Source organism: Fibrobacter sp. UWB13, assembly GCF_900177805.1.
GTDB lineage: Bacteria > Fibrobacterota > Fibrobacteria > Fibrobacterales > Fibrobacteraceae > Fibrobacter.
The window spans coordinates 229,722-287,392 of the sequence record NZ_FXAX01000001.1; the positions used below are offsets into that span (position 1 = coordinate 229,722).

General features: G+C 50.8%; 50 protein-coding genes (2 of these 50 cut by a window edge). 22 read left to right on the plus strand and 28 right to left on the minus strand.

Annotation, left to right across the window (positions count from 1 at the left end; genetic code table 11):
* The 5 genes from B9Y77_RS01055 to B9Y77_RS01080 form a co-directional block, all read right to left on the minus strand.
* On the minus strand, window positions 1–174 hold the 5' portion of the coding sequence (locus B9Y77_RS01055) for a DUF7723 family protein (RefSeq protein WP_085490139.1). 60 nt of this gene lie to the left of the window's left edge; only the first 174 of its 234 coding nucleotides appear in the window; its start codon is at window positions 172–174; the stop codon falls past the left edge of the window.
* 406 nt (window positions 175–580) lie between these two features.
* Window positions 581–1,900 (minus strand): SPFH domain-containing protein, encoded by a 1,320-nt coding sequence (locus B9Y77_RS01065; RefSeq protein WP_085490140.1) that lies wholly within the window; start codon window positions 1,898–1,900, stop codon window positions 581–583.
* A gap of 38 nt (window positions 1,901–1,938) precedes the next feature.
* Window positions 1,939–2,793 (minus strand): alpha/beta hydrolase, encoded by an 855-nt coding sequence (locus B9Y77_RS01070; protein WP_085490141.1) that lies wholly within the window; start codon window positions 2,791–2,793, stop codon window positions 1,939–1,941.
* A 131-nt stretch (window positions 2,794–2,924) separates the two neighbouring features.
* Window positions 2,925–3,614, minus strand: a complete 690-nt coding sequence (gene rpiA, locus B9Y77_RS01075) for a ribose-5-phosphate isomerase RpiA (protein ID WP_012819869.1) — start codon at window positions 3,612–3,614, stop codon at window positions 2,925–2,927.
* On the minus strand, window positions 3,614–4,246 hold the full coding sequence (locus tag B9Y77_RS01080; RefSeq protein ID WP_012819868.1) for an FKBP-type peptidyl-prolyl cis-trans isomerase: 633 nt from the start codon (window positions 4,244–4,246) through the stop codon (window positions 3,614–3,616). Before B9Y77_RS01080 ends, rpiA begins: the two co-directional genes overlap by 1 nt.
* A gap of 69 nt (window positions 4,247–4,315) precedes the next feature.
* On the opposite strand from B9Y77_RS01080, the gene B9Y77_RS01085 reads away from it, so the two are divergent.
* Genes B9Y77_RS01085 through B9Y77_RS01110 form a run of 6 tightly spaced genes read left to right on the plus strand, consistent with a single transcriptional unit; the run spans window position 4,316 to window position 9,824 of the window.
* A complete protein-coding gene (locus B9Y77_RS01085) occupies window positions 4,316–5,044 on the plus strand; it encodes a metallophosphoesterase family protein (protein ID WP_012819867.1) in 729 nt (242 codons plus the stop codon).
* On the plus strand, window positions 5,045–5,506 hold the full coding sequence (locus B9Y77_RS01090) for a 23S rRNA (pseudouridine(1915)-N(3))-methyltransferase RlmH (protein ID WP_073424487.1): 462 nt from the start codon (window positions 5,045–5,047) through the stop codon (window positions 5,504–5,506).
* Between the two features lie 8 nt (window positions 5,507–5,514).
* Window positions 5,515–6,006 carry a dihydrofolate reductase gene (locus B9Y77_RS01095; RefSeq protein WP_085490142.1) on the plus strand — a complete coding sequence of 164 codons (492 nt, stop codon included), beginning with the start codon at window positions 5,515–5,517 and terminating at the stop codon, window positions 6,004–6,006.
* 39 nt (window positions 6,007–6,045) lie between these two features.
* Entirely contained in the window at window positions 6,046–7,737 is a 1,692-nt protein-coding gene (locus B9Y77_RS01100) for a GGDEF domain-containing protein (RefSeq protein WP_085490143.1), read from the plus strand.
* A 46-nt stretch (window positions 7,738–7,783) separates the two neighbouring features.
* Entirely contained in the window at window positions 7,784–9,070 is a 1,287-nt protein-coding gene (locus tag B9Y77_RS01105; protein WP_085490144.1) for an MgtC/SapB family protein, read from the plus strand.
* Window position 9,071: 1 nt separating this feature from the next.
* Complete coding sequence (locus tag B9Y77_RS01110) at window positions 9,072–9,824, plus strand: hydroxymethylpyrimidine/phosphomethylpyrimidine kinase (RefSeq protein ID WP_085490145.1); 753 nt, start codon at window positions 9,072–9,074, stop codon at window positions 9,822–9,824.
* Window positions 9,825–9,878: 54 nt separating this feature from the next.
* Here the strand turns inward: B9Y77_RS01110 and B9Y77_RS01115 are convergent, their stop codons facing one another.
* Window positions 9,879–10,514 carry an FISUMP domain-containing protein gene (locus B9Y77_RS01115; RefSeq protein ID WP_083555683.1) on the minus strand — a complete coding sequence of 212 codons (636 nt, stop codon included), beginning with the start codon at window positions 10,512–10,514 and terminating at the stop codon, window positions 9,879–9,881.
* Window positions 10,515–10,557: 43 nt separating this feature from the next.
* Between B9Y77_RS01115 and B9Y77_RS01120 the strand changes: the two genes are divergently transcribed.
* Window positions 10,558–11,883 carry a GntR family transcriptional regulator gene (locus B9Y77_RS01120; protein ID WP_085490146.1) on the plus strand — a complete coding sequence of 442 codons (1,326 nt, stop codon included), beginning with the start codon at window positions 10,558–10,560 and terminating at the stop codon, window positions 11,881–11,883.
* 63 nt (window positions 11,884–11,946) lie between these two features.
* Here the strand turns inward: B9Y77_RS01120 and B9Y77_RS01125 are convergent, their stop codons facing one another.
* Window positions 11,947–13,065, minus strand: a complete 1,119-nt coding sequence (locus B9Y77_RS01125) for a glycosyl hydrolase family 8 (RefSeq protein ID WP_085490147.1) — start codon at window positions 13,063–13,065, stop codon at window positions 11,947–11,949.
* Between the two features lie 220 nt (window positions 13,066–13,285).
* On the opposite strand from B9Y77_RS01125, the gene B9Y77_RS01130 reads away from it, so the two are divergent.
* Together B9Y77_RS01130 and B9Y77_RS01135 are read left to right on the plus strand one after the other, a co-directional pair.
* The gene (locus B9Y77_RS01130; RefSeq protein WP_085490148.1) at window positions 13,286–13,840 is read left to right on the plus strand and encodes a hypothetical protein; all 555 of its coding nucleotides are present in this window, start codon (window positions 13,286–13,288) and stop codon (window positions 13,838–13,840) included.
* Entirely contained in the window at window positions 13,827–14,018 is a 192-nt protein-coding gene (locus B9Y77_RS01135; protein WP_085490149.1) for a hypothetical protein, read from the plus strand. Before B9Y77_RS01130 ends, B9Y77_RS01135 begins: the two co-directional genes overlap by 14 nt.
* 63 nt (window positions 14,019–14,081) lie before the next feature.
* On the opposite strand, the gene rpsD is transcribed toward B9Y77_RS01135, so the two are convergent.
* Both rpsD and B9Y77_RS01145 read right to left on the minus strand, forming a co-directional pair.
* The gene (gene rpsD, locus B9Y77_RS01140) at window positions 14,082–14,687 is read right to left on the minus strand and encodes a 30S ribosomal protein S4 (protein WP_012820048.1); all 606 of its coding nucleotides are present in this window, start codon (window positions 14,685–14,687) and stop codon (window positions 14,082–14,084) included.
* A gap of 97 nt (window positions 14,688–14,784) precedes the next feature.
* The gene (locus B9Y77_RS01145; RefSeq protein WP_085490150.1) at window positions 14,785–15,528 is read right to left on the minus strand and encodes an endonuclease; all 744 of its coding nucleotides are present in this window, start codon (window positions 15,526–15,528) and stop codon (window positions 14,785–14,787) included.
* Window positions 15,529–15,706: 178 nt separating this feature from the next.
* On the opposite strand from B9Y77_RS01145, the gene B9Y77_RS01150 reads away from it, so the two are divergent.
* Complete coding sequence (locus B9Y77_RS01150; RefSeq protein ID WP_085490151.1) at window positions 15,707–16,996, plus strand: bifunctional folylpolyglutamate synthase/dihydrofolate synthase; 1,290 nt, start codon at window positions 15,707–15,709, stop codon at window positions 16,994–16,996.
* 92 nt (window positions 16,997–17,088) lie between these two features.
* Here B9Y77_RS01150 and B9Y77_RS01155 read toward each other — a convergent pair whose 3' ends face one another.
* On the minus strand, window positions 17,089–17,628 hold the full coding sequence (locus B9Y77_RS01155) for an LPP20 family lipoprotein (RefSeq protein WP_073424475.1): 540 nt from the start codon (window positions 17,626–17,628) through the stop codon (window positions 17,089–17,091).
* 192 nt (window positions 17,629–17,820) lie between these two features.
* Here B9Y77_RS01155 and B9Y77_RS01160 point away from each other — a divergent pair, with 192 nt between their 5' ends.
* From B9Y77_RS01160 to B9Y77_RS01185, 6 genes are all read left to right on the plus strand, one after another.
* Window positions 17,821–18,522 carry a MotA/TolQ/ExbB proton channel family protein gene (locus tag B9Y77_RS01160; RefSeq protein WP_139829232.1) on the plus strand — a complete coding sequence of 234 codons (702 nt, stop codon included), beginning with the start codon at window positions 17,821–17,823 and terminating at the stop codon, window positions 18,520–18,522.
* Window positions 18,519–18,935 carry an ExbD/TolR family protein gene (locus B9Y77_RS01165; protein WP_085490153.1) on the plus strand — a complete coding sequence of 139 codons (417 nt, stop codon included), beginning with the start codon at window positions 18,519–18,521 and terminating at the stop codon, window positions 18,933–18,935. Before B9Y77_RS01160 ends, B9Y77_RS01165 begins: the two co-directional genes overlap by 4 nt.
* Window positions 18,922–19,857: an energy transducer TonB gene (locus tag B9Y77_RS01170; RefSeq protein WP_085490154.1), complete on the plus strand. Its 936-nt coding sequence runs from the start codon at window positions 18,922–18,924 to the stop codon at window positions 19,855–19,857. The genes B9Y77_RS01165 and B9Y77_RS01170 overlap by 14 nt, the downstream gene beginning before the upstream one ends.
* A 61-nt stretch (window positions 19,858–19,918) precedes the next feature.
* Complete coding sequence (locus B9Y77_RS01175) at window positions 19,919–21,193, plus strand: PD40 domain-containing protein (protein ID WP_085490155.1); 1,275 nt, start codon at window positions 19,919–19,921, stop codon at window positions 21,191–21,193.
* Window positions 21,194–21,204: 11 nt separating this feature from the next.
* Complete coding sequence (locus B9Y77_RS01180) at window positions 21,205–21,783, plus strand: OmpA family protein (protein ID WP_073424471.1); 579 nt, start codon at window positions 21,205–21,207, stop codon at window positions 21,781–21,783.
* Between the two features lie 18 nt (window positions 21,784–21,801).
* On the plus strand, window positions 21,802–22,662 hold the full coding sequence (locus tag B9Y77_RS01185; RefSeq protein WP_254899875.1) for a tetratricopeptide repeat protein: 861 nt from the start codon (window positions 21,802–21,804) through the stop codon (window positions 22,660–22,662).
* Window positions 22,663–22,750: 88 nt separating this feature from the next.
* On the opposite strand, the gene murA is transcribed toward B9Y77_RS01185, so the two are convergent.
* Both murA and B9Y77_RS01195 read right to left on the minus strand, forming a co-directional pair.
* A complete protein-coding gene (murA, locus tag B9Y77_RS01190) occupies window positions 22,751–24,028 on the minus strand; it encodes a UDP-N-acetylglucosamine 1-carboxyvinyltransferase (protein WP_073424469.1) in 1,278 nt (425 codons plus the stop codon).
* A gap of 5 nt (window positions 24,029–24,033) precedes the next feature.
* Window positions 24,034–24,798 carry an RDD family protein gene (locus B9Y77_RS01195; RefSeq protein WP_085490157.1) on the minus strand — a complete coding sequence of 255 codons (765 nt, stop codon included), beginning with the start codon at window positions 24,796–24,798 and terminating at the stop codon, window positions 24,034–24,036.
* A 66-nt stretch (window positions 24,799–24,864) separates the two neighbouring features.
* On the opposite strand from B9Y77_RS01195, the gene rapA reads away from it, so the two are divergent.
* The 5 genes from rapA (at window position 24,865) to B9Y77_RS01220 (ending at window position 32,998) form a co-directional block, all read left to right on the plus strand.
* Window positions 24,865–27,855, plus strand: coding sequence for an RNA polymerase-associated protein RapA (gene rapA / locus B9Y77_RS01200; RefSeq protein ID WP_085490158.1), 2,991 nt, complete (start codon window positions 24,865–24,867; stop codon window positions 27,853–27,855).
* Between the two features lie 29 nt (window positions 27,856–27,884).
* Window positions 27,885–29,024 carry a glutamate 5-kinase gene (gene proB, locus B9Y77_RS01205; RefSeq protein WP_012820033.1) on the plus strand — a complete coding sequence of 380 codons (1,140 nt, stop codon included), beginning with the start codon at window positions 27,885–27,887 and terminating at the stop codon, window positions 29,022–29,024.
* 41 nt (window positions 29,025–29,065) lie between these two features.
* Window positions 29,066–29,770 carry an SMC-Scp complex subunit ScpB gene (gene scpB, locus B9Y77_RS01210; protein WP_012820032.1) on the plus strand — a complete coding sequence of 235 codons (705 nt, stop codon included), beginning with the start codon at window positions 29,066–29,068 and terminating at the stop codon, window positions 29,768–29,770.
* Window positions 29,770–32,409: a DNA mismatch repair protein MutS gene (mutS, locus tag B9Y77_RS01215; protein ID WP_085490159.1), complete on the plus strand. Its 2,640-nt coding sequence runs from the start codon at window positions 29,770–29,772 to the stop codon at window positions 32,407–32,409. The genes scpB and mutS overlap by 1 nt, the downstream gene beginning before the upstream one ends.
* Window positions 32,410–32,515: 106 nt before the next feature.
* A complete protein-coding gene (locus tag B9Y77_RS01220; RefSeq protein ID WP_244536562.1) occupies window positions 32,516–32,998 on the plus strand; it encodes an HD domain-containing protein in 483 nt (160 codons plus the stop codon).
* Here the strand turns inward: B9Y77_RS01220 and B9Y77_RS01225 are convergent, their stop codons facing one another.
* The 12 genes from B9Y77_RS01225 to B9Y77_RS01280 all read right to left on the minus strand — a co-directional run bounded on the left by B9Y77_RS01225 (window position 32,999) and on the right by B9Y77_RS01280 (window position 51,689).
* Window positions 32,999–33,466 carry a RidA family protein gene (locus B9Y77_RS01225; RefSeq protein WP_073424463.1) on the minus strand — a complete coding sequence of 156 codons (468 nt, stop codon included), beginning with the start codon at window positions 33,464–33,466 and terminating at the stop codon, window positions 32,999–33,001. It lies immediately after the preceding gene.
* Between the two features lie 126 nt (window positions 33,467–33,592).
* Window positions 33,593–36,928: an MFS transporter gene (locus tag B9Y77_RS01230; protein ID WP_254899876.1), complete on the minus strand. Its 3,336-nt coding sequence runs from the start codon at window positions 36,926–36,928 to the stop codon at window positions 33,593–33,595.
* Between the two features lie 321 nt (window positions 36,929–37,249).
* Complete coding sequence (locus B9Y77_RS01235; protein ID WP_085490161.1) at window positions 37,250–38,935, minus strand: sodium-dependent transporter; 1,686 nt, start codon at window positions 38,933–38,935, stop codon at window positions 37,250–37,252.
* 156 nt (window positions 38,936–39,091) lie between these two features.
* Window positions 39,092–41,365 (minus strand): aconitate hydratase, encoded by a 2,274-nt coding sequence (locus B9Y77_RS01240; protein ID WP_085490162.1) that lies wholly within the window; start codon window positions 41,363–41,365, stop codon window positions 39,092–39,094.
* A 215-nt stretch (window positions 41,366–41,580) separates the two neighbouring features.
* Complete coding sequence (locus B9Y77_RS01245; protein WP_085490163.1) at window positions 41,581–42,762, minus strand: hypothetical protein; 1,182 nt, start codon at window positions 42,760–42,762, stop codon at window positions 41,581–41,583.
* A gap of 89 nt (window positions 42,763–42,851) precedes the next feature.
* Window positions 42,852–43,691 (minus strand): hypothetical protein, encoded by an 840-nt coding sequence (locus B9Y77_RS01250; protein ID WP_085490164.1) that lies wholly within the window; start codon window positions 43,689–43,691, stop codon window positions 42,852–42,854.
* A 291-nt stretch (window positions 43,692–43,982) separates the two neighbouring features.
* The gene (locus B9Y77_RS01255; protein ID WP_139829233.1) at window positions 43,983–45,266 is read right to left on the minus strand and encodes a hypothetical protein; all 1,284 of its coding nucleotides are present in this window, start codon (window positions 45,264–45,266) and stop codon (window positions 43,983–43,985) included.
* Window positions 45,263–46,138, minus strand: coding sequence for a hypothetical protein (locus B9Y77_RS01260; RefSeq protein ID WP_073424457.1), 876 nt, complete (start codon window positions 46,136–46,138; stop codon window positions 45,263–45,265). Before B9Y77_RS01260 ends, B9Y77_RS01255 begins: the two co-directional genes overlap by 4 nt.
* A gap of 113 nt (window positions 46,139–46,251) precedes the next feature.
* Window positions 46,252–47,004: a tryptophan synthase subunit alpha gene (gene trpA / locus B9Y77_RS01265; RefSeq protein ID WP_085490166.1), complete on the minus strand. Its 753-nt coding sequence runs from the start codon at window positions 47,002–47,004 to the stop codon at window positions 46,252–46,254.
* Between the two features lie 5 nt (window positions 47,005–47,009).
* Entirely contained in the window at window positions 47,010–48,287 is a 1,278-nt protein-coding gene (gene trpB / locus B9Y77_RS01270) for a tryptophan synthase subunit beta (RefSeq protein WP_085490167.1), read from the minus strand.
* Between the two features lie 272 nt (window positions 48,288–48,559).
* A complete protein-coding gene (locus tag B9Y77_RS01275) occupies window positions 48,560–49,714 on the minus strand; it encodes a DHH family phosphoesterase (protein WP_254899877.1) in 1,155 nt (384 codons plus the stop codon).
* A 361-nt stretch (window positions 49,715–50,075) separates the two neighbouring features.
* Complete coding sequence (locus B9Y77_RS01280; RefSeq protein WP_085490168.1) at window positions 50,076–51,689, minus strand: bifunctional indole-3-glycerol phosphate synthase/phosphoribosylanthranilate isomerase; 1,614 nt, start codon at window positions 51,687–51,689, stop codon at window positions 50,076–50,078.
* Window positions 51,690–51,856: 167 nt separating this feature from the next.
* On the opposite strand from B9Y77_RS01280, the gene B9Y77_RS01285 reads away from it, so the two are divergent.
* Window positions 51,857–53,602: a pectate lyase family protein gene (locus B9Y77_RS01285; protein WP_085490169.1), complete on the plus strand. Its 1,746-nt coding sequence runs from the start codon at window positions 51,857–51,859 to the stop codon at window positions 53,600–53,602.
* A gap of 109 nt (window positions 53,603–53,711) precedes the next feature.
* On the opposite strand, the gene epsC is transcribed toward B9Y77_RS01285, so the two are convergent.
* The 4 genes from epsC to thiF form a co-directional block, all read right to left on the minus strand.
* Window positions 53,712–54,674: a serine O-acetyltransferase EpsC gene (gene epsC / locus B9Y77_RS01290; protein ID WP_012820017.1), complete on the minus strand. Its 963-nt coding sequence runs from the start codon at window positions 54,672–54,674 to the stop codon at window positions 53,712–53,714.
* A 99-nt stretch (window positions 54,675–54,773) separates the two neighbouring features.
* A complete protein-coding gene (locus B9Y77_RS01295) occupies window positions 54,774–56,516 on the minus strand; it encodes a cysteine desulfurase (RefSeq protein ID WP_085490170.1) in 1,743 nt (580 codons plus the stop codon).
* A complete protein-coding gene (locus B9Y77_RS01300) occupies window positions 56,503–57,465 on the minus strand; it encodes a family 2A encapsulin nanocompartment shell protein (protein ID WP_085490171.1) in 963 nt (320 codons plus the stop codon). The genes B9Y77_RS01295 and B9Y77_RS01300 overlap by 14 nt, the downstream gene beginning before the upstream one ends.
* A gap of 155 nt (window positions 57,466–57,620) precedes the next feature.
* On the minus strand, window positions 57,621–57,671 hold the end of the coding sequence (gene thiF / locus B9Y77_RS01305; protein WP_085490172.1) for a thiazole biosynthesis adenylyltransferase ThiF. 1,428 nt of this gene lie beyond the right edge of the window; 51 of the gene's 1,479 nt are visible here — the last part of the coding sequence; its start codon lies off the right edge, out of view; the stop codon is at window positions 57,621–57,623.

Sequence of the window (57,671 nt, forward strand, 5' to 3'; positions counted from 1 at the left end):
AGCATCGTCCATTGACGACATAACCATATCTCCATCTTTGTTGAGTACGCAGGCTTGGTCGGGATTGCTTAGATAGAGAATCTTGATATCGCCGTTTTCTGTAACTGTGAACGAATAATTGGCGATAATCATGTCTGCATTGTCTGCAATTTCTTTAAGCTGTTGCTCGGACATCTTTTACCTCGACAGACTTTATCGGTTGCAAAAAAGTTTTCGGGTCAATGTAAAGGTTTTCAAGTATCGGAATTAGGTCGATGTAGTCTTCGACAAGTTTATCTTGGTTATGACTATAAACGGCTTCGACCACAATATAGCCTTTGTCCCATTCTTTGACCTTCGCAATTCTGACGAGACTATACGGTCCTTTAAACCGGATTGTTCGTCCGTTAAATGAGAAGGATATGTAACTCCCGTCATTTGACAATAGAGCTTTTGAATTGACCATGTTCTTAATATACATTTTTTGATTGATTATCGTTGATAAAAAACGACCCCGGCGCAGTTCAACTGGCCGGGGGAATATTCTTTGCGGCGAAGCCGCCTATCTTAAACTAATGACTATTAATCAGTAACGTGCCGTTTACTTCGAAAGTTTTTCAGTAAGTCCCATAAGCATGTTCAAGCCGACTGCGTCCATGGCAGTGCTTGCGCCGCCCTTGGAGTCGCCGGTCATCATGATTTCCGGGACGAGCGGGTGTGCGGACTTGGCAAGAGCTTCTGCAACACCGACTTTGGTCTTGTAATCCCATTCGGCGCGTTCTTGCGGAGTCAAACCGGCGCTGACGAGGGCCCTGTTTGCGGCGGCTTCAGCTTCTTTTTCGGCCTTGATTTTCTTAGCGACTTCGAGAGCTCTTAAAGCTTCGAGGCGGGCGACTTCTTGTTCCTTCTGAGCTTGGAGAACGGCCACGTCGCGTTCCTTTTCAGCCTGCGTCACAGCCTTGATCTTTTCCACTTCCTGGTCGGCCTTGGCCTGGGCGATGCGAGCCTTACCTTCGGCTTCGGCGGTGATGGCGGCCTGCTTTGCGGTTTCAGCGGCGGTGGCGTTTGATACGCGCTTCATTTCGCGGTCCTTCACGATGTCGAGCTGCTGTTGAGCCTTCTGGTCGAGGCGGACGTTCTGGATTTCGAACTGCACCACTCTGATGCCGTAAAGACGGAGTGCCGAGGGCTTTGTCAAGATGCGGTTGCCGTTCTTATCGAGTTTCAGCTTTGTGACCTTGTATTCTTGCGTTTCGGCTTTCTTGATGATTTTGCCTTCGGAATCGTATTCGTCTTCGCCGGCCTTTTCGGTAAGCACTTCGATCGTGGTGAGGTATTCACCTTCCGTGAGTTGGTCTTCGGCGATTCTTCTGAATTCGGCAATCTTTGTCACCTTGGCTTCTTCGGCGGTGAAGAGCGGTGCGGTCTTTCTAACGGCGGAGAGCACGGAGTTTCTGACAAGGTCATGCTTGAGCTTCTTGTCGGAGCGCTGTTCTCGGTGGATTTTCACGAGGTCTTCGCAGTCCGTCGGGAGCTGGTATTTGAGGTAGCCACTGATTTCGGCGTTTGCGTTTCGGGACAAGGTAACGGAAATATCGTCCTCGTCATCGTCGCCGCCTTCCCAGCCTTCGCCCTTTACCTTGTCTGTAGATGAGTTGAAGTAGAAGTCCTTGGTTCTGTCGTAAGAGTAGATGCTTGCAAATCCCTTGAAGTAAAAACCGGCGTGGTCGATGCAGGAGAGGGTACCAAACGGAGACTGCTTCACAAGAAGCTGCGTTGCACTGTTGTAACCGATATTGCACTTGAGCAAAATAAGAGCGATAACAACGATGACCGCGACAATGATTGCTTTTGTGTAATTCTTTTGGGGAAGCTGTATTTTGGGTTGCACTTTGGGCTGTAATTTGGATTCTGTTTCCATTGTTTTTTCCTTCTTTAGTTTATGCAAACATAATATAGTTATTGCACCGCGTTTGTCAGTGTAAGCGCCGTCGTTCTTTCGGTGCTGCTCTTGACAATGTCCGCAATCGTCTGGCGGGCTTCTTCGCCTTCGGGGGCGGGGTAGAGGGGGAACACGTGTCCCAGTTCTTCGCCAACGTGGAGCGTGACGGATACGCCTGCCGCCTTCATTTTTTCACCGCAATTGACGATGTCGGGGTAGAATACTTCCCAGGTGCCGACGAAAATGTCGGTGGGCGGGAGCCCTTGCATGTTGCCGTAGAGAGGCGATACCGTCGGGTCGTGCGCATCCATGCCGTTTGCCCAAGATAGACCAAATTGATGTAGTTCGTCAATATGAAGCCAGTTGTCGTATTCTGCTATGGATTCATCGCCACCCGTGATGTCGACCCACGGTGAAATCAGGATGAGGTGCATGGGCGAGGGGAGCGATTGCTCTTGGATTTCTTCAGCGAGCGCAAGTGAAAAACCGCCACCGGCACTGTCACCCATAATGATGATTTTGCTTGCGGGGAAGCGTTTCAAGAGTTCGCTGTAGAGCTTTAATACGAGTGTATGGGCTTCGAGCGCCGTATGTTCCGGCAAAAGGGGGTAGTCCGGCATGACCCAACCGCAGCCAGTCGCCTTTGAAATTTCAGAAAGAATCTTCCAGTGGGATGGCGTAATGCCTTGCCTGTAGCCACCGCCGTGGAGGTAGAGGATGACGGGCTTGGTTTCGTCTGCGGCCGCCATCTCGTAAACGTGCATGCCCTCGATTTGATATTCTTTTACGGGTCGCTTGTCGACGCTCACCAATGAGACAATCGCTACGAGCGCGAGCAATAAACAGGGCAAGAATATCTTTGCAAATTTCATACGAGGGGGCAATTACACCAGAGTTCTCGACAATATACTTTTTCCGTCGTGTAAACTCAAGTAAAAAAAAGAAGACCCCGCAACAGTGTGCGGGGCGACAATTCTAATAACTATTGACTAATGACCAATGACTAGAATTCAATCAAGCCCTTGGCTTCGTCAGCGAGGATGACCTTCGTTGCCATGTTGATGAACAGGCCGTGTCCGACGATACCCACGATGTGTTCCAGATCACGGGCGAGCTTGTCCGGGTCTGCGATGGGGGCGAACTTTGCGTCGGCGATGAGGTTACCGCTGTCGCTAATCACCGGACCGTCCTTGCCAGGAGCGCCCATGCGAACCTTGACTTCGCCACCGAGCTTTTTCACGCGTTCGGTCACGACCGCGATAGCACCCGGGATGATTTCGAGAGGGACGGCGAACTTGGTGCCGAGCTGCTGCACGGCCTTGCCGGAGTCTGCGATAATCACGTAGTTATCCGTCATGGAGGCGACAATCTTTTCGAGGAGGTGAGCTGCACCGCGGCCCTTGATGAGGTTACGGTTCGGGTCGATTTCGTCGGCGCCGTCGATAACCATGTCGAGGTGGCTCACTTCGCCCATTTCCTTGAGCGGGATGCCGAGGCTACGGCATTGGAGTGTGGTGCTCCAGCTGGTCGAAACGCCCGTCACATGGATGCCTTCGGTCTTGATGCGTTCGGCAAGGCGGTTCACCATGTGAGCTGCCGTGCTGCCTGTGCCGAGACCGACAATCATTCCGTCCTTGATCATGTCTGCGGCACGAACGCCTGCAGCCTTCTTGAGTTCATCCATCGATGCCATTAGCGCCATCTCCTTTCGTTTGAGTCAAAATTGTCGTCGCCCATGCGATTGTCGTAACTGTCGTAGTTATCGTATCCGTCGTTAAATTCATCTTCATCCGGGAAGCCGGACTCCTGTTCGGTGAAGCTTGCCTCGACGATGTCTACAACTTCGACGTTAAAAATCAAATCCTTGCCTGCAAACGGGTGGTTCCCGTCCACAATCACGGTGTCTTCGAGAATTTCCTTGATGGTGTAAATGCCGTCGCACTGGTCATCATCGCCATCCAAATTCAAGTCGTTCACAAATTCTTCGGCGGTGTCCGGCAACTGGAATTCGCGCATGTCGTTATCCTGGTACATTTCGAGTTCCATGCCGAGCCAGAGTTCTCCGACGTCGCGGAGTTCTTCTTTCGGGACCGTGAGGATAAGGTCCTTGCGGTATTCGCCATAACCGAGATTTGCCGGAATGCTCACCGTAAACTTTTCGCCCAGACGACGCCCCGTCAATGCGTCTTCGAGTCCGGGAATAATATTGTTGTATCCGTGGATGTACACGAACGGTTGGGAGGCGGGAACTTCTTCAAGAATTCGCTTGCCTTCTCTGAGGGTGTAGGCTATGCTCACCTTCATCTTGTCTTGAATGACTACCATACATGCCCAAATGTAGTAAAATTGGTCAATTTCACCACTTATATTAAATTGTTTTTCTAAATTACGGACATGCTTTACGGTATTTGTTCAGATATCCATTCCAATGCCACCGCTTTCGAGGCTGTGCTCCAGTCCATGCGCGAAAATGGTGTGGAACGGAGAGTGTGCCTTGGTGATATTGTGGGATATGGCGTCGATACCGATGAGTGCGTCAATTTGGTTAAAGAGAACATGGATGTGTGCCTGATCGGGAACCACGACAGCGTGGCGGTCCGGTACGAATCCAGCGCCGGGTTCAACCCGTACGCGAAGCAGGCGATTGAATGGACCCAGAAGAACCTTTCCAAGGAGTCCGTGACGTATATCCGCTCGCTCCCGTACATCCAGGAAGAAAACGATATCTGCTTTGTGCATGCGTCGCCCTTGTCTCCGGCAGATTGGGTCTATGTGACCGATCTCGAGGATGCGCTGAACGCTTTTGACCATTTTTCGGAGCGCTACTGCTTTGTGGGGCATACGCATAGCCCGGTTATCATTGCTAGCCGCCCCTTGGCGATCCCGAAGATTCTGGACGAGTACGAGTACGTGATTGCGAATACCGAACGCTTGCTGGTGAACGTCGGCAGTGTGGGGCAGCCCCGCGACCGCGACCCGAGGGCCTGCTGGTGTCTGCTCGATACCGAGACCAAGTGCGTGCGGCTCATTCGAGTGGAATACGACATTCGTGAGACGCAGAACCGCATGAAAAAGCAGGGAATGCCCTCGTTTTTGATTGACCGACTATCGGTGGGGCGTTAGATGAAGTGGGTGTTGGCGGTGTTTGGTAAGGCTGGTTCCCCGTTCATTGCGGACGAGGTGGAAAAGTATGTGAAGCGTTTGCGCGGTTCTGCGATGCCTCTGGAAGTGGTGGAGCTCAAGGAATCGAAAATTGACGACCATGCCCAGGCGCTTGCTCAAGAAGCCGCTCTTTTTGAGAAAAAATTCCCGCGTAACGAGTACCGCCGAGTGATCCTCTCCGAAGAGGGCAAGCTCATGACGACGGTGAAGCTTGCCGATACGTTACAGGCCCGCTTTACGGGAAATATTGTGTTTTTGATTGGCTCCGCGTACGGCATCGACGAGAACTTAAAAAAGTCCGCCGACTTGCTCTTGAGCCTTTCTCCATTGACTTTTACCCACGACCACGCCAGGATTATTACGGTGGAGCAGCTCTACCGCGTCCAGATGGTCATGCAAAACCACCCATATCATCATAGGTAGGAGGCGGTATGTTAATTTCTGCAATTGTTGCTGTTTCTGAAAACAATGTCATCGGGCGTGACGGTCACTTGCCGTGGCACCTGTCTGCCGATCTCAAGCGCTTCAAGGCGATTACCTCGGGGCATGCCATCATCCTCGGTCGTAAGAATTATGACGATATCGGACGCCCGCTCCCGAACCGCACGAACTACGTGCTCACCCGCAACAAGGATTTCCAGGCCCCGGGCTGCATTGTCTGCTCTTCGCTCGGTGAGGCTATTGAGGCCGCTCGCGCTGCTGGTGAGACGGAATGTTTCATTATCGGTGGTGCCGCCGTGTACCGCGAAGCGATGCCACTGGTCGAAAAACTCTATTTGACGAGAGTTTTGTCGCACGTGGAAGGCGATGTCTTCTTCCCGGAGTGGAACGATAAGTTCCAGAAAGAGAGCGCAGAATCCTTCCCGGCAGACGAAAAAAACGACTTCCCGACAACCTTTGAAATTTGGGTACGAAAAAAATAAGGTTCTATTGCCCTTAGAATAACTTATTATATACTAGAGATGTTGTTGAGGAATGGAAAGAAAATACTTAGACTTCTCATTGCAGTGCTTGCCGCTGTAGTGGTTGTTCTATTTGTTGTCAGTTTTAATGGCATGTGCCGTCATGGTTCGTGCAACAATGTCATCGCTCTTAACGATGGCTGGTCCATTTCTTTTGGCGGCATTCATCTTCCGCCGATGGAACATGTCTCCGATTTCCGAGTTCCCTCAAATATTCAGCCCGGCGATACGATTATCTACGAGCGCGACATGCGGAACGATTCAATTCCCTTGCCGACAACGCTTCGATTCCATGCGTATCACGTTGCAGTAGCTGTCTATGTTGACAGTGTTTGCTATTACCGTTATGGTTTTGAACGCTTTAAAGAGGGAAAACTGGTCGGTAGCGGCATCCACCTTGTAAATATGCCGGAATTTCTTGACGACCATGTCATTCGCGTGGTGACGATTGTGACCGAAAAAGCGGCCGCAAAATCTGTGGCGCAGATTGAACTTTTGCGTTCAAATAGCATGACTGACTATTTTTCGCAAAATTCTGATTCCATTACCATTGGCATATTCCTAATGTTTTTCGGGATGATTGCCTTTATTACAGGCTGCTGTGCCGTCGGCTTTGACAGGGCTTATTACCGCCTTGTTCTGATTGGCTTGTTTGCTGGTTTGATGGGACTTTGGACGCTGAATTACGCGAAGGGTATCCAGATTGTTTCCACGAACTATGCACTGGATACGACGTTGGAATACGTTTCGCTTTACCTTGCAGCAATCCCGTTTGGTCTTTTGATTATCAATATGCGTGCGGGCAAGATTTCGACCTGGAAGTTGAACGTGCTGAAAGTCATTGTCGGCTTTGGTGCGCTGTTCTTCTTGGTGACGACGATTTTGCATGTGACCGATATTGCGCATTACCCGACGTTCTTGCTCATTTACCATAGCTATATCTTTGTTTCGTTCCTGTTCATGGTGTTCTTCAAGGTCCTTTATGACCGCGGTGCCGGAATGCAAGAGAAAATTCTTGCGTCGGGAACGGTGGTGTTTGTGCTGTTTGGCATTGCCGATTTGTTCCGCTATAATGTGCAGAACTTGTTTGGCATGGAAAAATCCTTCTTGGATGCGACTTGCCTCCCGGTCGGTACGCTCCTGTTCATCTTGTTCTTGATGGTGGGCTATCTTGTCTACATGTACGAGGAACTCATGGACAAGACCGAGAAAGAAGTGCTCCGCCAGATTGCCTATCGCGATGCTTTGACGGGCATTTATAACCGCGCTAAGTGCGATCACATTTTTGAAGTGCTCAACCGCGATGATAGCGACTACGCTATCGTGAGTATCGACGTGAATGGGCTCAAGTACGTGAACGACCACTTTGGACATTCGACGGGTGATAAGCTCCTGTGTGCTTTTGCCGATGTGTTCAAGAACGCGTTTAACGGCATCGGGACGACTATTCGCATGGGCGGTGACGAGTTTGTGGCGATTGTCCGTGCAGAACACCTCTCGGATTTGAATACCGCTTTGAAGACTATGGTGCTTTTGGAAAAAGAAGCCAAGTTGCCGATTGAATTGAATGTTGCTTATGGTTATTCTGTGCGCCGTCGCGGAGATGCCGTGACTGCAATGGACGTTTACCGTATGGCGGATGCTAATATGTACGCCATGAAGCTCGCCTCTAAGCAACAGCGAATGGCATAAATTCACAAAAATATTCATTCTCCGCAATTTTTTGATTAGATTTTGAATGATGATTGAGTTCAATATCTTTTATAAGCTTGCGGCGGCGCTGGGTATCGGTTTCATTATCGGTATGCAGCGTGAAAACTCGTATTCCCGCAATAATTCAAGGCACCCCGCTGGGCTGTGCTCGTTTTCGATTGTGAGCCTTTGTGGCGCCTTGTCTTGCTATTTGGGCGACCTGATGGGTTCGATTGTTCCCTTTGTTGTAGGGCTTGTGATTGTCGGGCTTTTGCTTGTGGCAAGCCATATTGCGTACGGCCTTTCGAACCAGAATAATGGAGGGCCTGCGGGGGTCACGACGAGTGCGGCGCTTATCATGATTTATTTCTTGGGGGCGCTTTGCTGGTTCAACCGGCTCTTAGAAGCGTGTATCCTCATGATTGTGCTTTTGTGGCTGTTGGCGGTCAAGCGGCAGCTTCACGATTTTGCGAAAAAGATTTCGACCGAAGACATTATCGCGACCGTCAAGTTTGCGGTGATTTCTCTCATGATTTTGCCGTTCTTGCCGAATCGCTCATTTGGCCCGGCGGGGCTTGAAGTCTTGAATCCGCATACGATTTGGCTTTTTGTCGTGTTCATTTGCGGCATAGGCTTTGTAGGTTATGTGCTCATCAAACTTGTGGGTCCGGGTAAAGGCATTTGGCTTATTGGGCTTTTGGGCGGGCTTGCGAGCAGTACCGCGCTCACGCTGAACTTGGCGGGGCGTAGCGTTGATAACGAACAGTATGCGGCGGACTTTACGCTCGGCATTGTGCTCAGCTGGTCGGTGATGTATGCGCGACTCTACCTCATTTGCATATTCCTGATGCCGTCACTTGCGCTCCCGTTGTTGGCGCCTCTGCTTGTGCCTGTGGTGCCGGGGCTTGGCTATGCGGCGTACTTGAAACTTCGAGAATCTAAGGATCATCGCCAGAAGACGACCGATTTTAACAACCCGTTCAAGCTGTTGCCGGCAATTAAGTTTGGCTTGGTCTTTACGGTGGTCATGTTCATCGCGAATGCGGCTCATGCGTACTTTGGCTCGGGCGCGTTGATGATTTGTAGCTTCTTGGGCGGTGCGGCTGAAATGGATGCTGTGGCATTCTCGCTCATTGACATGTGCCGAAAGGCGACTCTTGAACACCACAACTTGATTTTGGCACTCCTTTTTGCGAGCCTTGCCAATACGCTTACTAAGGGCTGCATGGTGTATTTTCTTGGGTCTAAGTCCATGCGACGCCCGATTCTCCCGGCGGTGGGGCTTATCTGCGGCGTGTCCGTGGTATTAATTGGAATTTACTCGGTGGTATAAAATGTCTGAAAAAATGAAATTTGCATTGACAATCGCAGGCTTTGATGGCTCTGCGGGCGCTGGAATTTTAGCGGATGTTAAGACGATGGCGCATTTTGGCGTGTTCTGCGAATCTGTATGTACTGCACTCACGCAGCAAAATGAAGATGAATTTGTGGCGCCTGGATGGGTTATCTGGGAACGCATCGAAGCGCAACTTGAAACGTTGTTTGCTAAGCGACAGTTCAAGTTCGTGAAAATCGGACTTGTCGAAAAAGCAAAGGTGCTACAGCGAATTGTAGAATTTGTCCGTGAAAAATCTCCGGATGCCTACATTATCTGGGATCCGATTGCTAGCGCTTCAGCGGGTTTCCACTTTATGCGCTCGGCTGAACGCGATGAATTTATGCCGGTGATGAAGCAGATTGATTTGGTCACTCCGAATCTGGATGAGTTTGGATTCTTGGGATTTGAACAGGCTGCTTCTCGTGGAAAGTTTGAATTCGGGAAGGATTTCGCCCTGCTTTTGAAGGGCGGCCATTCAACGGATGACGAAGCCGTTGATACATTGTGGGATAGGGATGGTAAACAGTACAAGTTCACGAGTCCGCGAATTCCGGGCAATGGTAAACACGGCACCGGTTGCCATTTATCCTCGGCAATTCTTGCAAACCTAGCGATTGGACATACGCTCCCTGAAGCTTGCCAAATGGCAAAGAATTACCTCACCGAGCTATTACAAAGCGGTGAAGGTCGACTTGCAAAGGATTTTTAATTAAAACAAAAGAAGCCTCCCGTTGGGGAGGCTCTTTTAATAAACTATTTTATATTACTTCTGGATGCACCTGACAGAGAAAGCGTTGTTCTCTTCGATGGCGCGTTCCGCATAACGTTCGTTGTAACCGCCGATGGTCACGAAGTTTGCGATGTAGGTCGTTTCTTCGGTGGCTGTCCAGAAGAAGGCGGATTTTTCCATGTCTTCGTAAGCGAAATGTGTGTCGCTTTTGCCAGACGCATTGAATGATGCTTTGGTTTCTTCGCAGTAAGGACTCCACATGTCGTTGTTGCCGAAGCAGATCCTCTGGCCTGCTTGCTTGACTCTAAAGCCGTTCTTTTTGCTTGCGCCGAGGTACTTGCTCAAGAAATTCCAGTCTTTGCGGTCGGGGAGTCTCCAACCGGTTGGGCATGCCTTCATGGCGGCTTTCCACGTGTAGAGGCGACCGTATTTGTGACAGTTTTCCTTGTCGTCGTTGTAGCAGTAGCTACCCTTGGTCGTCTTGTAGGTGAGGTTTTCGGCGAGCCAGTTGTGGTTGCCGATTTTCACAATCTTGTAGGTGTGGCCGTCACGCGGATCCTTGAACTTTTTCGCGGAGGCCTTTTTGGAGGGGGCTGCTGCGGCGATGCAGGCTGCCAAAAGCATAAATACTAAACCAATTCTCATGACGACAAATTTAGAAATTTTCATGATGGAAAATTTTGTTATTTTGTGAAATGAAGAGGATTTAAAGTTGCTTATTGAAGATGTAAAAAAATCGATTGCGGATGCCGGTTTTCACGATGGCGAAAAGATGCCTTCTGTGCGTAAGATGGCAGAACGTCTTGGTCTTTCTGTCAATACGGTTCATCGCGCTTACAAGATTTTAGCTCAAGAAAAACTCGTGCAGCTCGTTCATGGTAAGGGCTGTTTTTGGGGCACGGCTCCGTCGTTCGAGGTGAAGGCAGAAGAGAGTGTTTATTCGGTAGTCGAACGTCAGTTCCAGAACGATTTGGATAGTGGGTATCTGAATGCATTTGATGAGCTCCCTTCGTGCAAGGAGCTTTCGAACCGTTACAATGTTTCGCTTTACATTGTCAAAAAGTTTTTGATGCAAAAGTGTGCGCAAGGGATTTTGCGCCATGTGGGGCACCGCTTTTTCTTTAGCGAAGAGCGCCCTGTCGAAAAGTCTAATTACATTTTGTTTGTGCATCGTTCGGATGAATTCGGGCGTTTGAAGATTGAGTCCGAACGCGAATCCGATGTGTTCCGCACGTTTGCGCAGATTGCCGCAGAACAGAAAATTGCGGTGAAGTTTATCGGGTATCACGAATCTTCGAACCAGTTCTATTTGTCGTCGGGCGAAACGTTTGTTGTAAAGAACGATACCCACTGCTTGGGTGTGTTCCTCTCGACGTGGCTGGTGGATGATGCGGCGAAGTTGTTTGCGCATTTTGCATCGTTCAAGAATCCGATTTCGGTCTGGTGGGAATACGCGCCGGATGTGATTCCGGTGATTGCGCGCAATAAAAAGAAGTGGGCTTTCTACAACGTGGCTTTTGGAAAGGAAGCGGGCGTGATTGTTGGGCGCTACCTCAAGAGCAAGGATATGGGGCCTGTTCATTACCTCTCGCCGTACCACGCTAGTTTTTGGTCGAAGGCTCGTTTGCAGGGCTTGCTGGATGCGGGTACGGATGTAATCCCGCTTGTCGATGAACGCTATGCATCTCCGTTTGATTTGGCGGATGCGGCTGCGCACGAGGGCGTTGAACGCCAGGTTCTTTTGGACAACATTTTGGAATCGCTTTTGAAGAACGCGATTTTGGATAAATTTGTGTGTTCAAATGATTGGGTGGCAGCTTCGTTGATTGATTACTTCAAGGCGAAAAAGTTGCCATCGCCGTACGTGGTGGGCTTTGACGATACGATTGAAAGTTACCGCTACGTGTTTGATTCGTTTGCCTTCAATGTCGGGACGATGGTGAAAGAGGCAATTTACCACATTGTTGCGCCGACCATATATGCAGAACAGCGGCGCCAAATGCAGACACCGCTAGGAAGAGTTGTCGAGAAACACTAAACGCAGTTGTCATCTCGGCCGCTTTGTCACCCCGGATTTATTCCGGGGCGGGATCTACTATGCTCAAACATTGAATTTCCCGGAGCAGGCGAGGAGCCCGAGCATATACAGGAGTCCGTCGTAGTAGCGCCAGAGTCCGGTCGGGATTTCCATATTCCAGAGGTCTTCGGCGAACGGCTTGATGAGCGGATCGCCTGCGGGGAGTGCGACAGTCGATGCGGCGTTCATGGCAATCAGGCCGCCCGTAGCAGGCCTTGCCTCGCGCGGGAACGCGCTCCCGTCGACACGCATGTCGGCGAGATACGGGCGACGCCCGTGGAGGTAACCGAGAATCTTTCGGACTGCGGAAACTTCCCATTCGCTCACGTCGGTACGTTCGCCCTTGTCTTGCAATTTCGCAGCGTCAAGACCGATGTTCCACACGACGCGCCAAGCGTCCCCGCAGAAGCAATCGCTTTCCGGGTGCCACGGCGTTTTCTTTGGAGTTCCGTCAAATTCACTGTAGTCGGCGGCAAGTCCCGTGACCGGGTGGCAAGCCTTTTTCAAGTAGGCAACGCTGTTGTCTGCAATCTTGTTCCAGATTTCATCGCTGCTGGCTTCACCGTACATTCTGTAGAAGGCAACCGTGTTGTAGCTCGGGTCGGTGTAATCGTTCCCCTTCATGGGCGAGAATCGCACAAGTCCTGCATTCACGTCCATCATCGTGTACACATCGCCAGCTTGCGGCTTGTGAGCCATGTCGTTGATGAGCTCGACGGCGTCGTGCTTGTATTGTTCGTTTTTGAAAACCTTGGCGGCGAATAGGAGCGCTGCGGCAAAGTATTCTTCGCCATCCGGGGCGGCACCCGGATCCATCATCGTGAAATCGGCGGTCGAGACTTGCCAGGAGTAATAACCGGCGAGGTCGCCTTCGGTGTTTTTCATGTGCGTCTTGGCGAATTTCCAGAGCTTGTCGAAAAGGTCCTGCTTGCCGAGGAGTGCGGCAACCGTCATGCCGTAGCTCATGCCTTCGGAGCGGATGTCGTTGTGGCCGATATCCACGATGTACGCCATGTCATTGCCTTTGTCAAAGCAAATGCGTTCATTTTCGCGGTTGCCTTCGAATAGTTGTGTGAAAGCCTTGTTGAGTTTTGCCTCGATTTCGGCGGGAGTCTTACCAATTTCTTCAAAAATGTTTCTCATGGCATCTAAAATAGAAATGTATTGGGCTCCCGTCCTGTTTTGTAGATGAAATAATTTAAAAGTGTTATGAGTGTTTCTTAGTGCGCTTGGAAAATTGTGGCAATTGTGAAAAAAACTTGAATAAAATTGAAAATGTCATGATTTGACATTTTATGAATCTATATTTATAAAAAATGAGTAATCCCGTTTTTTTTGCATGTAGACGGGGAAGGAGAAAAAAATGAATGATGTATTAAATGGCTGCGTTGATATATGGCTAGATGAAATGGTTCCTTGCCTCAAGGATTTGGAAACAGGATCAATTGAAGAAACTTTCGTTTTTAAAATAGAAAGTCGTTCTGTTCTTAGAAAATATAATTCGTCCAATGGTTGGGGAATTGATTGGGTTAAAGTCCCTTTAAATGTTGATGTGTTTGCTCTTGCTTTAAAGAGAAATAATGAAGTACAGGGACTTATTGCGCTAAAAAAGGATTCTGATATTCGAGCCGTGTATTTGCATTGGACTTGTACGGCGCCTAGAAATAACATATATTTATTTGGAAAGAAAAAGTATAGTGGTGTCGGTGGTCATCTTTTTGCTATTGCTGTAGATATGTCTTTTAAATGGGGCTTTGATGGATTTGTTTACGGCTTTGCTCTTAATAGGGAGCTTTTGAATCACTATATTGCGTTTCTCGGATGTTCTTTCGTTGGTATTCTTCATCCGTATCATTTTTTGATAGAACCTTGTGCGGCCCAAAAGCTTTTGGAGAATTACACTTATGAGTGGAATTGAAAAAAAGACCATGAATTTAGCGGATATTCAAAGCGAATATTTGGGTTTCCCGAATCCTTATAAAGATGCTCCATCTTGTAGGTATGATCATCGTGCGCTTGTCGCATATGCCCAAAAAGTTGGCAAATCTATAAATGATTTGTCTTACGAAGAAAAACTTGCTTTTATAATAAAATAAAAAACGCCCGCATTACTGCGAGCGTCTTTAAAAGCTTGAGTCTTGTTGGCTCTAAGCGGTTTACTACCTGGAGTAGTATTCCACGACGAGCTGTTCTTCGAGCTTGACCGGGATCTGGTCGCGGAGCGGGAGCTTCACGAGAGTACCCTGCATCTTGCCGAGATCGACAGACAAGTATTCCGGAGCGGCAGCTGCAGAAGCGATTGCTTCCTTGATCTGCACGTGTTCCTTGGACTGCTCACGAACAGCGATCACATCGCCAGCCTTGATGAGGCGGCTCGGAGAGAAGCTACGAACACCGTTCACTGTGAAGTGACCGTGTGCAACGTACTGACGAGCAGCGAAGATCGTACGGGCAAAACCCATGCGGTAGACGACTGCGTCAAGACGAGTTTCGAGCAAGATCATCAGGTTATCACCTGCAGAACCTTCACGACGGTTAGCTTCCTTGTATGCCTTGGCAAGCTGAGCTTCGGAAATGTTGTAGGTGAAACGAAGACGCTGCTTTTCGACCAACTGCTGCTTGTAAACGGAAGCAGACTTCTTGCGGGTCTGACCATGCTGGCCAGGTGCGAAGTTGCGGCGGTCGAGAGCCTTTTGAGTCTTCTGAGAAACGGCAACGCCGAGAGAGCGTGCTACTTTACCTTTAGGTCCGCGGAAGGAGGACATATTTACCTCTTTGAGGAAGCTCTTTGGTTACGCTCGCAAGTTGGCAGAGCTTGGCACGACATGCGAGATTTGGACTTCAAATTTAGTCAAATGTTCACTACTTGTCAACAGAATCTCGGCATTTCTCGAAGACGAAGGGGTTGTGGTCGCCTTGAACCTTGAAAATGCGGCGGTCGCGCTCGCATTCGCGTTCGGTGACGGGGTACATTTTGTCCCAGGCTTCGAAAAGCTTGCGGTCTTGCTTGGAAATGTTGATGTTGTAGGTCTTTTCCATGTAGAAATGCACGCGGGCGATTAAGCCTCGGACTTCTTTGCGGGGTTGGACCTTCTTTTCCTTGAAATCGACGATGGTTTCGCACTCGCCGTACATGGGGACCGGGTTGTTCGTCCACTGGCTGAACATGAAGTTGCTGCGGTCTCCGTTCACTTCGCCGATGGCGGGGTAGAGGTTGTGGAGGTCGCCTTCCATGATTTTGAACGTGGAGTCATTGGCGCTGCAGTTCTTGCGGCCGCCGTCACGCCAGCAGGGGAGGTGTTGCCCCATGTTGTGGGCGGTCACGATGTGTTCCCACTCGATGCGCTTGGTGCGTTCAAGGCTTTTGCGGTTTGGGTTTTCGCGCGGCTTGTAGTTGCAGGTGCTAAAGTCCACATGTTTTTTGTCGAGGTAGCGGCAACCGCAGTAGATTGTCTCCTGGAGTTCGCCGTAGTAGATGCGCCTCATCTGCTTGCCTGCATCGCGGTAGTTGTAATGACGAGGTGCTGCCTCGGGATCGACTTTCGCAAACGAAAAAGTTGCGAAAACGCAAAGAATCAAAGCGACAGCGCTTGCTGAAACTTTCATATAAACAAAACCTCTTTTTATGTGTGATAGAAATGTAATCATTTTGGTCATTGGTCAATGGTCTGTAGTTTTTGTAATTAGTCTATGTATGCTGAAATAGCTAATGACTAAAGACTAGTGACTAGTAACTAACGACTAATAACTAATGACGAACCTCTAACTTTCTATATTGTAGACCATGATTCAGAACGGATTGGAATATTTGAATTCCCGCCTCATATTCGGGATGATGCCGGGTCTTGCTTCTACCCGTAAACTTTGCGAAGCTCTCGGAAATCCTCAAAAAAAGTTTAAGACGATTCATGTTGTTGGCACGAACGGCAAGGGCTCGACGAGCTATTACTTGTCGGGTGTTTTGCAGGCGCACGGTCTCAAGACGGGACTTTATACGAGCCCGCACTTGGTGAGCATGCGCGAACGCATCCGCGAGAACGATTTGCCGATTGACGATGAATCGCTCGACCGCTTGATTATGCAGGTCAAGGCCGCTGCCGAAGAAACGCAAGTGGAACCGACGTTCTTTGAAGTTTTGACGATTGTTGCGTTCCTCTATTACGCAGAACAGAACATCGATGTTGCAGTCTTGGAAGCGGGCATGGGCGGTCGTTTGGACAGCACTGCCGTTGCTGATGGCGAACTGATTGTGCTCACGAGCATTGGGCTGGAGCACACTGAAGTTCTCGGTAGCACGGAATCTGCTATTCTCAAGGAAAAGATGGGGGTAGCGGGTTCTGCACAAAGTATTCTTTCCAATGGCCATAGCAAGACTTTTGTCTTGGGTGGCTTGAATGATGCTTTGATTGCTGAAGCCAAAATATTTGCGGCATCGCATGGATGCTCTTGTGTTGTTCCGGAAATCCGTAACGATATTGAACTTCCGAATTTAGGACAACATTATATCGAGAATGCGAGCCTTTCGCTTAAGGCTGCGGAACTTTTCTTGAAAAAGTTTGATGATAAACTTGCGCTCAAGACTCTTACGACGCGTTCTTGGGCGGGACGTATGCAAAAGCTTATCGATGCTAACGGCGTAACGAAGTTTATCCTAGATGGTGCGCATAATTCCCACGCGGTTCGCCGTCTGGTCGAGACGCTTGACAAGTATTACCCGAATCAAAAGTTCCATTGCGTTTTTGGAGCGCTTCGTGACAAGGATGTGGGCGAAATGCTCAAGCTCATGGCTCCGCATGTGAGCGCTTGGCATATCACGCGTACGCCGTATCCGCGTTTCCGCGAACTCATTGATTTGCAGGGCGAGCTTGAAAAGCTTGGTTTGAATGTCGCTAGTTCGGGGGAGTTTTCCCGCGAGTATCTCAATGAAGTTTGTGCGAGCGTTACGGATGGTTCGCCAGTGCTCATTACAGGTAGCCTTTACATGATTGGGGCGACTGTGCAGGCGCTCAAGGACGATTTTGACGGGCTCGCGTTTTTCCGTGGGATGGAGCCCACGACGAACGAACACCGTTAATTGGCGCGTACTAATGGGCGCGTAGCGCGATTAAAAAAAAGACATTGGCTTTAAAAGCCAATGTCTTTTTGCTTGAAACTTAAGCAGGATGATTATTCCATTTCATCAAGTTCGGCGTATGCCTTTTCTGCAGCGGCGCGAACCTTTTCGGCTTCGTCCTTTCTTTCCTGTTCTTCGAGCATCTTGACGTATTCGGAGACGAGGTCAGAATCGAGCGTCATCACGCCGTAGACCTTGAACTTGCCGTCGGCAGTGGTTTCAACCTTGACGTCGTTGAGCGTAGCACCGTTGAGGCGCTGGTTCACGGAAGTCATGGAAGTGCTCTGGAAGTGTTCTGCAATTTCGTCGCTCACGTCTTCCTTGAAGTTCTTGATGAGAGCCTTGGTCTGTGCATCGATAGACTTGGCGAGGTCTACACGAGCGTTCTGGTCTGCCTTTTCAAGAGCAATCTGTTCATCAGCAGATTCGCCAATACCGATGCCTGCCGGAATGTGCTGCTTGATGTAGTTCTTTTTCTGCATCTGCATTTCGACGAGGATGCTTGCAGACTTTTCTTGCGGGGTCTGCGGAGGATTGCTAGAGCAACCTGCGAAGAGCGCTGCAAGAGCGAAACATGCGATGAGTTTTTTCATTGTTTTCTCCTTGGAATTAAAATCCAGATATATTGTTTTGTGATTTTAATATACAAAAAATATCATGCAAAGAAGCAGTTTTGCAGCATTTGTCAAAAAAAGTGTTGTTAAACGTAAGGAATGACACTTTCGATAGTGCTTTTTTGTATTATAATATAGTACGTATATTTTTGTAAAATTTTGGAGGTTGTCTTGAACAATACAGTACCCGTCCTGCAAATGATTACGCAGTCCGATATTGTGACCATGGTTATTCTCGGGATTCTCGCTTTTATGTCGCTTGGCTCCTGGGGCATCATCATCGTGAAGTTCTTTAAGCATAAATCAAATTTGCGTGCGAACGCTAAATTCTTTAAGGATTTCTGCAAGCTTAAACATTTCTCGGAACTCCAAAAACTTTGTACGGTTTCGAACGATAGCGCGCTCCGCCTGTTGAGCGTCGAAGTCTTGAACGAAGTGTCCAAGTTCAAGGGTAAAGTAACTTACGAATCCATTCAGCACCGCTCCTCCCTGCTCGAAGACGCAATTCAGCGTTCTATTGAAGGCATCCGCATGGGCGAGGACCGCTATTTGACTTTCCTTGCCACAAGTTCTAACCTCGCGCCGTTCTTTGGTTTGCTCGGTACCGTTTGGGGCATCATGATCGCTTTCTTCCAGATTGGTCATCATGGCTCTGCGGACTTGACGGTTGTCGCTCCGGGTATTGCCATGGCTCTTATCACTACGGTGGCTGGCCTTTTGGTGGCAATACCTGCCTCTGCCGGGTATAATTACTTTACCTCTAAAAATGGAAGTAATGAAACTTCGTATTACAACTTTGGATCGCAAGTTTTGAGCTTGTTCAAGAGAGGTGACATGCTCGCTGTTGAAGGAGTTGCCGAGGAGGAAGCGTGAAACGCAGCCGCCGTAAGGACTTAAAGCAGGAACTCAACCTCACGAACATGATTGACATCGTGTTCGCCATCTTGATTGTGTTTATTTTGTGTGCACCGTTGATGAGCCAGGGCGTGAAGGTCAATCTCCCGCAGGTCAAGGCTCCGACGATGGAACAGCAGAAACTTTTGAAAGTTTCCATCACCAAGAATCTCGAAATTTTCATCGCCGATATGCAGGTGGACATGGAAAGCTTCGAGAGCATTTTCAAGTCGCTGTGGAACGGCGAAATGGCTGTGGTCATCAATTCGGACGAAGCAGTAAGTTACGGCTTTGTGATGAAGGTTGTGACGCTGGTACAAAAGCTCGGTGTAACGAAGCTCGGTTTCTTGACAATGACCCCAAAAGACGAACTGGTAAATGAAAAGAAATAGGGACCATATCCAATATTTCGAGACGGAAAACGATGGATCTTTATTCAAGATCATCGTGTGTGCTGTCGTGTTTCATTTGGCGGTTGTCGGGACTTTGATGGCTTTGCACAATATTGATTTGAGCAAGCCTGCCGAAGAAATTCCCGTGTTCGAAATGGTTCAAGTCGATGAACCGGTAAAGCAGCCGGTGGCTCATGCCCCGAAGCCGGAACCTGAACCGCAGCAAGCGCCGAAGGTGGAACCGCCTCCTCCGAAACAGCCCGAGCCGGTGCCGGAAACGACTCCTGAACCTGAACCCGCTCCAGAGCCGACTCCTGTGAAAACGCTAGAGCCGGAAGCTCCGCAAGTTCCTGAAGAACCTGCTCCCGAAGTGAAGCCGGATACGCCGGAACCTGTGCCTGTGCCGGAACCCAAGTCCGAAGAAAAGAAGCCGGAAGAAAAGGTCGAAAAGCCAAAGCCGGTTGAGAAGCCTGTTGAAAAGCCGGTGGAAAAGGTCGCGAAGAAAACGGTTGAAAAGAAGAAGGTCGAAAAGAAACCTGCGAAAAAGCCGAAGGATGACGACGACTTTGATATCGACGATTTGAATTTGCAGAAGTCGTTTGAATTGCCGAGCCTCAAGGCGGTAAATCCGATTGATATGGACCCGCTGATGCAGGTGTTCCTGGAACGCGCGAAGGCAAAAATCATGAGCAATTTCAATCCGCCAAATGGACTGACGATTAATCGTGATGCAAAAACGACGGTACAGTTTACAGTTGAACGTTCTGGTACGATTACTAGTGTGTTCCTCAAGCGTTCTTCGTCGAATAGCGCATGGGACCACTTGTCGATGCGTGCGGTGAAGATTTCGAAGTTGCCGGAACTCCCGCCGACGTACAAGGGTTCAAGTCTTGTGTTGCAATTTAACTTTACGCCGAACTAGAAAAAGGAGATGCCCGCCCTTCGACAGGCTCAGGGACCTGGCTGGGTGTAGCAAATTTAATATGAATAAAATAAAATTGCTTTTTGTGTTTGTTGCGATGGCGCTTGCGGTGCCTGCGTTTGCGGTGATTGATACGATTGCTGTGGATGTGGGAATTTCGGTATTCCAGACGATGCCGATTGGCGTTGTGCCTTTTGAAGAAAATGGAAACATCAAGTGGACAAATGAAGCTCCGCATTTGATTTTGACGCGTGATGCAAACCTCACGGGGCGTTTTGAAGCTGTGAGTTCGGATAAGTTTGACTTGGTGCTTTTTAGCAAGAAACGCGCTCGCCAGTACGTGACCGGCAATGCGACCAAGCTCCCGAACGGAAAAATCAAGCTTGATTGCTATCTGTATGCTTCCGAGACGAAGGACGTATTGCTTGGCGAAAGCTATACCGTGAAGCCTTATGACGTGCGTCAGGCGGTGCATTCGTTCTTTGACAAGGTCGTTTATCGCTTGTTCGGGGAACGCGGTGTCGCTTCGACAAAGCTTGCTTATGTTTCGAAAATCGATGGCGTGAAACAGGTCGTGATTTCGGATTACGATGGTTTCTCCCGTCGTCAGATTACGCGTGATTCTTCAATCAATATGATGCCGGTTTGGCAGAAGGGCAACAAGGGCCTTGTGTATGTGAACTTCCGCAAGCAACGCCCGAACCTTTACGCCATCACGTTTGGCGGCAAGGAAACTCCGCTCTTTACGCAGTTCAAGCAGACGTTTAGCCCGGCTGTAAACCCGAAGACCGGTGAACTCCTTTTCTCGGTGACGGAAGGTGCAAAGACGGAACTTTATCGCGGCGACATGAAGACCGGTTCTGCGCAGAAGTTCTTGCACTTGAAATCGAATCAGGTGAGCCCTTCTTGGAGCCCGTTTGCAAGCGAAGTGCTCTTTACGAGTGACCGTGGTGGCTCTCCGCAAGTGTACGCGGTAGGGAAGGATGGCACGGACGTGCGACGCATTACGTACATGGGCCATTACAATGAACGTGCAAGCTGGTCCCCAGAAGGGGATCGGATTGTCTACACGTCGATGGACGATGGCAAGATGAACATTTATACTTGCGCTCTTGATGGTACGGATATTATCCAGCTGACATCGAACGCGGGGAATAACGAACACCCGACTTGGTCGCCCGATGGCAAGCTGATTGCATTTGCAAGCGACCGCGGTGGCAATTATCAAATTTATATTATGCGTAAAGATGGAAGTGGCGTCACTCGTATTACGAATGGTGTCGAAAATACCGCACCGACTTGGTCCTGGTTCTTTGACGATAAAAAATTTAAATAGAGGAGTGAATTATGGGTAAGGTAATTAAACTCGCTTTGATGGGTACGGCTGTTGCACTCTTTGCTTGGGGTTGCAGCAAGGAAAAGCCTGAAACGGATCCGCAACCGCAGACGGCGCCGGAAGCTCCTGCGGATTCTACATTGAACCTCGATACGCTTGTGACGGATACGTTGAGCGCGGATTCTTTGGCACGCTTGGAAGCGGAACGCCTTGAAGCAGAACGTGCACGCTTGGAAGAATTGATCAACCGCATCATGCTCGAAGATGTTTACTTTGACTATGACCGCTCCGAATTGACCGAAAATGCAAAGCGCTTGCTTGCGCAAGTGGCTGAAATTCTGGTCAATGAAAATCGCTTTATCGTGACGGTCGAAGGTCATACGGATGCTCGCGGTACTGAAGACTACAACATTTCTCTGGGCGCTCGCCGCTCGACGGTGGTGCGTGAGTTCTTGATTGCGTACGGCGTGGATGCCAACAGGCTTGTTTCGGTAAGCTATGGCAAGGAACGTCCGAAGGTGCAGGGAACTGACGAAACGGCGTATTCCAAGAATCGCAGAGCTCATTTCCGCGTGTCCATTGATCAATAGTTTGGGGAGGATTTGATTGTGAATTTGAAGTCTTTATCTCTTGGCGTTGTTTTGGCTTCGTTTGTGCTTTCGGGGTGCAGTAGCATTACGATGTTGCGCACAAAAGAAATGCGTGCAGTCGGAGACGATGTCATTGCCAAAAATGACTCGGCGTACAAGGCTCTTTCTGCTGAAAATGCATCGCTCCGTGCAGAACTCGATAGCGTGAAGGCGCAGCTTGATGCTTCTGCAGTGGCGCAAAAGCGCTTGCAGGCCGAAGTGACGGTGCTTTCGAATCGCATGAGTGAAGAAACGGTCCGTCGCGATACGCGTCAGGAAGAAATCATCTACCGCTTGGATTTGCTACTTGGCAAGTCTGACAAGATTTTGGCAAAGAAGGTGGTGGTGAACAACGGCGTGGCTAGCGCTGTGATGGAACCGGACGCCAATGCAGAAAAGATGATTGAAGCGGAAACGATGTTCAATGCCGCTCATTCGGATTATCACCGAGGTGAATACAAGCTTGCGTACAATGGCTTTAAGCAGGTTTATGAGCTTGTGAAAAAGGGCGAAATGGCGGAAGGCGCTCTCTACTGGATGTCGCTTTGTTTGATTGAAGCGAATCAGGCGGCAAAGGCAAAGACGCTCCTCACGAATCTCGTGGATTCTAATCCGAATGGGATGAAGGCTTGCGCGGGCATGTATAAGCTTGCTTCGATTTACGGCAATGAATGCAATCTGGACCGTAAAAAGCAGTATTTGCAGATGATCCTTTCGAACAATACGTGTGCTTCGACTCCAGAACTGGAGCAGGCCGCGATTTCGTTGCAGGAAATGCTTGACTTTAAGTCTCCGGATGGGCGCTCGGCAACGGAAATTTGCAGAGAGCAGATGCGATAAATACGAAAAAAGCCGGCTGGGAGCCGGCTTTTGTAATTGCTTGGACCCTATCGTTCGCCTTGCGGCTCCTCCAGGGTGACAAAATTTTTTAATCGTCGCGGGCGTCTGGGTTGAAACGCTTGACGGTCGCACCGATCTTAGCCATCTTAGCTTCGAAATCTTCGTAACCGCGGTCGAGGTGGTAAATACGGCTGATGGTCGTTTCACCTTCGGCAATGAGACCAGCGAGAACGAGAGCAGCGCTTGCGCGGAGGTCGGAACCCATGATGTCTGCACCTTCGAGCGGGAGACCGCCCTTGATTGTAGCGGTGTTGCCGTTCAGCTGGATAGATGCGCCCAAGCGTTCGAGTTCAGCGATATGCTTGAAACGGTCGTTATAAACCGTGTCTTGCACGAGGCTGTTCCCTGGAATGGAGAGGAGCGTTGCCATGAACGGGGCCTGCATATCGGTCGGGAATCCCGGGAACGGGAGCGTCACAAGGCTCATCGGCTTGAGTTCCTGCTGGCGGGCATCGACTTCGGCCCAGTCGGCACCGACGTTCACCTTGCAACCGATTTCACGGAATGCGTCGAGCGTAGAGGCGATGTGTTCCGGAATGATGCGAGTGACTTTCACGCGGCCGCGCGTGATGGCGGCGGCGCAGAGGAACGTGCCTGCTTCAATGCGGTCCGGGATGGTGACGCCTGTACCCGGGCGGAGCGATTCGACGCCCTGGACGGTAAGGGTGCGCGTTCCGCGGCCCTGGATTTTGGCGCCCATGCTTGTGAGGAAGTCGATGAGGTTGTCAATTTCGGGTTCGAGGGCGGCATTCTGCAAGACGCTCACGCCCTTGGCAAGTGTTGCTGCCATCAAGACGTTGACTGTTGCACCGACGCTAGAAATCGGGAAGTTGAAGTTACCACCGGGGAGGCGGCCTTCGCATGTGGCTTCGACATAGCCGTGAGTGACGGTAATCTTTGCACCGAGCGCTTCGAGACCTTTGAGGTGCAGGTCAACGGGGCGCGGGCCCCAGGCGCATCCGCCGGGGAGCGAAACGCGGCAACGTCCGAATCTGGCGACGAGAGGGCCGAGCACGTAGAAGCTTGCGCGCATGGTCTTCACAAGTTCATACGGAGCTTCGAGATGGTCTACACCGCGGGTGTCGATTCTCAGGACGTGGCTTCCGCCGTTGATGTGGCAACCGATCACGCGGAGCACATCGGACATGGTCTTCATGTCTTTCAAGTGCGGAACGTTTGTGATTTCAGAAACGCCATCGGCGAGGAGCGCTGCAGCCATCACGGCAAGCACGGCGTTTTTGGCACCAGAAATTTCAACTTCACCATTGACCGGTGCTTTCACTTGCGGAACAATAAACTGATCCATATAAATTAAACCTCTTTATTTTCTTTTTGTTCGATGGCATTATGAACGACACGAGTCTGTGCGATAAAGTCGTGTAACGCTCTCTTTTGCGGATCGATAAGGACAATCAGGTAACCCAGACCATAAAAAATGAGTGTCGCTTGCGTGACGATGCTTGCCACAAAGCGGAAAAATGAGAAAGCCCAAGAGAGCTTTTCGCCATTTGCCATTTCGACATGAATGCGCAAGAGCTTTTTGCCCGGTGTGGCGCCCCAAACCGCGTGGAAAACGATAAAGTAAATTGCCTGTACAACGCTCCAAATCGTAAAGAACGTGGACATTCCGGGGAGTTCGAGCGCCTTGGAAACGAGTTCCGTGGAGGCGGGGTTGTCGATGTACTGGTTTACGATTTCGGAAACGGCGTTCAAGTCCAGCATTCCTGCCAAACTCATGACGTAAAGGAACAACGCACCGACTATAGAAAGAATTAAGTTGTCTATAATAAACGCGTTCGCGCGTACAAAAAATCCTGCGTAGCGTTTACGGTTTAGCTTGCTCTGGAGAAGCGTTTCAATCGTCTGCTTGAGGAGTTCTTCTTCGGTTGGCTCCGGGGGTTCGCTTGCTTCGGGAAAATCCTTCCATGCTTTCCAATTAGTTTCGCCGGAGTGCCAGACTAAAGTTTCGTCTTTTATCTTGCCTTCGTTGACAAAATCTCTAATTTCATCGATAGAATAAGGACCTTGACGCCTATCCCCGTCGGTGATTGATGTATCGATATAAAACCATTTCATGTTGAGGAATAATTTAGTAAAAAGTTCGCAAGCCGAATTTTCGAAAAAATCCTAAATTTACAGGTTATGATGATGTTTAAAATTGGTCAGCGCTACGTAAGCCAAGCCGAACCTACCCTGGGGCTTGGTATTGTATCTGAAGTTCAGGGCCGTACTGTTAAAATTTTGTTCCCGTCTATCGGTCAAGCTCGTATTTACAGGACCGATGAAGCTCCGATTGAACGTTTTGTTTTGCAAGTGGGTGAAACCGTCAAGAGCGAAAAAGGTGTCTCCTTCGTGGTGGACTCCGTTCGCGAAGATGCGGGTATCATGGTTTATGTCGGGCGTAATGGCAAAGAGATGAAGGAATCCGAGCTGAGCTCGAAGATTTCGACCGCTCGACCGGCAGTGCTGTTTAAGGCCTTGGCTGATGACGAAGTTTGCTCGTCACGTGATTTTTTGCGTCATGAAGATGCGATGGAAATGTATTACAAGTGGACGTCTTCGCCGGTTCGTGGCATGATTGGCCCGCGTGTGAACATGATCCCGCATCAGTATTACCTTTGCTACCGTGCCTGCTCTAGCTCGACGCTCCCGAGGCTTATGCTTTCGGACGAAGTGGGCTTGGGTAAGACGATTGAAGCGGGCATGATTTGGCATGCTCTCAAGTCGAGAGGCCGCATCCAGCGTACGCTCGTGATTGTTCCGGAAACGCTGAAGCACCAGTGGATGATTGAAATGAAGCGCCGTTTCAACCAGCTCTTTACGCTGGTGGACGAAGGCTACATCCGTGGCTTGTTTGTGGGTGTCGCAAAAGACGAGACGAAGCCCAATCCGTTCATGCAGAGTAATGACATCATCGTGTCCATCGACTTTTTGATGGCTCAGCCTGCATTGATTGAAGACCTCTTGAAGACGAACTGGGATATGACCATCATCGATGAAGCACACCATCTGGTGTGCGAGGATGGTTTTACGAGCCACGAGTACATGCTCGCAAATAGGGTGATTGGTCGCTCTAAGGGTGTTTTGCTTTTGACCGGTACGCCCTTGCAGCTCCATCCGGAATCGCAGTTCAACCGTCTCAAGATGCTCGACCCGGTGCGCTTTGCAGACTATAACGATTTTATCAAGGACCAGGAAGCTTACCTCAAGCTTGTGCGAGATTTAAATAAGCTTCCGACCGACCCGAACCACCACATGAGCTGGGACGACTTGTACGAATGCGTTCCGAAGAACTCGCAAATTCGCCCGTGGCTGGAACAGGAAAATTCAAAGTCGATGACCGCAGGCGAATGGATGCGCCGCATTGTCGATGGCATGGGTACGGGTTCTGTGGTGTTCCGCAATACGCGTAAGGGCGTGGGCGGATTCCCGAAGCGTGTGCTCGATGAAATTCCGCTCGAACCGAATCCGGCTTACCGTGAAATGGTGGATGTCGCTGCCGACCGCGACTTGGAAGCATCGACCGACATTCAGGAAAATGGCCTCCTCTGCACGAGGTTCTCCGACGCATGGGCGATGGACGAACGCTTTGTGTGGCTTAAGGGATTCCTCAAGGAATACAAGAACGAAAAGGTTTTGCTGATTTGCGAATCCATCCAGGTGGTGCAGGCACTTGAAACTTTGCTCCTTGAATTCTTGGGCGAAGGTGCGTTTGTGATGTTCCACGAAGATATGAGCATCATGGCGCGTGACAAGGCTGCGGCAAACTTCAGCAAGCCCGATGGCGCAAACTTGCTCATCGCTTCTGAAATTGGTTCTGAAGGCCGTAACTTCCAGTTCTCGCATCACTTGGTCTTGTTCGACTTGCCGCTTGATGCCGCTCTTGTGGAACAGCGTATTGGCCGCTTGGACCGCATTGGTCAGGACAAGGACATCATCATCCACGTGCCGTACGTGAAGGGCTCTGGCCAGGAAGTGATGTTCCGCTGGTACAACGAAGGTTTGAATTCGTTTGGCGCTCCGCTCATGAGCGGTGGTGAACTCTTCCTCAAGTACACGGAATCCTTGATTGAAGCTTTGGCAACGCCGCGCGCTAGCCTTGAAAACTTTGTGAAGAACGTCATCCCGCAGGTCAAGAAAGACTGCGAGCAGATGCGTAAGCATATCGAAAACGGCCGTGACCGCTTGCTGGAATTTAACTCCCGCAATCCTGAAAAGGCAAAGGAAATCACGGACGAAATTCGTGAACTTGATGCCGAGCCGGAACTCAAGAATCTCGTGTTTGATTCCTTGATGAATCGCGGACTCGATGTTGAAAAGAGCTCTGTGCAGGATTGCTTCCTCATTACGATGGGACCGCAGGTTGAAGCGGGCTCTGTGCCGGGCATGCCTGATTTGGCAATGGCTGCGGCGAGTGCTGGCGGTGGCCGCGTGAATAGCCAGACGGATCTCTGTGGCGAAGGTAGTGGAGAAGGTGACGGCGATGGTCGCGTGAGCGGTGGCACTTGCATGACGGTCACGTTCGATCGCGATGTCGCGATGACGCACGACGATATTGAATTTATCAGCTTGGACCATCCGCTGGCTCAGGGCGTGTTCGATTACGAAACGAGCTTTGGTCGTGGAACGGTGTCTTGTGCCATTTGGCCGAACTCCGGTTTGCGTGGGCTCATGATGCAGTACAACTTTGCTGTGGAACTCCCGGTGTCCGAAGAATGGGGCTGTGCCGATATTGCAGGGCCGAAGTATTTCAAGGTGTTGGTGAATGCGAAGGGCGAAAACATGTCCGAACATTTCGATGCGCTTTCGAATGCGGCGCTCAAGGATGTTGGTGTTCCGCAGGGCAATGCGGCTGTCGATATGACGCTCCGTTACTTTGCTAAGGATGGTCTTGCTAAGGCTCGCTTGATTGTGTCTGAACAGGCTAAGAAATATGCTGAAGAAGCGGCGAATGCCGTGGAAGCGCGTTCGGAACAGGAATACCAGCGCATGAACCATTTGCTCTCGATGCGTGGCAAGGCGGGTACGAGCGAAGCTTTGAAGCAGCTTCGCAAGAACGTGCAGGAACGCAAGAAAATTGTGGCTAATCCGCAGCTCCGCCTTGATGCCATTCGCTTGGTGGTGTGCAAGTAAACTATTGACTAATAACTAACGACTGAAAAATGAGTGAATTAAGAAAGAACATTTTAGATGAAGCTCGCCGCGTGGTGGTGAAGATTGGTTCTCGCATTCTCGTGGATTCCGAGCGTGGTGGCGTTCGTACGCGTTACATCCAGAAGCTAGCGGATTCCGTGGCTCGCTTGATGGATGCAGGCAAGGAAGTCGTCATTGTCACGAGTGGCGCTGTGGGTACGGGCATGGCTGAACTGGGTTACGCTCAAAAGCCGACCGTGCTTGCCGAAAAGCAGGCTTGCGCTGCCGTGGGTCAGATTGACCTCATGTACGCTTATCGCGAAATGTTCCGCTGGGTGCAACTCTCCGTCGGTCAGATTCTCTTGTCTGCAGAAGACTTCCGCGACCGCGCGCGTTACAAGAATTTGCAGAACACCATCAAAGCAATGCTTGCACGTAAGATTGTTCCGATCATTAACGAGAACGACTCCTTGGCCGTTGCCGAAATCAAGGTGGGCGATAACGACAAGCTTTCAAGCGATGTGGCGCTGTTCCTCGATGCTGACTTGCTCCTCATCTTTACGGATGAAGATGGCTTGTTCGATGACAATCCGAAGAAGAATCCGAACGCTCGCTTGTTGAACTTTGTTCCTGAAATCACGCCTGCGATTTTGGCTTTGGCCGGAAAGCCCGGCGAAGCCGGTTCCGCTGTCAGTACTGGCGGCATGAGGAGCAAGCTCGAAGCCATTCGCAATGTGACGAAGAGTGGCGCGAATGCATTCCTCGCTAGCGGTATGAAGGTCCTCCCGCATCAGGTGTTCTTTGAAAATGCAACAGGAACTTTGTTCGCAGGCTCCAAGAAAAAACTCAATAGCCGTCAGCGCTGGCTGAGTTTCATTACGACGCCGCGTGGAAGCGTGATTGTCGATGAAGGTGGCGTGAAGGCTTTGCGTGAAAATCATTCGAGCTTGTTGCCGGTTGGCGTGATTGCGGTACAGAAGCATTTTGACAAGGGCGACTTGATTGAAGTCCAGGACGAAAAGAAGAATCCTGTGGCGCGCGGTGTCGCTGGTTTTGATAGCGAAACGCTCAAGCTTGTGCTCCGCAAGAAGACTGCCCAAGTGCACGAAATCTTGGGCAAGAATGTTCCGGATGAACTTATCCACAAGAACGACTTGGTTGTATTCTAATTAGGTGACTTTAGACCGCTTTAGACAAAAGGATCAAACGTATGGCTGAAGATCAGAATGTCGAAGAACTGGCCGAAGAATCGGCGGAACTCCCGAAAGTTGAAAGTAGGGAAGACCTGGCTCGTATTATACAGGCGCTCGTCTTTGCGTCTCCGGATGTCGTGACGCTCAAGAAGCTTCGCGAAATTCTCGGCGATTTTTTGGATGCTCGTTCTGTGGCGGATGCGCTCATTACCGCGAACGATTCTTTGAACAAGATTCAGTCTCCGTTTGAAATTGTGGAACAGGCGGGCGGTTACCGCTTTAGAACACGTGCAAAGTATTATCCGTGGGTGCGCAAGCTCTTCCCGGAAGCAAATGCCCGCAGGCTTAGCCAGGCGGCTCTTGAAACGCTTGCCGTGATTGCTTATCAGCAGCCGATTACAAAGGCCGCGATTGAACAGGTTCGTGGCGTTTCGTCTGCGGATGGTCCGATCCGTAACTTGCTTGACAAAGGCTTTATTACTTTGGGTGCAAGAGCCGAAACTGTTGGTAACCCTTATACTTACGTGACCACGCAGGAATTTTTGAAATACTTTGGTATCAATCGCATTCCAGAAGACTTGCCGCGTTTGCGCGAATTCAGTGAACTTTTGGAAGCGGGCGCTTTGGTGCCGCAGTACTCCAAGCCTGATAACGCTCCGGAAGAACCGACTCCGCTCGAAGAATCGACTGATCAGATTGAATTGTCTATGGGAGATGCTTAATGGCCGTTACTCCGTTGATGCAGCAATATTACGAAATCAAGAAAGAAAATCCTGGCTGCATTTTGTTTTTCCGCATGGGCGACTTCTTTGAGCTTTTTGAAGATGACGCTGTAATCGCCTCGAAAATTTTAGGTTTAACGCTCACGAGCCGCAATAACGGTGCCTCCGGTGCAACGCCTTTGTGCGGGTTCCCGCACCACGCTGCCGAACGCTATGTGCCAAAGATGGTGGCTGCCGGCTACCGCATCGCCATTTGCGAACAGGTCGAAGACCCGAAACTTGCAAAGGGCATTGTCAAGCGCGACATTGTTGAAATCATCAGCGCCGGCACGGCGATGAACGAAGAAAACCTCAATGCGAAAGAGGCGAATTACCTTTGCGCTTATGTGCCTGCGACAAGTGATGATGGCAAGGGCGGAAACGGAGATGTGGCTGCGTTTGCGATTGCTGATGTGACGACGGGTTATTTGGCGACGTGCCGTAGCAGTGTGCAGGCTTTCGAATGCGAATTCAGCCGTCGCATGCCCAAGGAAATCGTGATTCCCGAAGGGACGACGATTCCATCTGCGATTATGGACTTGATCAAGGCCGAAAACGTCTTGGTCACTGAACTCCCGGCGATTTTGTTTGCAGAAGACCAGGCAAAGGATGTGCTCTTTACGCACTTCAAGGTCGAAGCGCTCGATGGCCTTGGCTTGGATGGCCGCGTTTTTGAAACGTCCGTGACGGGTGCTTTGCTCCAATATTTGATCAACCAGAAAAAGTCCGAACTGTCGCACTTTACGACGCTCGAGATTTTGAATCTGGACGATTACATGACGCTCGATCCGAGCACGCTTCGCAATTTGGAACTCGTTCGTCCGCTGAATGCTGACGATTATTCCAGCACGCTTTGCTCGGTACTTGACTTTACGGTGACGGCAATGGGTGGGCGTACGCTCAAGGACTGGGTGAGCCATCCGTTGATTGCTGTGGACCGCATCCGAGAACGCGAAGAAGCGGTGGGCGAACTTGTCCAGAATCCTGTGGCGCTTGATGAACTCAAGGAATCCTTGACGTCGATTCTCGATATGGAGCGCTTGATGGGCCGTGTCGGTAGCGGTCGTGCAAATGCGCGTGACCTCGCGGGAATGGGACGTTCTCTTTCGCAGGCATCAAAGGTCGCTGACGTTTTGGAAGGCTTGCATGCGCCGCTTTTTGAAGGTCTACGCGAAACGTTGAATGCAGCAAAGGGCCGTGGCGAAGACTTGCTCAAGTACTTCAATGATGACTTGCCGATGACCGTGCGCGAAGGCGGTATGATCCGCCCGGGTGCAAGTTCAGAACTTGATGCGATGAACGAGGACATCAAGGAACGCCGTGAATGGATTGCTTCGTTGGAAGGACGTGAACGCGAACGCCTCGGAATCCCGTCATTGAAGGTCGGTTACAACCGCGTGTTCGGTTACTACATCGAAATCACGAAGGCGCAGATGGCTAAGGCCACGCAGCCGATTCCGGACGAGTACATCCGCAAGCAGACAACGGTGAACGGCGAACGCTATATCACGCCTGAGATGAAGGAATGCGAATCCGTCATCAGCAATGCTGAAGTCAACATCCATGCGCTAGAATACAAGATTTTCTGCGAACTTCGCGAACGCGTGAACAGCTGGCGTGCCGAACTCCAGGGCATTGCCGATGCGATTGCCCGAGTCGATAGCTTGTACAGCTTTGCCCGCGCGGCCCGCAAGTACAATTACGTTTGCCCGGAAGTTTTTGAAGGGACGGGTATTGAAATTCGTGGCGGTTTCCATCCGGTGATTGTTGCGGTGAACCCCGATTTGAACTTTGTCCCGAACGATGTTACGCTCTCGCCGGACGGTACGCGACTGATGCTCATTACAGGTCCGAACATGGCCGGTAAATCGACGTACTTGCGCCAGACGGGGCTTATTGTGCTCATGGCGCAGATTGGCTGCTTTGTGCCGGCTGAAAGTGCGCGCATTGGCGTGGTGGACCGCATCTTTACGCGTGTGGGCGCTAGCGACCGCTTGAGCCGTGGCCTCAGTACGTTCATGGTCGAGATGATCGAAACGGCGAATATCCTCCGCAATGCGACGCCGCATAGCCTTGTGCTGCTCGATGAAATCGGTCGCGGTACGAGTACGTTTGACGGCCTCTCGATTGCGTGGGCGATTGTCGAGACGCTCCACAGCGAGCCTGCCCGCATGGCGCTCACGCTGTTTGCAACGCACTATCACGAATTGACGGGGCTTGTGGAATCGCTGGAACACGCCGGGAACTTCCAGGTTGCCGTGCAGGAAAAGGGCGACAAGCTCACGTTCTTGCATAAGATTCTAGAAGGCGCTTGCGATTCAAGCTATGGTATTCACGTCGCTGAGATGGCGGGGCTCCCACCTAACGTGGTGCGCCGAGCTCGCAAGATTTTGCTCCGTTTGGAAAAGCAGAAGATTGACCCGAGCGACGAGGCGCAAAACAAAAAAATCAAGGCGCAGCCGCAGATGGACTTGTTTGCACCGCCAGACGAGAACACGCTCTTGCTCAAGGATGAAATTCGCAGGCTCAAGCCCGAGGAAATGACCCCGATGCAAGCGCTGCAACGCCTCATGGACCTGAAGGAAAATTACGGGAAATAGAAATTAGTCAATGGTCTTTAGATAAATGCAGCGAAACTGCAATAATAAAACTACTGACTAATGACTAAGAACTAACAACTAAAATATGATTGATTTCGCGGCTTTAATGAACTTTGCTTTTGAAAATCGGCTCTACGAGTCCGAGGTTCATGGCATTGAGCATTGGCATCAGGTGGAGTACAATGGGCTCCTCCTGGCGAAAAAGACTGGCGCCGACATTGACGTAGTGCGCTTGTTTGCGATTTTCCACGACTCGCAGCGTTTGGATGATGCGTACGACCGTGAACATGGTGCACGCGGCGCAGAATTTGCACAGCGCTGTCGTGAAGAAAAGCGCTTTGAGCTGGACGATGAGCGCTTTGGCTGGCTCTATGATGCTTGCCGCCTCCACACGATTCAGCCGCGTACAGGAATTGTTACGATAGACACGTGCTTTGATGCGGACCGTCTGGATTTGGGCCGTGTCGGGTTCCCGCTGAATCCCCAAAAGATGGCGACGGAATGGGGTGCAAAAATAGCCCAGAAGTCTCTCACTTCGGGCTATTCCGTATTCCACATGCGCGAGTGGATCCGCAAATTGGTGCTTTAATTATTCCTTAATTGCCTGGAACGTGCAGCTGATTTCGACGGCGACATTCTTCGGGAGTGTCGAAACGCCGACTGCCGTACGGGCGTGCTTTCCATTTTCTCCGAGAATCTGTACAGCGAGTTCGCTAGCGCCATTCAGTACAATCGGCTGGTCGTGGAAATCGTTTGCGGATTGCACAAAACCCTGGATCTGAACGAGGCGGAGTGTTTCGCCGGCTTTCAACTGCGTAAGGGCGGCGGCAATGTTGTTCAAGAAGCAAATCTGTGCGGCTTCCTTAGCTTTTTCCACAGAAATCTGGTTCGGGACGACGCCTGTAAAAGCGGAAAAGTCGCCCTTTACAGACGGCAACTGCCCAGAAACAATAATCGTATCGCCAAAGCGCGTTGCCGGGACATAAGCGGCAACTGGTGCGGGGCAGGCGGGGAGCGTCAGCCCCAATTCTTGGAATTTAGAGACAATTTGACTCATGTAATCTCCTTGTTTTTGCGCCTTTAATATACAATAATTGAGATGCGTTTGGAGCGTTTATGTCTCGCTAATTAAAACCCGCACACGTTTTTGTGTGCGGGTATATTTTAAGGCTATTAGTGGCGATTACTTCTTCTCGACTAATTCCGTGGCGAGCTTCTTCATTCCGTTGAAGTCCCACTTGCCGCTTCCGAGCTTCGGGATGGCTTCAACGCAGAACACGGAACCCGGCTGCATGAGTGGCGGGATGCCTGACTTGCGGAGGCTTCTCGAAATTTCTTCGGTGTCGAGCGTTGCGTCGCCCTTGACGAGGAGCACGATGCGTTCGCCCTTCACAGAATCTGGAACGGCGGTGATGGCGAATTCGTGGTCGCCCATGATGCCCGTTTCTGCAATGCGGAGTTCCACAGCAGTGAGCGAAATCATTTCGCCGCCGAGTTTTGCAAAGCGGCTGTAGCGGCCGAGAATCTTGACGAAGCCGTCTTCGGTGATGGTACACTTGTCTCCGGTCTTGTACCAGCGGCGACCATCCACTTCAAAAATGACGGCATCAGTTTTAGCTTCATCGCGGAGGTAACCCTTCATCACTTGCGGGCCTGTGATGACGAGCATGCCTTCTTCACCCGGAGCCAAGAATTCGTTTGTCTCGGGGTTAATAATGGCGCCTGTTGAACCAGGGACAACCATGCCGATGCTCGAGTGGTCGCAGCACTTTTCCATCGTCAAGAAGTCATCCAGCAAAACGTTCGGAGCATTGAGCGTGGCAAGCGGCGTGAGTTCCGTACAGCCGTAGCCTTCGTAGATGTCCTTGCCGAACTTGAGCTTGAAGGTCTCGCGCATTTCGGGGCGGAGCTTTTCTGCACCGGCAATCACGTAGCGCAAAGAGTCGAGGCACATCGGGTGTACCCAGCGGTTGATGGCGATGGCGCGGAGGAACGTCGGGGTGCCCATGAGGATGGTTGCCTTGTATTCGGCGCACACGCGAGCAAGCGTCTTGATGTCAGTTGGGTCGGGACAGAGCACCATCGGTACACCGTCCAAAAGCGGCATCATGAACGTCATCGTAAAGCCGAACGAGTGGAAGAGCGGGAGGAGGGAAGTCATCACGTCGGTGCGGCAAAGCCTGATGACGTGGTCTCCTTGCTGGGCGTTGGAAATCACGTTCTTGTGCGTGAGTTCTACACCTTTCGGCGTACCTTCAGAACCGGAACTGAACAAGATAACGGCATCATCGGTTAACTTAGATGTGGTGAACCAGAAATCTCTCAAAAGCTTCTTGGGGAATGTAAGGACGATGAACGATTCGAGCAGGCGGCAGAAGGTACTGATTTTCTGTTCTTCTTCGTCGATGTAGAACATCTGGCATTTTTCGGCAAGCTGCTTGAAGTCCGGGTTCTTGCCGCAGAGCTTGTCAAAGAAGGCTCGGGACGTGACAATTGTCGAAAGTTCAGCCTTGTCAATGCAGCCGATAAGCGTGTCGACGGGCGAGGTGTAGTTCAAGTTGACCGTCGTCTTTCCGCAACCGAGGATGGACATAATGCCGAGGGCTGCGTCGCGGCTTGTGGGGAGCATGAAGCCTACATTTTGGTCATTCTTGGTGAGCGACTTGATTTTTTTGCCGAAGTAGTGGCAGAGGCGAATCATCTCGTAGCCGTTCACGTGGCGGCCGGCAGGGTCAATCAAGATTGGGCGGGAGCGGCGCTTGCGCATGGCGCGGTACCAGAGCGGAATGATACTTGCGGAATGGTCCATAGCCATGTTCCAAATATCCGTGCCCAAGTTTTGCAGATCCTTGCGGATGACGTTTTCGGGCGTGGTGGCGGGCATGGCCTTGCCAAAGCCTACGCTGATGACGCGGTTGAAATACTGCGGACGGTTCACGCATTCGGAGGCGTGGCTGTAGCGGCTGCCCCAGAGACCTTGTATGTAGAACGGGACGAGCTGAGCGTTAGTGCCTTCAATTGCCTTGCTGTAGTCGAGCGAGAACTTGGAAACAAATGGCGTCTTGGAAACTTCGCCTTCGGGGAAGATGACCACCGCTTCGCCCTTCAATAGCGCCTCGTGGATTTTTTCCATGGCTTCGCTGGGGTCGCGGCGGTTGATGTTGATGACCGACTTGCCGTGAGAGAACCAGCGCAAGTACCAATCTGCAAACGTGTTCCTGTTGCTTGCGATGAGGAGCGTGCGCGGAGAGGCCATCTGGAGCACGGCCCAGTCGATGAAGCTAAAGTGCGGACCCACCAAAAGGAGCGGGCCGGATTCGGGCATGTTCTGGATGCCGTGGACCTTGACCTTATAGCGGAACACGTATGAGAATGCAAAGCGGAGCCCGGCGCGGAGGAGCGTCATCGGGGTGCGCTTGAGCGTGAACACGAACGTGAGGGCGAGGATTACGGCGAGGAAGAACATCTGCTTGTGGAGGCTGAGTTCGGTCATGAGGAAGAGGATGACTTGGAAGCCGAGCAAGATGAACAGGAAGCTCATCTGAATCATGAACGAAACGGCGTGGATGCGGCCAGATGTGTCTGGGCGTGTGACGTTTTGGATGACCGTGCGGAGGATGACGAATGCGGAGCCTGCCCAGAAGGCGATGAATGCGTAGAGGAACGCAAGGACGTACTGGTTATTGATGAATGGCGTTATAATCATCGTGATGGAAGACGCAATGGCGGCAAGCGGGATAAGGCCTGTTTCCACGAAGTTCTTGGAGGACTTGGCTGCGCTGATAGCGCCAATGACGTAACCGATTCCGGTGAAGATGAACGTCCACTGGAAAAGTGTCGTGCTTTGCGTGCCCGTCATGTTCTGCGAAATCATGATGAGGAACTGCGTCACGCTCCAGAAAGCGGCAATACCGAGCATCGAGAGCTTGAGCATCGGGTTCGACCAGGTCGAAGAGAAATTGCGCATGGGGGAGCGAAGCTTCACGAACTTGTTCTGCTTGCAGATGCGAATGCAGAACGACGAAATTGCAGCGAAAAGTCCAACAGCGGAGAGGATGAATGGGAGGAGCGAGTAGCTAATGGTCGAGCTGTCGTTCGGACTGTAGTCAAACGTGAGGAAGGATATAATTGTGATACCGAGCGCCATGAAAATCAAGTGCTTGGCGTTGATTTTCACGAGGTCGTTCCCGTCGGTGATTTCTTTCATGAGGCCGATTTTTGCCGGATTGAAAATCGAGAGGAAAATGCCGTACAGGAACAGGAATGCAAATGCGCCAAAGTCGAGTCTATCGCCAAAGAAGAATGCGATGAGCAAAACGGAGATTGCCATGCCGATGGAGGTCCAACCCATGACTTTGCTCTTGGGGAAACGGCCGGCGAAGTAACTTGCCACATGCATCATGATGATGCTCGGCGAGAACATGGCGAACTGAAGTAGAAGGCTCAGCCAGAAAAACCGTGCACCCTCGGAGTTGAAGGTTATCCATCTTTGGAAGTGGATGAATAAACCCAGTTGCATAAAAGATGTTAAAAATACAGCTATGTAATAGGGAACTTCGCCAGGGCAAGTAGTACGTTTCATATAGGTTGTTTAGTATAAAAATTGTTCAAAAATGCGAGGTAAATATAGTAATGATTAGAGGGGGTAAAAAAAGCGATGCCCGCGCGGTGGCGGGCATGATACTAACGACCAATGGCTGATGACCATTGACTAAAGACTATTGACTAACAACTACTTCTTAAACACTTTATAGAAGCAGAATGCGCAGAGCCCGATGATGGCGCCCCAAGCGCAAATCATGAAAACGAGTCCGCCTGTAGTGAATTCAGCGTCCATTTTTTAGCCCTCCATGTTTTCGTCAGAGTTACCGATTTCCATCTTCTTGATGCTCTTGCTGCGGCCCTTTTCTGCGGGACCACCCTTGCGCCAGGCATAGGCGATGGCGAGGTTCAAAAGCAAGAAAAGCACGAGCAAGAATCCGCGGAATGCCCACGTGAATCCGATTTGCGGGAACGTGTGTCCGAGGAATGTGACCGTTGCGTTCGGGTCCACGTTGCTAAGCGTGATGAACGGGAGACCGTCCGTGAGTGTGAACGAAACTAAGAGCACAATCAGGTAAATCGGGCAGACGTAAAGAATAATTGGGCGGAGGAAGCGCGGGAGCTTGAGAAGCGAGCCATCGTTCATGGTGGCAAAAGCTTCATTTTCGCCCGGTTCCACAACCACTTCGGTTGGGAGGTCGCCATTTTCCTGGGCTTTCTTGGCGTTGCGGCGTCCGAGCACGAGGCTAAAGAGAACGGCCTGGATCATGCCCACGAACACGATGAGGTACGTACCGCCCCAGAAGTCGAGTTCATCGACGGTGCCTGCGGCGAGGCCGAAAATAGCGGTGAGGCTACCGATAAAGGTAATCGTGCTGACCGTCGTGACGGACTTTTTACGCGTAAACTTGAGGTCGTCTTCGCAGAAGCTGATGAGCGGCTGGATGATGGAAATGGCGCTCGTGATGCCTGCAAAGAAGAGCATCGTGAACCAAACCGTCTGAAGCACGCCACCGAACGGGAGCGTTCCGAAAACGTAAGGCATCGTCTGGAATCCAAGACCGAACGTGCCGAGCTTGGCGCATTCTTCGATGTTTGCGCCTGCGATAAGCACTGCCATCGGGATCACGACCGTACCACCAATAATCACTTCGGCAAATCCGTTCGTTGCGCTTGCCGTGAGCGAAGAAAGCACGAGGTCTTCCTTTGGCTTGAGGTAGCTTGCGTAGCAGAAGATGATGGCCATACCGAGGCTCATCGTGAAGAACACCTGGCCTGCAGCGGCCATCCATACCTTCGGGCTAGCGAGCTCCGAGAAATCTGGGTTCCACATGAAGGCAAGTCCCTTGCCGATGCCTGGGAGCGTGAGCACGCGGACCACAAGCACAAGGCCCAAAATCAAGAGGATCGGCATGCAAATCTTGTTGGCGCGTTCAATGCCCTTGCGCACACCGAACGAAAGCACAATCATGTTCGCGATAAATGTAATGAGGAAGAAGATGATGGCGACCGGGATGCCTCCGACGCAAGTCTTGAGCATAATGTAATTGCCGAAGAATTCCGTCATTTTTTCCGGCCCCTGCGCGACAACGTCCATCAACGTGCCTGTTGCCGAGTAGAATGCGAATGCCAAAATCCAGGACTGGATAAATCCGTAGTAGAAAATGATGAAAATCGGCGGGAGGAGTCCGAGCGAGCCCAGGTACTTTGCCCACTTCTTTTTCTTTTGGAAAATCACGTGGTACGTGCTTGGGGAGGTGCCGTAATTGTGGTAGCCTGCGTAACGGCCAAGCGTCCATTCAATCCAGGCGAGCGGAATCCCGAGGAACACAAACGCAATGAGGTAGGGGATGATGAATGCGCCGCCGCCATTGGTAGCCGCCTGCACAGGGAATCGAAGAAAATTGCCAAGACCGACTGCGGAACCAGCGACTGCGAGGATGACCCCGAGTTTGGAACCCCAGTTTTCACGATTATTTGCCATGTTCTTTTCCTAAAATTTGAGCCGAAGCTCAGTGAATATCGTGTTAAATTTAGTTATTCCTCGAAAAATGGCAACTTTGAAAAATGTTACGTGTGGGGGGATAAAAAAAAGCGCAGGCCCGGATGAGTCTGCGCTTTGGTTAATGGCGATATGCGCTTACTTATTGTTCGCGCGGATCAAGTTGAGGGCGGAGCCTGCCTTGAACCATGCCCACTGCTGTTCGTTGTAGGTGTGGCTGAGGGCGATGTTATCCACAGAGCCATCCTTGTGGTGGGCAACGAGCGTGAACTCGGAACCCGGAGCGAACTTGGTGAGGCCAACGATGTCGAACACGTCCTGTTCCTGGATCTTGTCGTAGTCGGCGGCGTTCTTGAAGGTGAGGGCGAGCATGCCCTGCTTCTTGAGGTTCGTTTCGTGAATGCGGGCGAAGCTCTTCACGATCACGGCCTTCACGCCGAGGAAGCGCGGTTCCATGGCGGCATGTTCGCGGCTGGAACCTTCACCGTAGTTTTCGTCACCGATCACGATAGAGCCCGTGCCCTTGGCCTTGTAAATCTTGGCAAGTTCCGGAACTTCCTTGTAGCTACCGCACTGGCAGAGAACCTTGTTCGTTTCGCCATTGAAGGCATTCACAGCGCCGATGAGCATGTTGTTCGAAATGTTTTCGAGGTGACCGCGGTAGTTGAGCCACGGACCAGCCATAGAAATGTGGTCGGTGGTGCACTTGCCCTTCGCCTTGATGAGGAGCGGGGCGCCCGCGATGTCCTTGCCGTCCCAAGCCGCGAACGGGGCGAGAGCCTGGAGGCGCTTGCTTGTCGGGTTGATGGAAACGGTGATGTTGGAGCCGTCAGCAGCCGGAGCCTGGTAGCCAGCGTCCTTCACGTCGAAGCCCTTCGGCGGGAGTTCGCACTGTTCCGGCGGGTCGAGCTTCACGGCCTTGCCTTCGTTGTTCACGAGGGTGTCGGTCATCGGGTTGAAGCGGATGTCGCCAGAGAGGGCGGCGATCACAGCCATGAGCGGGGAGGCAACGAAAGCGTGCGTGTTCGGGTTGCCGTCAGCGCGCTTGGCGAAGTTGCGGTTAAAGCTGTGGACGATGGTGTTGAGTTCCTTCTTGTCGGCACCGGCGCGGTCCCAGCGGCCAATGCAAGGACCGCAAGCGTTTGTCATGATTGTTGCACCGAACTGCTTGAACAAGTCGATGAGACCATCGCGTTCAGCAGTGTAGCGAACTTGTTCGGAACCCGGGTTGATGAGGAGCGGGCACTTCGGGGAAAGACCCTTGGCGAGAGCCTGCTTGATCATGTTGGCTGCCATGTAGAGGTCTTCGTAGCTGGAGTTCGTGCAAGAACCGATGAGGGCGGCACTCACGACCGGCGTAGATTCCGGCTTCGTTTCGGTAGCCTTGAGGGATTCTGCCATGTCGGTCACGGCGTAGGCGCGGTCCGGGCTGAACGGGCCGTTGAAGTGCGGCACGAGCGTGCTCAGGTCAATTTCCACAACGCGGTCAAAATACTTTTCCGGTTCGGCTTCAACTTCCGGGTCGGCCTTGAGGTCGGCGGCAATCTTGTCGGCGGCGTCAGCGACGTCGGCACGGCCAGTAGCGCGGAGGTAACGGTTCATGGAATCGTCGTAGCTGAAGGTGGAGCAGGTTGCGCCCACTTCGGCACCCATGTTGGCAATTGTTGCCTTGCCGGTAGCGGAGAGGCTGCGAGCGCCTTCGCCAAAGTATTCGATAATGGCGTTGGTGCCACCCTTAACGGTGAGGATGCCTGCGAGCTTGAGGATGATGTCCTTGGCGGTAGCGAAGCCCTGGAGCTTGCCGGTGAGCTTCACGCCGATCATCTTCGGGTACTTGAGTTCCCACGGGAGGCCGACCATGGCATCCACGGCGTCTGCACCGCCCACGCCAATCGCGAGCATGCCGAGGCCGCCGGCGTTCACGGTGTGGGAGTCGGTACCAATCATCATTCCGCCTGGGAAGGCATAGTTTTCGAGCACCACCTGGTGGATGATGCCTGCACCCGGGAGCCAGCAGTCAATGCCGTACTTGGCAGAGACGGACTGCAAGAAGTCGTACACTTCCTTGCTTTCTTCCTTGGCGCGGGGGAGGTCCTTTTCGACACCTTCGCGAGCGATAATCAAGTGGTCGCAGTGCACGGAACTCGGCACAGCCACGCGGGACTTGCCTGCAGTCGTGAACTGGAGGAGGGCCATCTGGGCAGTTGCGTCTTGCATGGCCACGCGGTCCGGGTGGAATTCGGCAAAATCAGCGCCGCGCTTGTAGGTTCTGTTTTCTGCGCCATCGATCAGGTGGCTGTAGAGAATCTTCTCGGCGAGAGTGAGCGGGCGGCCAAGCTGCTTGCGGGCAACAGCGACGCGTGCAGGAATGCGAGCGTATGTGGCCTGGATCATGTCGAAATTAAAAAGCATAGTTACCTCATGAATTTAACGACAAAAAAGATAGAAATTTTAGCATAAAAAGGGGGGAGGGTTCCCCCTCGCTCCAGCCTTGCCCTGTGTCATTCCGTGCGTACATTGTGTCACCTTGAGCGGAGTGCAAAGCACGGAGTCGAATGGGTCTAGGGCAAGTCTTACACGACCCCCACAGCGGGGGCCACCCCCGCAACGCCCTCGGAATGAAAGCTTTATTCTTTCAGTTCTCCGCTACAAGGGTATTGCTTGAGCCACTCTATAATTTGCTCTTTGGTGTGCTTTTCGGAACAGATTTCCGGATAGATTTTAGGTTCGATTTCTTCTGGATCAAGACCGAAGTTCATGGCAGCCCAAAAGCCGATTCCAGAACCGACTCCGATTGCAAGGCCTGCTAAAGGATTTGCTGTAACCTGAATTCCGACTAAAGACAATAAGACTCCTTCAAGTATGGACGACCCAAGAAGATTCTTTCGTTCCATCTGTTGACAGTAATCCAGCGAATCAACTGAAATTTGATACAACATTTTGCCGTAATCTTGCTTTAGCCATACTGTGTTGCTCTCTTCGTTATAGCAAATTCCTTTGGAAGTTACTGCAATAATCGAATCGTTTGGGCGGAAAATTGTGGAAATTGTTTGTGAACTGCCTGCTACATGAAACCAATGGCGTTTTATCGTATGGAACGAATTTGTATCGGCCAAAGTTGTTTTTAAGGTTTTCATTTTTTCTGTGTTCTTGTTTGCCTCTTTTCTTATGTCATCATTTCCGCCAATTGGTATTGCTCCTGAAAATCCCCATAAATCGACAGTAAAGGCAAAGCGGTTTCGCTTTTCATCAATGTCGCGACCATAGCGGAATTCTAACGATATTTTTGCTTTTTCGCCAATGGGACGGGTGGTGTAAATTCCTCCGCCAACTTCGGTATAAAATTTGGGGCGAGGTCTTGGATAACGGTCTATTTTCGTTCCTTCTTCATCGACATAATAAAGTTCTCTGCCGTTTCTAGAAATGTGTTCTGTGAATCCAATTTTCCATGTATTGTTGATAGGAATTTGTTCGATAAGCATGCCTCCTCCAGTGTAATTAGCGAAGAACATTTTGTCTTCTGTTTTGCTGAGTGGTGCCCAAAATAAGCCATGTGTATTTGCCCATCCCGTCAAGCCAAAGTAAGGCGAGACAAAACCGCCTTGCAAAAAGGGCGTAAATGTCTGGAGTCCAAACCCGAAGGTGAAATAGCCTCCGCTGATGTATCTTGCAAATGTTGCGTCGCCCCACCATTCGGCATGGCTTTTATGGCTGTAGCTGTTTCTTTCGTGGTTGCCGTTATCGAGTTGTCCTGCATAATAAGAAAATGCAATGCTGTTTACGGCATTGTCGCTTTTGTAGCTGTCCATGTAAGATGCTGCCGGGGGAGGCCGCATAATGGAACTGCAACTTGCCAAAAATAGTGCGAATGCTATAATAAATAATCTTGTTCTAAATGTCATAGGAGTACACTAAAAGAAAAGGCAAAGTACATTAAAGAATTGTTGTCGGTCCGTATTCCCATTTCGAAAGAACTTAAAAATGCGTAGTGTCCTTTTCTGTTAGATTCATTCAATAAAGGTGAGTTAGAGTAAATTAAAAAATCTAGTCCGTAATAAAATATATTTTCTTCGATATTGTGTTTTCCGCTGTATTGTGGTGTGCTTGAATTGAAGATTTTGTTATCGGTATTCGAATATTCTTCTTTGTAGCCTACGTTCAAAAAATGCATTTGGCGAATTCCGCCGTGGGTTCCAAAGCCTATTCCGTGATTACTCATGAATCCCATGAATCCGCCTCCCAAATTGAAAGAACCTGTAAACAGATTTTGGCTTGAGTAATGGCCCAAAGAAAGATCGTAGGCAGCCCCAAGATAAAACGGGCCGATCCATTGCACAATCGTGGGCGAAATTCCGACTTCAAGTGCCATGGCGTAATGGGAATTTAAAAATAGCCCACCACCTAAGAAATGTCCGTCCCAGTTTTCGTCCCCTTCGGGATTCTGAGTCTTGGGCCATGTCCATTTGAAAAGGTTGAAGTCTATAAGAAATTGAGCACCATCAATGTCTTCGCTTTTGACAAAATGATGCGGTGTTTTGCAGTCGCCAATATGGGAGTCTGAATCTTTTTGGGGGTCGCATAAGACATAGGAACCGCCAAACGTAATTGAATGCGACGTTCCGGGTGCGATTTGTTTGGCCAAGATTGCTTGAGGAACATAGCTTGATGCCAAGATGACATCGCCTGCCCAGACGATAACGCTTGCCAAAAGAATTAAAAAAAAGAAGAGTTTACGCATATTTTCAGCTAAAGTTTAAAAAAAAATTAAACTGTATTTGTGATGTGGAATCGTAGTTTATGATAAAGAGACATAAATCTTGTGTTGATAGACTTTTTTTTCTAGATGAACGTATTTTATGCAAATAAACTTGATGGAACTTGTGCACTGGGGAACAATTTTATATTTTCAATGTAATCATGTCTGTAATATCTACGTCCCAAAAGGTTCTCCCTGGCGATAACAAGGATATTGCATTTTCTGTCCGCTGTGTGAAAAATTAAAGTTTTTTTGTTTGTGAAAACCGCTATTTTATGGGGCGGTTTGTTGTAAATCTCCACCGCACGGGTATTGCTTGAGCCACTCAATAATTTGCTCCTTGGGGTGCTTTTCGGAACAGAGTTCGGGATAAACTTTCGGAGCGAGTTCTTCTGGATCAAAGCCAAAGTTAAAAAGTGCCCAAATTCCGGTGCCAAAACTGGCTCCTATTGCAATGGCAGCAGGGAAATTCCCCGTAGTTTGAGCTGCAATCAAGAACCCGAGAAGCCCTTCTAAAAGGGTTGTTCCCAACAGGTTTTTGCGTTCCATCTCTTGGCAATAGTCAATCGAATCGGCGGATACTTGGTACAACATTTTGCCGTAGTCTTGCTTGAGCCAAACGGTATTGTTTTTTTCGTTATAACAAATTCCTTTGGTGGTGCTAGCTGTAACGTTTTTAACGGGGTGGTATATGGTTGAAATCGTTTGAGAGCTGTCGCTGAAACGGAACCAGCGTCGTTTTATCGTATGTAGCGTATCTGTTCGTGCGCTGTCGATAGATGCTGTTTCTATGTTTTTCATTTTTTCGAGATTCTTTGCAGCTGCTTTCCTTATTTCGTCATTTCCGCCGAATGAGAATGGCGAGGAAAATCCCCAAAAGTCTATCGTTATTGCAAAACGATTACGCTTTTCATCGAGGTCTCTGCCATAACGGAGCTCAAACGACATTTTGCAATTTTCTCCAACAGCGCCGGTTATAAAAAGGCCTCCGCCAACTTCTGTATAAAATTTAGGCTCAGGATTCGGAATCCATATTTGTCTAAATCTACCGCCGTTATCGATTTCGCGACCGTTCCTTGACAAATGTTGCGTAAAGCCTAATTTCCATTTGTCATTGATCGGAATCTGCTCGATAAGCATTCCTCCGCCGGAATAGCGGGTGAAAAATGTGCTGGAATCATGCATTGGAGCGTACAAAATTGCAAATGCGTTGCCCCATCCTGTGATGCCGAAATACGGGGAGGCAAAACCAGCTTGCACGATTGGAGTGAGTGATTGCAGTCCGTATCCGAAAGTGAAGTAATCGCCGCTGATAAATCTTTCGAAAGAGGCGTCGCCCCACCATTCCGTGTTGTGACCGTCTTCATCGCGAACGCCATTTTTAAGTTGCCCTGCATAATATGAAAAACTGACGTTGTTAATGACATCGTTTCTTCCATAGCTGTCCATAAAAGCGGCTGCTGGAGGCGGGCGCGTGATAGAACTGCAACTAGCAAGGAATATCGCTAATGCGATTGCTAAAAAAGAACGTATCCAATGATTTAAGATTATTTTCATAGGAGTAAACTAAACGAAAAGGACCAGTAAATGACGGGATTTGTTTCTGTATGAAGTCCCATTTCGTATGACATAATAGAGAAAAAGTGCTGTTTTTGATTCGCTTCTTTTAGTAAAGGCAAATTTGAATAATTGGCGAATTCAAGACCGTAATAGAATATCCATTTGTGTAATTTATAGCCATATGAAAATCTGGTGGCAGGATTTCCGTTCAGATTTTCGCCGGCATTGATGATGTGCAATTGACGTAATCCGGCGTGAGCGCCAAAGGCTAGACCATGGTTATTCATGAAAAACATGGTTCCGCCACCCAAATTGAGCGAACCGGAGAAGTTGTTTGTGCTGGCCCCTGCATCAAAATGGTAAGTGTAGTTGACGTTATAATCTTTTCTTTCTCTGTTATAGCCGAAGTAATGACCGAAAGACAGATCATATGCGGCACCAACGTATATTGGTCCGAGCCATTGCACGATGATGGGGGAGATTCCAATTTCTAACGGGATGGAGTAATGCGTGGTCAGGAACATCCCTCCGCCAAAGGTGTGACCATACCAGTTTTCTGCACCTTCGGTGTTTTCTGTTTTGGGCCAAGTGATGTTGTATAAGTTGATGTCAAGGCGGGCGTTGAATCCGCTGATTTTATCTTCTCCGTATTCGCGTTCGCTTCGGCAAAAATCGGAATGCATCGCTTTTGGGGTGGATGGGTCACATGCTCCAAGCGAGTTTCCTATGGTAAACAGGTATCTTACTCCAGGTGCGATTTGCTTAGCTGCCATAGCAGGGGGCACTATGCTGGGGGCTAAAACGACATCGTCTTCAGCCCATGTGATCGCACATGCAAAAATGATGAATAAAAGAATGATTTTACGCATAATGTTTTTCAGCTAAAGTCTAGAAAAATAAATAACATAAAAAACTCACCAATGGATTTTGGTGAGCTTTATAAGTAATGCGTGAGCGATGCGCTCCTGAAATGCGCGGATTTTTACTTGCCGGCGATTTCTTTGGCTTTTGCTTCGATGGCGGCGATGGCTTTTGCGCGGCCTTCGGCGGTATCTTCGTTGGCAAGCACGATGTTCACGAACACGGAACCTGCGACCACAGCGTACACGTGCTTTGAAAGCACCTTGGACTGTTCGCCGTTGCGGATGCCGAAGCCGCCGAGAACTTTGGCGCCGTGCTTACCGACCGTGTCGATAAAGTCGAGTGTTGCCTGGTCAATGGTGGTTTCGCTTCCGGTTGTACCTGCGCGAAGGGCGGCGTAGATGTACTTGAAACCGGCTGAAGCCATTGTTTCAAGGCGTTCCTTGGTCATGCTGGGTGCTGCCACCGGGATGTTTTCGAGTCCGTGCTTCTTGCAAGCTTCGGTGAGACCTTCATCATGGTCGAATGGCAAGTCCGGAATGATGCAGGCGGAAACGCCCGCGTCCTTGCACATCTTGACGAAGTTTTCGACGCCCGGCGTAAAGGCGAGGGAGCCGTAAGTCATGATGTAAATCGGCGTCTCGGGGTGACGTTCGTGAATCTGCTTCACGATGGCAAGGCCCTGCTTGGTAGAATAGCCTTTTTCGAGAGCGATGGTGGATGCCGTCTGGATGGCGGGACCGTCGGCGCTAGGGTCGCTGAAGGCAAGTTGGATTTCAAGGATGTTGGCGCCACCCTTCACAAGTGCGTCGGCGATGGCGATAGAAGTTTCAGCGTCAGGAAAACCCGCAATAAGATGAGACATTAAATTCATGGTGATTACTTCCTTGTCATAATTTCGGCGTCGTGGATGTCTTCGTTGTTTTCGAGGCGAACAAGTTCGGCCTTGAGGAATTCCTTCCACTTTTCGGGGCGGAACACGGGGCTCGTGATAAAGATGTCCTTGTCGCCGCGGCCACTCATGTTGATGACGAGAGCCTTGTCCTTCGGGAGCTCCTTCGCAATTTTCATAGCGGCGGCGCCGGCGTGAGCGCTTTCGAGGGCGAACAAAATCCCTTCGTTACGTGCAAAGAACTTGACGGCTTCAAGAGCTTCCTTGTCGAGAATTGCCGTGAATTCCACGCGGCCAGATTCGCCGAGGGCGGCGAGCTGCGGGCCGATTCCCATGTAGTCGAGGCCTGCGGAAATGGAGCGCGTCGGCATAGATTGACCGTCTTCGTCAATGAGGAAACGGCTCTTGTAACCCTGCACGATGCCTTCGCGGCTGGCGTTACCCGTCATGCGGGCTGCGTTTTCGCCAACGTTCGGGCCAACGCCACCGGCTTCTGCACCAATCAAACGCACGTTCGCATCGTTGATAAACGGCGTGAACACGCCGATGGAATTGCTACCGCCTCCGACGCAAGCGACAACGGCAGCAATGTCGATGTTGCGTTCTGCGGCCTGGCGCTTGACTTCTTCACCGATAATCGACTGGAAGGTACGAACGATATCCGGGAACGGGGCTGGGCCGAGTGCGGAACCAAGCACGTAATGAGTGTTTTTGAAATTCGTGGCCCAGTCGCGCATGGCTTCGTTCACGGCATCCTTGAGCGTGCGGCTACCGCTCGTGACCGGAACGACCTTTGCACCGTACATTTCCATGGTGGCCACGTTCGGCTGCTGGCGGCGCACATCGACTTCTCCCATGTACACCACGCATTCGAGGCCGAGCTTTGCGCAAGCGGCGGCAGTGGCGAGCCCGTGCTGACCGGCGCCTGTTTCGGCGATGATGCGGGTCTTGCCCATCTTCTTGGCCAAAAGGCACTGACCGATAGCGTTGTTGATCTTGTGGGCACCCGTGTTGGCGAGACCTTCGAGTTTGATGTAAATCTGCGCACCGCCCAAAAGCTTGGTTGCTGTCGGAGCGAAGTACAGCGGAGTTTCGCGGCCAATGTAGTCGCGCTGGATGATGCGGAGTTCTTCGAGGAATTCCGGATCGTGGATGTACTTGTTGAATGCCGCTTCGAGGTCGTCGAGCGGGCGGCGGATGATTTCGGCAACGTACTTGCCGCCGAACTTGTCAAAAAAACCGTTGTTAGAAGTTGTAGAGGTCATTGTTGTTCTGTCATCCTGAGCGATGGGCGGAGCCCGAAGTCGAAGGATCTAGTTAAGGGTTAAAGTCTCTATGCCTGCTGAGGCGCTGCGAGTCCAGAAACCAAAAAAATCGGCTTCCGGAGAGTCCCGAAAGCCTTTTACAAACACTTGATGAAATCAGCAAACCGGACTCTATTTCGTAGAGCCCCACCACCAACGGTTGAAACGGATTACTGCGTTCATCTTCATACTATAAATGTAGGAATGGTAATTTAATTTGGCAAGGGGTGGTTTTATTTTTTCTTGCCTTCGAGGTATTCCGTGATTTTGGGGACCATCAGCGACTTGCGGCTGATTTTTTCGGCGGAGAAGTAAACGCCTTCGCTGAAAAGTTCTCCGAATGCACTTTCGGCGATTTTTTTAGCGGTGGCTTCGTAATCGCCTGTAGCGTAGATGATGGTGTAGGAGCCCGATTCGATGAACGGTGTTTCGGCCGCGGTCTCCGGATCCGGATTCGGGTCGTGTCCGTCAACCTTGGCAAAGAGAATGTCGCGCTTCTTTTCTTTGGCAATTTCGGGCATCACGGCGGCGAGACGTTTAAAGAAATCCTTCTTGGTCGAATCGACATACCAGTCGTTGCTTGCGATTCCGATTTTGACGCCTTCGATTTCGTAATCCTTGTAGTCGGAGAGGAAAATTTCTTTGTCCGTCATGCCGTAGTAATCGTGCGACGCATCGTCCATTTCGCGGGAGAGCTTGGCGACGCTATCGGGGGAAAGCTTGAGCTGTTCGATGAGGCTTTTCCATGCAGACGAATCTAAAGTCGAGGATGCAACTTTGGTCAAGTTGCGCGTGTCAGAAAGGATGCCCGCCAAAAGAATCTTGGCCATGTCGTTATCGATTTTGACGTCGGCCTTTTTGTAGAGATCCCAAATGATGGTGCAGGCGGAACCGATAATTTGACGGTTCACGTAAGTGTCGGAGGTGACTTTTTCATCAAGGTCGCCAGGAATGTGGTGGTCGATAATCTGGAGAATCTTAGCCTCTTTGACACCTTCGACGGATTGCGCGGATTCGGCGTGGTCGGTGAGGATGAGACGCGTACCGGCTTTTACGGATTTCATTTCCTCGGGAACTTTGAAACCGAATTTTTCGACAATGTAGGCGGTCTCTCGGTTGATGGGGCTTACGATTTTGGCTACGGCGTTGTGGCCCAAGGCGCGCATGAGCGCAGCGTAACTCATAGCCGAAGTGACGGCATCGACATCAGGAGTCTTGTGCCCGATGACAAATGTGGTGTCGGAACCCCAGTCCAAGGCGTTGACGGTGTTTTTGAATTCTTCTCCTTCGTTGTTTGAGTCAGAAGAAGTGCTGTCGCCGCAAGCGCAAAGAAGTGCACTTGAGAGACAAACGGAAAGAATGTTGTTGAAAATAGTTTGTTTGTTCATAAGCTGAAAAATAGTTTTTTTCGCTTTTTGCGGGATTTTGTAAATTTTTATTTCATTTGCGGTTGCAGAGGCGCTGCAAAATGAAGATGCAAAAAAATAGGCTTCCGGCACATTCCGGAAGCCATTGAATCAAACACTTGATGAAACCAGTGAATCCGTTCCGTTTTACGGGAACCCCTCCCGCAAGCGGTCTGAGTGGATTACCGATTTCACCTTTACGTATATCAATATACACTGTAATTCGTTGATTGTCAATAGGTTACGATAGCTTTTTTGTAAATTTTTGGTACGATTTTAGTGCGGTATAGAAAAAGCCTATCTTGGAGGATAGGCTTTACTTGTAATCGCAATTTCTTGAATGCTATTTTGCAGCGAATTCCGCAAACAGCGCTTTCATCTTGTCATGATTCTTGATTCCGGGGGCGTCTTCGATGCCGCTAGATACGTCGATGAGTTCGGGGTGGAACTTTTCGCAGATTGTGGCGACATTTTCTGGATTGATGCCGCCGGCGAGCCAGAGCGGGGCTCCGTTTGCTTTTTCGCGGAGGAGCGATTCGGGGATGGTCTTGCCGGTGCCGCCGGGGATGCCTTCGACCTTGGCGTCCAGCAAAATGCGGGGTTCGCCGTTTTTGCGGAGGCTTGCGACGTAATCGAAGTCTTCGGGGGCGCCTACGCATGCTGCGCAGTAGTAGGGGAGGGCTGCGCTGCAAGATTCCGCGAGTGCGTCGGAATTGTGCGGATCAACGCCGTGGAATTGTACGGCGTCGAGCACGCCTTCTTGGGCGAGCTTGATGGCTGTTTTGCCTTCGACGGAATTGGGGTCGGTAATCACGCCAACGAGTAGTGGTTCGACAGGCTCACCAACCTTATTTAGGTTCCTGAGCTTGTCGAAGGGCTCAGGATGACACGTGCGGATTTTTGCGGCGAAGTTTCGCACGAATTCTTCGGTGGTGAGTCTCTTGGTGGTGCTGAACACGAAACCGAGCATGTCGGCGCCGAGTTCGGCGGCGAGGAGACCGTCTTCTTCACGTGTGATGCCGCAGATTTTCACGAGCGGGCGGCGCGCATCTTGTGGGCGCGCATCTTGTGATGAGGCTGCGCGAGTCTCGTTGTTGGCAAACTTGCGTTCGGCGAATTTCTTCCAGAACTGTCCACGGGCGTTTTCGCATCCGCTTTCGAATGCGCTGACCACGTCTTTGGCGAGCGGCGGATTCTTGGCGACGGCTTCACCGACGAGAATTCCCGTGAATCCGAGATTGCGGGCGTATGTCGCATCGGCGGCGCTCAGAATGCCAGATTCAAAAACGGCTTTGGCGGGGAGCTTGCTGCGAACGCTTGCGGGAATCAGCGGGTCCGTGTGGAATGTGGCGAGGTCGCGGGAATTGACGCCAGCAACGATCGTCTTGGCGGCTGCATCACCGAGAGCGGCTGTCACAACGGCAAGCTTGCGGAAATCGTCAGCTTCGCGGACTTCAACGAATGCCTGAATGCCGAACTTCTGAGCACGCTGTGCCATTTTCACGAGCTGTTCGTCGTCGAGGATGCGGGCGATGAGTAATACGGCATCGGCGCCACAGCGGTAAGCGATATCGATTTCGTCTTCGAATAAAAGGAAATCTTTGCGGAGAACAGCGCACGTGTGCAAACCTTGCTGACGGCGGCGTTCCATCAAGTCCGCTACGGCAATCAAGTCACGCAGCGAACCCTTGAAAAAGTTCATTTCGGTCAGCACGGAGACCGCTTGAGCGTGTGCTTCGGCGTAAGTCGTGGCGAGTTCCACCGGATTTAAGTCAGGTGCGATGTCTCCCTTGGATGGCGAAGCCCTCTTGACCTCAAGGATGGCTCCTGCGTTACCCAAAAATTCAGTATGACCAACGCGACGCGCCTCGGGAATATCAATGTTGAAATTCAGTCCAAGTCTATCGATGTCTTCGCGGCGCATCCGCACGATTTTTTGCAAAATATCTTCGCTCATAATTCCTCTACGCCAATTGTAGAAAAATTTAAGGCGCGTTCTAATAAAATACTGTTTTAGTAGGAGTTTTGGAGTTGTCTATAGAGGACACTTTGAGTTGTGTGGGGCTTTTTTTTGATGCGTTTTCTAGTTCGGCGGCTTAAATTTAAAGAAAAAAGGGATGTGCTATGAATTATTTGCTTTCTAAAACGATACGTGTGGCCGCAACTTTCGCGGCTTTGGCTGTCACAACGGCTGCGGTTCCTGCGTTTGCGGTGACTTCGCCGGATTTTCCGATGGCGGGTTTTGCCACGCAGAATGGCGGCACTACGGGCGGCAAGGGCTACTCCGAGGTCACGGTCGACAACGTGAATGACCTCAAGAGCTACGCCAAGGCGGGCAACAAGATTATCTACGTGAAGCCGGGCACGTACATGGGGCCGGTGGAAGTCGGTAGCAACGTGACGATTTACGGTTACCAGGGCGCCATTATCGCGCAGCCTACTTCGGGCAGTGCCATGAAACTGAGCGGTTCGAAGAACGTCATCATCCGCAACCTGAAATTCAAGGGTGTGGGCGCACACGATGACGATGACGAAGATTGCCTCCAGGTGAATCACGAATCGAAGAATGTGTGGATTGACCACGTGGATGTCTACGACGGTCACGACGGCAACTTGGATATTACCAACGCCTCGGACTTTGTGACGATTTCGTGGACCAAGTTCAGCTACACTTCGGCATCGAGTGGTCATCAGTTCAGCAACCTGATTGGTAACAGCAAGACAAAGACGAGCGACCGCGGACACCTGAATGTGACGATTCACCATACGTGGTGGGCTGACGGCGTGGTCGAACGCATGCCGCGTGTGCGATTTGGCAAGGTACATGTGGCGAACAACCTCTTCGACAGCAAGAATGCGAGCTATTGCGTGCGAGCCGCTATCGAGGCGAATATTCGCATTGAGAAAAATGTGTTTATCGGTGTGCAGAAGGCTCTTGACTTGTACACGAGCGATGGCGCTATTACGGCTGCCCAGATGATTAGCAACTACGAAGAAAATGTGAAAAAGCAACAGGCGGGTACGGGAACCGCATTTACGCCACCTTATTCTATGAGCTTGACTGATGTGAGTACGCAGGCAAAGGCTTATGCCCTTCGCGATTCTATTAAGCTGTATGCAGGAGCGACGCTCCCAGATCCGGGGAAATCTCAGACGGTAACGCCCGCATCTTCTTCGAGCGAAGTACAGTCTAGTTCCAGCGTGGCTGTGTCTAGTTCAAGTATTGCGAAATCCAGCAGCAGTGTCGCGCAGTCCAGCTCCTCGCAGGCTGTATCTAGTTCCTCGCAGGGGGAGGTTGTTTCTGGAACGGCGACGCTTACTAAGCACGGCTCGGGTAGCGCCAAGCAACAAGTCAAGCAAGGTGAATCTATCGAAGAATTCTACTTTACTGTCGCTGGCGCCACGGGTGCGACTGTTACGGGACTCCCCGAAGGTATTGTGGGAACAATGAAGGGTAGTGATTTCTACATCTCAGGTAAGGTCGCTCAAAATGCTGCTGTGGGGGCGTACAACTTTACCATAACGACAACTGGGGCTACGACAAATGCAACCAAGAGCGGAACTATTACGGTTATTGGTGCAAATGGAGAGGTTGCAGAGTCTAGCTCTAGTAAAGTCGAATCAAGCTCTAGCTCGGAGCAGGGCACGACTTCGTTGGATGTCGCTACGATTGCTCCGCATTTCAATGTCACTGTCGACGGTCGAGTTCTTACCGTACAAGGAACAACGCAGGCGGCGTATCTCCTGGATGCCCAGGGCAGGCTTATGGCAAAACAGTCCTTGAGTGGCGATTGCTCGATAACCGTTCCTCGTGCGGGCATGTACCTCTTGCGAGTCGGTAACGAGACGCGACGCATAACTGTTCGATAATCTTATCTTAAAATAAATTGAAAACCCGTGCTCGTTCGAGTGCGGGTTTTGTCCTTTTTACTTCCTACTAACCACTATTTACTAACTACTTCCTACCGCCTACTTCCTACTAAATAATATAGTACCACTCGTCGCTTTGCTGGAGCTCTTCTGTCTTGTGCTTGCTATTGGTGGTTGAAACGTAATCCATTTCAAGATTCTTGAGGCTGACGCGAGTGTTGGCCTCGATGGATCGCGTGATGAAGGCATTGCCGCCGATAATTGCGTTTTCGCCAACAACGGTATCTCCGCCGAGAATGGATGCTCCCGCGTAAATAGTGACGTTGTCTTGAATGGTGGGGTGACGCTTTTTGCCGGAGAGCTTTTGTCCGCCGCGAGTTGAAAGTGCGCCGAGCGTGACGCCTTGGTAAATCTTGACGTTCTTGCCGATGACTGCGGTTTCGCCAATCACGATGCCTGTGCCGTGATCGATAAAGAAGTATTTGCCGATGGTTGCACCCGGATGGATGTCGATGCCCGTTTTGGAATGGGCATATTCGGTCATGAGTCGCGGGAGAACCGGAACGTGTAAAAGATAAAGTTCGTGGGCGATGCGGTAAATGGTTGTCGCCATGAGACCGGGGTAGGCAAGGATAATCTCGTCAAGGCAACCGGCAGCAGGGTCGCCGTCAAAAGCGGCGTGTAAATCGGTTTCCAAGAATTCGCGAATTTGCGGAATCTTGGCGAAAAATTCCTTACAAATTCTATAGCTTTCAATTTTGCGCTCGTCCGAGGTCATGGAACCGCGCAATTTACAGTAATCCAGCGCAATTGCCACCTGTTTGTGGAGGTGGTAGAACGTATCTTCGATAAGAACTGCAAAGCTGTTCTTGGGATTGTAAATCTTATGCGAACGATCTCTGAAGTGTCCAGGATAAACGACTCGAATCAGATTTTGCAAAATTGTCTGGATTTCGGCCTGGTCGGGTCGATTGTAAATATCGATATTGTCGATATGCTTGCCGCGATTGTAATCGTCGAAAATAATTTGTACGGCTTTTTCAACTTCAGATTCTTGGATAAGTTCGTGCATAAGTCAAATTTGTTGAAAGAGTATTACGGCGTTCACTTCGACAAGCTCAGTGAACTTGTTTAGGTCCCTGAGCCTGCCGAAGGGCCGTCTTTGTCTAACCTACGCGAATGTCTTCAACGCTCTTACGAGGGCGTCGATGTCATCCGGTGAGTTGTACAATGCGAGAGTGGGGCGCACGGTACTTTCGTAGCCGAAATGGCGGAGAACCGGCTGAGCGCAGTGATGCCCGGTGCGTACGGCAACGCCATATGCGTCGAGTCTCTTGCCCACTTCTTCGTCGGAATAACCGTCGAGCTTGAAGGCAAGCGCAGATGCCTTGTTGAGTGCGGTTCCCACAAGGTGGAGACCCTTGACTGTCTTCAATTCCTTGAGGCCGTACTGCAACAGTTCATGTTCCCAGCGGAATACGCAGGGCATCCCGATTTCAGTGAGGTACTGGAGGGCTGCACCGAGGCCAACAGCGTCGGCGATGCTTCCGGTACCTGCTTCGAATTTGTTCGGAATTCCGTTGTAAATCGTGCGTTCGAACGTTACGTCCGCAATCATGTTGCCGCCGCCATGGTAAGGTCTTGCCGCTTCGAGCAATTCCTTCTTGCCATAGACAACGCCGATACCGGTCGGTGCAAACACCTTGTGTCCAGAGAACACGAAGAAGTCTGCATCGAGGGCTGCAACGTTTACCGGGATGTGAGCGATGGACTGAGCGCCGTCAATGAGGATTCTCACGCCGTGTCTATGAGCAATGGCAATGAGTTCTTCAATCGGGGTCACAGTGCCGAGCACGTTCGAGACGTGCGTCACGGAAACGAACTTGGTGCGCTTCGTGAACAAAGCTTCGTAATCGTGGAGCTTGAGCTGACCAGTAGAATCGCACGGAATCACCTTGATGATGGCACCCGTTTCTTCGGCAATGAGCTGCCAAGGAACGATGTTGGCGTGGTGTTCCAAAATGGAGACGATGATTTCGTCACCCGGCTGGAGCGTCGGCTTCACGTAGGCGTTTGCAACCAAGTTAATGGCTTCGGTCGTACCGCGAACGAAAACAACTTCCTGAGAAGACGGAGCTCCGATAAAGTCACGAACAATGTTGCGTGCATTTTCGTAGGCGTCTGTCGATGCGGCAGCAAGCGTGTGAGCGCCACGGTGAACGTTGGAGTTTTCGTTTTCGTAGTAGTACTTGAGGCGGTCAATGACGACCTGCGGGCGCTGCGTCGTTGCACCGTTGTCGAGCCAAACGAGCGGATGACCGTTGATCTGCTTCGAAAGAATCGGGAAGTCCGAACGGATCTGGGCAAGAGTCTTGGAACCGATGCGGATCGATTCGTTGCGGGAATTCGAGCCGCTGTTTGCAGAACCCGTCTTCACAGAATCGCCACCGAGGGACGTCGGAGCGTCGATTGGGCGCGCGTTCTGGGCAGCCTGCGTCTTGGACACGACCTTCGGGGAGTAACCCTGAGCCGGTGCGGGGGCTGTCGGAATATCGCTCAGCTGCGATGCAAACTGCGATTCGGGAACCGCAGGAGCTTCAACCGTGTTGAGCCAGGTGTCTGTAGAACTTCCGCCATAGGCAAACGGAGCCGAGGATGTCGGCTGGTCGCCATAGGTCGCAAAGGGGTGTTCCCAGTCGAAGGCTGGAGTCTGGCTGATGGCTGCGGCACCCTGAGCTGCACTGACGCCCTGAGCGGCAGATGCATTCTGCGCTTCGGGAGCGGCGGGGGGTGCTGCATATGCGCTATCCGTCAAATCCGGGAAATACGCATTTGCCAATTGCTCCAGTTCAGCCGCATTGGGAACTCCAGCGAGTTCTTCCAGCGATCTGGTTTCTGGATTATTCGTAGTCATAGTATTCGCCAACCTCGACATCTTCTAACACGGCGATAGCGTCGTCTGCGAGAATTGCGGCAGAGCAGTACAGAGACAAGAGGTAAGATGCAACGCCCTTGTTGTCGATACCGCGGAAACGCACAGAGAGGCCACGGGAGTGTTCGTTCTTGAGACCGGCCTGGAAGAGACCGATAACGCCGCGCTTGGCTTCGCCAGTACGGACGAGGAGAATATTGGTCTTGCCACCCTGAGACTTCGGGTTCTTCACGCCATCGACAAGGAGCTTGTCGGTCGGAACGAGAGGAATGCCGCGCCAGGTGAGGAATCTGCTACCGGCGAGGTCTACAACGACAGGCGGCACGCCACGGCGGGTGCATTCACGGGCGAATGCGGCAATAGCACGCGGGTGGGCGAGGAAGAAGGACGGTTCCTTCCAAACCTTGGAGATGAGTTCGTCGAGATCGTCCGGAGTCGGGCGGCCGTCGGCACGGAGCGGCTGGATGCGCTGGGAATCGGCCACGTTCTTCAGCAGGCCGTAGTCATCGTTGTTGATGAGCTGGCTTTCCTGACGTTCGCGGAGAGATTCGATAGCGAGACCGAGCTGTTCCTGAACCTGATCATACGGGGAGCTGTAAACGTCTTCGATAGCGGTGTTGACGTTGATGATCGTGGAGATGGAGTTGAGCTTGTATTCGCGCGGTTCGGTTTCGTATTCGACGTAGCCTTCCGGGATAATGTCAGACTTCTTGGTAGCGCTGCAAAGAACGTCGAGCGGTGTCTGGCCTTCGACGACCTTGTTCACGCGGAAAAGACCTGTTTCGAGACCCTTGAATTCAAGGAACTTGGTGAGCCACTTGGGCGTGAGCGCGCCAAATTGCGGCTTGGTCTTGGTGACGTTCGCCAGGTTGTAAGCGGCCTTGGCGCCGAGGGCATTAATGCCCGTGTTCTTTTCTGCTTCATTTGCCATAATGGTTTACCTCTTATTGTTAGTTGTGTTTAAAACTATTTTCCTAGTATTTAGATGTGAATATTAGAAAATAATAAGCTTATTTTGTTGTTACGAGAATCTGCCCTTGTCGAAAAATTTTTTTGACATAGCTTTTCCCTATTCAATGCCCTACGTTATAACCAAGCGCCTTCGTGTGAGAACATGATATCTTTCATCGCGTCGAT

Excerpts from the sequence above, each read along its gene's own strand:
- B9Y77_RS01065 (WP_085490140.1), bottom strand. The coding sequence starts at position 1,900 with ATGGAAACAGAATCCAAATTACAGCCCAAAGTGCAACCCAAAATACAG.
- B9Y77_RS01070 (WP_085490141.1), bottom strand. The coding sequence starts at position 2,793 with ATGAAATTTGCAAAGATATTCTTGCCCTGTTTATTGCTCGCGCTCGTA.
- rpiA (WP_012819869.1), bottom strand. The coding sequence starts at position 3,614 with ATGGCATCGATGGATGAACTCAAGAAGGCTGCAGGCGTTCGTGCCGCA.
- B9Y77_RS01080 (WP_012819868.1), bottom strand. The coding sequence starts at position 4,246 with ATGGTAGTCATTCAAGACAAGATGAAGGTGAGCATAGCCTACACCCTC.
- B9Y77_RS01085 (WP_012819867.1), top strand. The coding sequence starts at position 4,316 with ATGCTTTACGGTATTTGTTCAGATATCCATTCCAATGCCACCGCTTTC.
- B9Y77_RS01090 (WP_073424487.1), top strand. The coding sequence starts at position 5,045 with ATGAAGTGGGTGTTGGCGGTGTTTGGTAAGGCTGGTTCCCCGTTCATT.
- B9Y77_RS01095 (WP_085490142.1), top strand. The coding sequence starts at position 5,515 with ATGTTAATTTCTGCAATTGTTGCTGTTTCTGAAAACAATGTCATCGGG.
- B9Y77_RS01100 (WP_085490143.1), top strand. The coding sequence starts at position 6,046 with ATGTTGTTGAGGAATGGAAAGAAAATACTTAGACTTCTCATTGCAGTG.
- B9Y77_RS01105 (WP_085490144.1), top strand. The coding sequence starts at position 7,784 with ATGATGATTGAGTTCAATATCTTTTATAAGCTTGCGGCGGCGCTGGGT.
- B9Y77_RS01110 (WP_085490145.1), top strand. The coding sequence starts at position 9,072 with ATGTCTGAAAAAATGAAATTTGCATTGACAATCGCAGGCTTTGATGGC.
- B9Y77_RS01115 (WP_083555683.1), bottom strand. The coding sequence starts at position 10,514 with ATGAAAATTTCTAAATTTGTCGTCATGAGAATTGGTTTAGTATTTATG.
- B9Y77_RS01125 (WP_085490147.1), bottom strand. The coding sequence starts at position 13,065 with ATGAGAAACATTTTTGAAGAAATTGGTAAGACTCCCGCCGAAATCGAG.
- B9Y77_RS01130 (WP_085490148.1), top strand. The coding sequence starts at position 13,286 with ATGAATGATGTATTAAATGGCTGCGTTGATATATGGCTAGATGAAATG.
- B9Y77_RS01135 (WP_085490149.1), top strand. The coding sequence starts at position 13,827 with ATGAGTGGAATTGAAAAAAAGACCATGAATTTAGCGGATATTCAAAGC.
- rpsD (WP_012820048.1), bottom strand. The coding sequence starts at position 14,687 with ATGTCCTCCTTCCGCGGACCTAAAGGTAAAGTAGCACGCTCTCTCGGC.
- B9Y77_RS01145 (WP_085490150.1), bottom strand. The coding sequence starts at position 15,528 with ATGAAAGTTTCAGCAAGCGCTGTCGCTTTGATTCTTTGCGTTTTCGCA.
- B9Y77_RS01150 (WP_085490151.1), top strand. The coding sequence starts at position 15,707 with ATGATTCAGAACGGATTGGAATATTTGAATTCCCGCCTCATATTCGGG.
- B9Y77_RS01155 (WP_073424475.1), bottom strand. The coding sequence starts at position 17,628 with ATGAAAAAACTCATCGCATGTTTCGCTCTTGCAGCGCTCTTCGCAGGT.
- B9Y77_RS01170 (WP_085490154.1), top strand. The coding sequence starts at position 18,922 with ATGAAAAGAAATAGGGACCATATCCAATATTTCGAGACGGAAAACGAT.
- B9Y77_RS01175 (WP_085490155.1), top strand. The coding sequence starts at position 19,919 with ATGAATAAAATAAAATTGCTTTTTGTGTTTGTTGCGATGGCGCTTGCG.
- B9Y77_RS01180 (WP_073424471.1), top strand. The coding sequence starts at position 21,205 with ATGGGTAAGGTAATTAAACTCGCTTTGATGGGTACGGCTGTTGCACTC.
- murA (WP_073424469.1), bottom strand. The coding sequence starts at position 24,028 with ATGGATCAGTTTATTGTTCCGCAAGTGAAAGCACCGGTCAATGGTGAA.
- B9Y77_RS01195 (WP_085490157.1), bottom strand. The coding sequence starts at position 24,798 with ATGAAATGGTTTTATATCGATACATCAATCACCGACGGGGATAGGCGT.
- rapA (WP_085490158.1), top strand. The coding sequence starts at position 24,865 with ATGATGATGTTTAAAATTGGTCAGCGCTACGTAAGCCAAGCCGAACCT.
- proB (WP_012820033.1), top strand. The coding sequence starts at position 27,885 with ATGAGTGAATTAAGAAAGAACATTTTAGATGAAGCTCGCCGCGTGGTG.
- scpB (WP_012820032.1), top strand. The coding sequence starts at position 29,066 with ATGGCTGAAGATCAGAATGTCGAAGAACTGGCCGAAGAATCGGCGGAA.
- mutS (WP_085490159.1), top strand. The coding sequence starts at position 29,770 with ATGGCCGTTACTCCGTTGATGCAGCAATATTACGAAATCAAGAAAGAA.
- B9Y77_RS01220 (WP_244536562.1), top strand. The coding sequence starts at position 32,516 with ATGAACTTTGCTTTTGAAAATCGGCTCTACGAGTCCGAGGTTCATGGC.
- B9Y77_RS01225 (WP_073424463.1), bottom strand. The coding sequence starts at position 33,466 with ATGAGTCAAATTGTCTCTAAATTCCAAGAATTGGGGCTGACGCTCCCC.
- B9Y77_RS01230 (WP_254899876.1), bottom strand. The coding sequence starts at position 36,928 with ATGCAACTGGGTTTATTCATCCACTTCCAAAGATGGATAACCTTCAAC.
- B9Y77_RS01235 (WP_085490161.1), bottom strand. The coding sequence starts at position 38,935 with ATGGCAAATAATCGTGAAAACTGGGGTTCCAAACTCGGGGTCATCCTC.
- B9Y77_RS01240 (WP_085490162.1), bottom strand. The coding sequence starts at position 41,365 with ATGCTTTTTAATTTCGACATGATCCAGGCCACATACGCTCGCATTCCT.
- B9Y77_RS01245 (WP_085490163.1), bottom strand. The coding sequence starts at position 42,762 with ATGGACAGCTACAAAAGCGACAATGCCGTAAACAGCATTGCATTTTCT.
- B9Y77_RS01250 (WP_085490164.1), bottom strand. The coding sequence starts at position 43,691 with ATGCGTAAACTCTTCTTTTTTTTAATTCTTTTGGCAAGCGTTATCGTC.
- B9Y77_RS01255 (WP_139829233.1), bottom strand. The coding sequence starts at position 45,266 with ATGAAAATAATCTTAAATCATTGGATACGTTCTTTTTTAGCAATCGCA.
- B9Y77_RS01260 (WP_073424457.1), bottom strand. The coding sequence starts at position 46,138 with ATGCGTAAAATCATTCTTTTATTCATCATTTTTGCATGTGCGATCACA.
- trpA (WP_085490166.1), bottom strand. The coding sequence starts at position 47,004 with ATGAATTTAATGTCTCATCTTATTGCGGGTTTTCCTGACGCTGAAACT.
- trpB (WP_085490167.1), bottom strand. The coding sequence starts at position 48,287 with ATGACCTCTACAACTTCTAACAACGGTTTTTTTGACAAGTTCGGCGGC.
- B9Y77_RS01275 (WP_254899877.1), bottom strand. The coding sequence starts at position 49,714 with ATGAACAAACAAACTATTTTCAACAACATTCTTTCCGTTTGTCTCTCA.
- B9Y77_RS01280 (WP_085490168.1), bottom strand. The coding sequence starts at position 51,689 with ATGAGCGAAGATATTTTGCAAAAAATCGTGCGGATGCGCCGCGAAGAC.
- B9Y77_RS01285 (WP_085490169.1), top strand. The coding sequence starts at position 51,857 with ATGAATTATTTGCTTTCTAAAACGATACGTGTGGCCGCAACTTTCGCG.
- epsC (WP_012820017.1), bottom strand. The coding sequence starts at position 54,674 with ATGCACGAACTTATCCAAGAATCTGAAGTTGAAAAAGCCGTACAAATT.
- B9Y77_RS01295 (WP_085490170.1), bottom strand. The coding sequence starts at position 56,516 with ATGACTACGAATAATCCAGAAACCAGATCGCTGGAAGAACTCGCTGGA.
- B9Y77_RS01300 (WP_085490171.1), bottom strand. The coding sequence starts at position 57,465 with ATGGCAAATGAAGCAGAAAAGAACACGGGCATTAATGCCCTCGGCGCC.